This window comes from Pseudomonas sp. WS 5071, assembly GCF_012985765.1.
Taxonomy (GTDB): domain Bacteria; phylum Pseudomonadota; class Gammaproteobacteria; order Pseudomonadales; family Pseudomonadaceae; genus Aquipseudomonas; species Aquipseudomonas lundensis_A.
Genome location: NZ_JAAQWY010000010.1, coordinates 1 through 57,671 on the forward strand (window position 1 = coordinate 1; position 57,671 = coordinate 57,671).

Genomic DNA, 57,671 nt, shown 5'->3' on the forward strand with positions numbered 1-57,671 from the left:
TGCGGCGTTCGTCGTCAGTCAGGCCTTCCGGGTTTTTCCAGAGGGCGATGTCGGCGGTCATGTTGACTTCTTGCGGCATCCAGTGGTTTGCGCAGCCGTCGAGGTACTTCTGCCAGGCCCAGTCGTATTTGAACGGCACGAGCTGGTTAAGGTCGGCACGGCAGTTGATCATCATCTTTTCATCAACGGCGACACGGGCGCTGGCGCCTTCGAGCTCGGCCAGACCTTCAGCCACATCCAGCGTGTTCAGGGCGGACTTGGCGCGGATGATGGCAGGCGTATCGTCGGCTGTGACCTGACGTGCCTTCATAGCCTCCTGATCGCCAACGCTATTGAGTGCATCCAGCGCGGTGGAAACGGGTTGCACCGCAGGTGTGCCAAGGTCTTCGGTATCAGAACTGTCCCAATTCAACATAGGGGTTTCCTTTTGGGGAGGCGGATTTCGGCCACGAGCTGTGGTTGTCAAATAGTGTGGGCTAAATGAAAAAACACATCATGTAGTGTTTCTGTTTGCTTGTTGGCACACCATATAGTCGAAGGCATGAAGGGTCAACCTGAAATCTCCTGGCGGCCTACACGCTGGAATAGGTGAATCTGATAGCCTTTGGCGACTTTCCCCTTGCGCAGGCCCGTCATGGACTATTTCGCAGCGCTGAGTGCTTTTGTCGAAGCAGCACAGGCCAATAATTTTTCCCGGGCAGCCGAAAAACTGTCGATCAAAGCCTCGACGGTTTCGCGGTATATCAAGGACCTTGAGCAGGATCTGGGCATTGCCTTGTTCAATCGTTCCACCCGCACCTTGCGCCTGACCGAAGGCGGAGAGACATTCCTGCAACATGCGGTGTGCGTACTCGACGCGCTGGATCACGCCAAACAGGCAACGTCTTCGCTTAATCAGCACCCGCGCGGCCTGTTGAAACTGAATGTTCCCCCCGCATTCGCCCGTCAGCACATTCTGCCGTTACTTGGCGAATTCATGTCGCGACACCCCGAGGTCCGGCTGGAACTGACACTGGACGATCACCACGTAAGCCTGATCAATGCCGGTGTCGATCTGGCCGTGCGTATTGGCGTCTTGCCCGACTCAAGCCTAAAGGCGCGCAAACTGGCCAGCGAGCGGACATTGGTGTGTGTCAGTGCGGCCTATGCACAGCAACACCCGGCCCCGGCAATGCCCCAGGAAGTGAGCGCGGTGTTGCTCAATGGCAACCTGCCGGAGGAGGTTTTTTTTGTGCCGGCTTTCGGGCATACCCACGCGGTCGAACGCGTGCCCGTGGCGGGGCCTTTGCGGATCAATGACCTGGACGCGCAATTGCTCGCGGTGGAGCAAGGGCTCGGCGTGGCGTGTTTGCCGGACTGGCTGGTGGCCCGGAAACTGGCGTCCGGGGCCTTGGTGCAATGGCTACCGCAGTGGCAAGTGCAAGCCACACACGTGCCTGCATCGCTGTGGCTGGTGTACCCACCCAAGCGCACCGTGTCTTCCAAGGTGCGCTGTTTCATCGACTTTATGGTCGAGCGGGTGGGCAGTCCGGCGTATTGGCAGCCGTGAGGTTCAACTGAAGCGGATATCCAGTGCCCGCAGGTAGGTTTGCAAACCTGCGTCCTGGATCGGAATCAGAAACGCCTCACTGTCCGACTCATTGAAATGCGCATGCCAGTAGCCTGGCGGCGTGACAAACGCCAGCCCCGGTGCCCAGTCGACCCGGGTCGGATTGCGGATCTGACCGGTCTCGTCAATGTCCGTGCCTACCAAGGTGTAACACCCTGACGGGCAGTCAATGATGAAGTCCAGAGCAATGGATTGGTGGCGGTGGGGTTTCTGTACAGAACCAGCAGGCAAAATCCCGTACATCGCCCACAACACGTGGGTCACTGTGCGTGTTTGGGGGAAATGCCGGTTGCCCAGCAGGATGCTGATACGGCTGCGGTCCTGAGCCCTCGGGTCATCGGCAGCTTCGCGCAGTTTGGCGTTGGCTTTATGGGCCGGGTACAGCGTGGCGCTGAATTGCTGTTGGGTGGGGGTAACACCCAGATAGCGCAACAGCGGCTCATCGTGGACGTAGTAAAAACGTGCGTCCTCGCTGGCATCCAGCTCGACAGCCTCCATTCCCGGGACAGCGATAAAACACCCTTTCTCCCATTCAAACGCCACATCGCCTTGCGCCAACCCACCGCGTCCAGCGATGACATACAACACCTGCGACGTCGCAGTCGGGGACAAGGTCAGGCGTTCACCGGCATTGAGCCGGATAAAACTCGCCAGCAGCCCCGGCCCGGTTGCGGGCCCTTCACAGCCCAGTGCATCACTCAGGTCTAAAGGGATAAGACGGCTAGGGCCAGCGTCGTACAGCGATGATGGAAAGTTCTGATAAGGAATACGCGAAATCAACCCGGCGCTAATCGGATTCGCCGCCTTGCTGTACTCGAAATATTCAGCGTCATGCTCGGCATCCAGCAGATCAACGTGGTGCAGTGAAGCGTTCAGGCTATTCATGTAAACCCCTTCTTCTTGTAAGTGGCCTAACGGGTACAGGTGCAAGCCACTATACGAAGCGACTGCGCCAGCATTAAGGCCTCAAACGGAACAGCTGTTGTGCCGGGAAGGGGCGCAAACGTTGTCTTGCGCGGCGATATACAGATTTCAAATTTCAGAAAATACCTTCAAGACCTCCGAAATGCCTCTAATACAGTGCTCCTCTCAATACCCATGGGGAGCAAGGCAACGAAACACAGAGCGTACTTAAGCGCCGGTAGTACAGTTTTGTGATCTGCCGAAAGACCTGCTGCCTGCTTTTTTAATGGGGTATTCATCAAACCGAATGCTGCTCGACTATACGCACAGGCCTGACTTCACGTGCTCGATGGCCGATCGACTTGTTGTCTGGAGTCAAGATGAGAATGAAATGGCTGAAGGCAACTGGGCAGGCCACCACTGCAAGGTGTGTGACGAGCAAGCCATGAAGGAACAGGCGCGTCGGGCCGCGTTATTGCGTGCAAAACAGGGCCGGCAATGGGTCGTCCCGCCACCACGTCCAAGGCTTTCAAAATAAAACGGCAGCCCCTACAAGGAATGTAGAGCCATGAAGCATGGCTGGTCATGCCGTAGCGCTTGGTTATCGTGGCGGATCGATAGCTCCAGGTCGATGTTCAAGCCTGATGTTTTCAGCAATTGTTTGAATTTCAAGGCAGTCACCGGCTATTGAGTGAGGCGATCTGATGTCCCACGGAACTCCTGCCGTCCCGTACCAGTCAGCACTCAAAGCCCACTCACAAACAGGTGCTGACACTCATGCAAATTTCTCTCACGCAACAGGTGGCGCTGGTCACGGGCGGCAGTTCCGGGATTGGCGCGGCCAGTGCCCGGGCGCTGGCGGCAGCCGGTGCCGCGGTGGTGGTGCATTACAACGCGCAGGCGCAACCCGCACAGGCGCTGGCGGCCGAGATCAATGCGGGCGGAGGCAGGGCGATTGCCCTTGGCGGGGATGTGTCGAAAGAGGCGGATGTCGAGCGTTTGTTCGAGCGGACACTGGAGACGTTCGGGTATCTGGACATTCTGCTGGCCAATTCCGGCATTCAGCAGGATGCCCCGGCAGCCGAGATGACCCTGGAGCAATGGAACGCCGTCATCGGTGTCAACCTGACGGGGCAGTTTCTGTGCGCACGGTCAGCGCTGCGCATCTTCAACCGTCAGGGCATTCGTGAAGGGGTGTCGCGGGCGGCGGGCAAGATTATTCACATGAGTTCGGTGCATCAGGTGATTCCGTGGGCCGGGCATGTGAATTACGCGACCTCCAAAGGCGGGCTGGACATGTTGATGCGCAGCCTGGCGCAAGAAGTCAGCCATCAGAAAATCCGTATCAATAGTATTGCGCCGGGTGCGATCCGCACGGCCATCAACAGTGATGTCACCGAAGGTGAAGCGGAACAGGCCCTTCTGACGTTGATCCCGTACGGTCGCGTGGGCGAGGCCGAAGATGTGGCCAACGCCGTGGTATGGCTGGCCAGCGATGTGTCCGACTACGTGGTGGGCAGCACGTTGTTTATTGATGGCGGCATGAGCCTTTATCCGGAGTTCCGCGGCAATGGTTAAACCCGATACCGAAACTCAACGTCACATCGAAGCTCATGGCATCATCGGCGACATGCGCACCGCAGCGTTGGTGAATGACACAGGCAGTGTGGATTTTTTCTGCTGGCCGGAGTTCGACAGTCCTTCAATCTTCTGCGCGTTGCTCGACAGCCCCGAGGCCGGCATCTTTCAGTTGGCACCGCACATGCCGGACGCCCGGCGTGAACAAATCTACCTGCCTGACACCAATGTTCTGCAAACCCGCTGGCTGAGCGCGCAAGCGGTGGTGGAAGTCACGGATCTATTACCCGTCAGTGATTCTGCTGAGGCGTTGCCGGTCCTGATGCGTCGAGTGCGGGTGGTCAGTGGCCGGGCGGCCTTTACCGCGCGCTGCGCGGTGCGTCATGACTACGCCCGGGCCGACACGCAAGCCCGGGCGCAAGGCGCGGATGTGTATTTTGAGGCGTCTGGCCAACCGTCGTTGCGTCTGGTTGCCAGCCAGCCTTTGACCGTTGAGCATCAGGCGGCGTGCAGTACGTTCATGCTGGAGCAGGGGCAGACTGCGGAGTTTATCCTCGGCGCAGCTCAAGACCCGCGCGTCCGTCTGGGCAGCAGCGAGCTGGCGCTGCAGCACACGGTGCAGTTTTGGCGGCAGTGGCTTGCGCAATCGACTTACCGCGGACGTTGGCGCGAAATGATCAATCGCTCGGCATTGGCGCTCAAACTCCTGACCTCGCGCAAAGAGGGGGCAATTATTGCGGCCGCCACCTTTGGCCTGCCCGAAACCCGCGGCGGTGAACGCAATTGGGACTACCGCTACACGTGGATTCGCGACGCTTCCTTCACGGTTTACGCTTTTGTCCGACTCGGTTTTGTCGAAGAGGCCAACAGTTTCATGCGTTGGTTGCGCAGTCGTGTTGGCGATTGCTGCGATCAGCCGCTCAAACTCAACATCATGTATGGCATCGACGGTCGCCGTGAACTGCCGGAACGTGAGCTGGATCACCTGGCCGGCCACGGCGGCGCCACCCCCGTGCGCGTGGGCAATGGCGCGGTGGATCAAGTGCAGTTGGACATCTATGGCGAGCTGCTGGATGCGGTGTATTTGACCAACAAATACGGCGAGGCCATCAGCCATGAAGGCTGGCAGCACGTGACTCGCCTTGTTGATGAGGTGTGTGAGGTTTGGGATCAAAAAGATGTGGGCATTTGGGAAATGCGCGGCGAGAAGCATCACTTCCTGCATTCGCGGCTGATGTGCTGGGTGGCGCTGGACCGTGCCATCCGCCTGGCGTCAAAGCGTTCGCTGCCTGCCCCCTTTGAGCGTTGGAACGCTGCGCGTCAGGCCATTCACGCGGATATCTGGGACAACTTCTGGAACCCAGAACGCGGGCATTTCGTGCAATACAAAGGCGGCACGGCGCTCGACGGTTCCATGTTGTTGATGCCGCTGGTGCGTTTTGTCGGCGCCACAGATCCGCGCTGGTTGGCGACCTTGCAGGCGATTGAACGCACGTTGGTGCGCGATGGCATGGTGTACCGCTACCTGAATGAGGAAGAGGGCATGGACGGCCTTGAAGGCACCGAAGGGGCGTTTGCGGCCTGTTCGTTCTGGTACGTGGAATGTCTGGCGCGAGCCGGACAGGTAGAAAAGGCGCACCTGGAGTTCGAACAGCTGCTGCGTTACGCCAACCCCCTGGGCTTGTATGCCGAAGAGTTCGATTGCCATGCCAGGCATCTGGGCAACACGCCCCAGGCGCTGACCCATCTGGCGTTGATCAGCGCCGCCAGCTTTCTGGACCGCAAACTGGACCATCAGAAAACCCAGTGGCAACCCTGAATGCAAAAGCCCCGACGCAGGTGTGTCGGGGCTTTTTGGGTGCTGCCGGTAACGCTTAGAACGTGTACTTGGTGGTCAGCATCAGGCTGCGCGGCTCACCGTAATAGGTGGTGTTGAAGTTGCCCAGACCGGTGAGGTACTTCTTGTCGAACACGTTGTTGGCGTTGAGGTTGAACGTCAGGTGCTCGTTGTACTCGTAACGGGTCATCAGGTTGACCAGGGCGTAGCTGTGCTGCTCGATGATGTCGTAGTCGCCTTTGGCATCGTTATAGATCTTGCCGTAGAACGGGCTTTGCCAGTTCACGCCGCCCCCGACGGTGACTTTGTTCAACAGGCCCGGCAGGCGGTAGGTGGTGAACAGCTTGGCCACGTTTTCGGGTTTGGTGGTTTCCAGCGGATAGCCGTACACACGCTCGCCGTCGTCCGAGCGGGTCTGGGCGTAGGTGTAACCGGCGCTGATGTTCCAGTCCGGCATGATTTCACCGCTCAGTTCGAACTCCACCCCTTTGGTGGTCGCACCGTCGAGCGATTCAAAAATGCCTTCGTTGGTATTAGGGTTGGTGCCAATCTGGATCGGCAGTTTCTTCTGCTCGGTACGGAACGCGGCAATGCTGGCGTTCAGCCGACCATCGAAATATTCGCTTTTGAGGCCGATTTCGTAGCTGTTGCCCTCAGTCGGCGCCAAGGTGGTGCCCGAAGCGCTTCTATTGGTGACCGGTTTGTAAATTGAGGTGTAGCTGGCGTAGACCGAATAGGTGTCGTTGATGTCATACACGGCACTGGCGTAAGGCGTCACACGGCCATGCTGCTTGGACGTGGTTTTGTTGTCCTCAAAGGTGGGCGGTGCTTGTACGTAATATTTGTAGGTGCTGTTGTACTGGAAATCGCTGACACGGCTGCCAAGGATCAACGACAGGTCGTCAGTCGGTTTAAAACGTGCGGCGATGTAAGCGCTGTTCTGGTTTTGGTTGGTCTCGTACTTGCCGTTTTTCGGGAAGTCCGGCTTCGGGTATTTGCCCTTCCAGTCGAAAATACTGCCCGGGACATTTTCGATCAGGCTGCCGTCAAAGGTCGCGCCGGTTTGGCGTGACTCTTGGGAGGTATAGCCCACGACTAGCTCATGCTCGCGCCCGAACAGGCTGAACGGCCCGGTGGCGTTGAGATCGAAGGTGTTCTGGACGCGATGACCCTCCCACTTGCCCCAATAGAAGAACATGCCTTCGCCCGTGACCGGATTGGGCATGCCGCCACTGGCCGAGCCCAACTGGGTGTCGTGATCGTTGACCTGCTGGTTCAAGGTGCCTTTGATTTTCCAGTCATTGGCAAACCGGTGTTCCAGCGACGCAAAGGTGGTGCGCGCCTGCACGTCGCGACGGCTCCAGTCGGTGGCCGGGTTGAACGAGCGGCTGAAATCGGTCTTGGTGTAGTTGGAGAAGTAGTACGGATTACCCGTCCAGGATGAGCCGCGCGGCTTGATGTTCTGGTAGTCCATGCCAAAGGTAAACAGCGTGTCCGGCGTGATATCGGCTTCAAGGATGCCGTAGAACACCTGATTCTTTTTTGAGTAATGGTCAATGTAGGAATCAGCGTCCTGCAACGCGGTGACGAAGCGCCCGCGCACGCTGCCGTCTTCGTTCAACGGTCCGGATACATCGGCTTCAGTGCGGTAGTTGTCCCACGATCCCGCGCTGCCGGTGATCGAAGCCTTGAATTCACGGGTCGGTTTCTTACGGATCAGGTTCACGGTGGCTGAAGGCTCGCCCGAGCCCGACAACAGGCCGGTTGCGCCTTTGACGATGTCGACGCGGTCATACAAGGCCATGTCGACTTTGGTGGCGCCCTCGTCGAAAACGCCGTCGTACATCGAGTTAACACCGTCGTACTGGAAGTTGGTGATGGCGTAACCGCGGGCCGAATACTCCATGCGGTCGCTGTCATACGCCTGGGTCGAAATGCCCGGCGCGTTGCGCAGCACATCGCCAATGCTTTGTGCGCCCTGGTCATCCATGTTCTGGCGGGTGACGACCGTCACGGTCTGTGGCGTTTCCCGAATCGAAAGCGGTAGTTTGGTCGAACTGCTGGTGGCGCCCGTAGTGTAGGAACCTGTGCCTTCGGTGGTCAGGGAATTGCCGATTCCTTGACCGGAGATGGTAGTAGCCCCCAGCTCCAGCCCTTTGCCTTGTGGTGTGCTGAGGATGACGGTATCACCGTTGAGCTGGTAGGACATGCCGCTGCCTTGTAGCAGGGTTTCCAGGGCTTTGACCGGTTCCAGTGAGCCGGACACGGCATGCGATTTGATCCCTTGAACCTGATCGGCGCTGTACAGGATCTGCAGGTTGGCCTGCTTGCCCAGTTCGTTCAGCGCGTTGGCCAGCGATTGTGCCGGGATGTTCAAGGCCACCGGGGCCGCTTGAGCAAGGGATGAACCCAGCAGCACCGAGGCTACCAACGCACTGGACAACAGCGTGCGGCGAACGGTCTGGCGCTGGGTAGCGATCGAAAGCGGGGTCCGTCTCAAGTTTGGTCGTTGCATTACGTGCCGAAGCTCCGAAGGAGGGGGTAATTGTCTGTTAATGGGAATAGTTATTAGACGCAGCTCGATTGATAAACCGGAAAGAAGTGCCTGAAAAAAGGTCGATTAATTTTTGGCAGGCACCAACCCCAGTCGGTAGCGGCACGTAAAGGCTTATGGGGCAGGGGGCTTCAAGCGGGTTCCAGCGCCGTGCTGACCTTACCGCTGTCCATGCGCACCAGATGGTCAGCGACGTCGAAATAACGGTCGTCGTGGGAAATGACGATGATGGTCTTGCCCAGCCGCTTCAGGTCCGGCAGCAATTCGGTATAGAAAATCCTGCGGAAGGTCGGGTCCTGATCGGCAGCCCATTCATCGAACACCAAGACCGGGCGCTCTTCGAGCCAGGCGTTCACCAGCGCCAGGCGCTTGCGCTGGCCCGTCGACAGGTCGGTGGTGCTGAACTGCCCGCCATTGATGCTGACCTTGTGCGATATTTCGAGGCGCTTGAGGTATTGCTCGGCATCCTGCGGGATGTTCATGTCGCCCTGCACCACGTCGTCGAACAGGTAGTAATCGGCAAAAATCGTCGTAAACAGCTGCCGATAATCGTCGCGGCTGTGTGCCGTCACGGCTTGCCCGTTGAGACGGATTTCGCCCTGTTGGGGGGCATACAGGCCCAGCAACAATTTGATCAGGGTGGTTTTGCCACACCCGTTTTCACCGACGATGAACACAATGTCGCCCGCATTGATCTTTAGGTTGACCGGCCCCAGACGAAACGGCGCGCTGCCGTCTACAGGCGCGAAGCTGTAGCTCACATCCACCAGTTCAAGGCAGTTAACGGTGTTGTCCTGTGCAGCAGGTTCACTGAGCAGCAGGTGCGGTTCGGGGGAATTGAACTGCTCGGAGAGGTCTGCAATGCGGCGCAAGGCAATTTGCGCGCGACTGATGATTGGCAGGGTGCTGATCATGTGCTCCAGCGGGCCTTTCATGTACAGCAGCACCAGTACAAAACCGCTGATTACGCCGGGGTTGGTGCTGGGCCATAACGACTGCATGGCGAGCGCCAGGCCAATGACCACAAAGAACAACATCGAACCCAGGCTCTTGGCGATCACGAAGGTGTTGATCGAACGCACTTGTATGTCACAGATTTTCTGCGCGGTGCGCTGGATGCCCGAGACGAACATGCGTTGGCGGCGCGCACGGTGAATGCGCAGCTCCTTGGCGCCTTCTGCGATGGCGTTGTAGTGCTTTTGCAAATCGTCTTCGGCTTCGCGGGCTTCATTGAAACCGTTCAGGCCGTGGCCGCGCGCGATGTACTGAATCACCGTGCCGATGACGATGGCCACCAGCATCATCAGGAACATCGGCCACGAGAGCATGGCCAGATAGCCCATGCAGCCCAGTGTTACTGTCAGGGAAATCGCCAGTGGCGCGAAGGCAAAAGCGAAGTCGCTGATGGTGTCGACGTCATGGGTCAGGACGGGAATCAGGCGATGGCTGCGATAGCGCTCGATCTGCGAGATGGGCGCTGACAGGACCTTTTCCCCCAACTCTTTGCGCAGCCGGGCGATGATGTGCTGGCCAACATAGTTGCTGCCGATGTCTGAACAAATGGTGCTGATGAGCGCCAGTAGGCAGAGTCCGGCAAACAGAGCAACCACCTGATGGGTGAGGCCGCCCTCGGCGTGCAAGGCACTGTTGATGGTGGCCAACAACACCGTGACGCTCAGGCCGCCCACCATGCCGAGCAGGACGGACAGGCTGACAATGAGCCGGAACGGCTTGAGCAGGTGGAGCAGTTCTCGAAAAACCCCGGGGGTGGGGCGTGGCGTGGCGGGCTGGCTCATAAACAAAAGTTCCTTGAATCACGGGAAGGACAGTCTTTTGTGAACGAGTGATTAGGCCGGGGATTTAGCAGGCGTCACGCCGGGGTTGTCGCTGTCGAGGGGCGAGGCTGCGAATTCTTGCGCAGCCTCGTGTAGACGCTAAAGCGCGCGCTGTACCCGGAAACCTACCCAGTCCCCCCGCGTCTGCGGGTAGATGTCATTGCGGTTGCCCGAGCGGGAGAATACCGGCGCTTCGCCCCAGTCGTTGCCGCGAATCTGGCGCAGTTCGCAGGTGCTGTCCGTCACCCAGGCGCTGCCGTCAGTGGGAGCGCCCACGTAGTCGTTGTGTTTGCAGTCTTCGAGCCACTCGTAAACGTTACCGTGCATGTCATACACGCCGAACGCATTGGCCGGGTAACTGCCAACGGGCGAGGTGTAGCTGTAGCCATCGGTCGGGCCATATGTGTTGGCATGTTTGGCGATGCTGTATTCCTTGCCTTCATCCATGGGGAAGGGGAAGGGGCCGCTCGAACCTGCCCGGGCGGCATATTCGCGGGTGGCTTCGCTGACCATGCGATAGGGTTTGCCTGTCTTTTTCGAGAGCCAGCTGACGTAGTGTTTGACATCGTCAAAGTCCATGCACACCGCCGGTTGGCGCGGACCCTGCGGGTAGCGCGGTTTGCTGGCAATGCACGCGCGTCCCGGCCGGTCGTCGCCGTCGGCTATCGTGACCCCGGTGTCCCTGATGTAGGCGTCAAACTCGGCGGCCGTGATCTGAAAGCGGCTAATGGCCAGAGGCTTGCTGAAGGTCACTTTATGCAGCGGGCCTTCATCCGGCTCGCGGCCGACTTCATCGAGCGGGGTGCCCATCATGAAGCTGCCGGTGGGTAACACCACCATTTCGGGGCAGTCCTTGCAATCTTTGAATACAGTACCCGGTTTGGCAGGTTCGTTTGCGTGGGCGAAAGCGGACAGACTGCACAGCATGGCAGCCAGCGAGAGGTGATACAGCGGGTTCAACGTCAACATGGTCAGCACGTTCACTTATTGAGGAGAAACGGGTTTGGCGGCGTTTTGCACGGTGTCCCACACGCGCAGGAAATTGCCGCCCCACAATTTGGCGATGTCGGCTTCTGAGTAGCCGCGTTGCAACAGCTCGGCCGTGACGTTGCGGGTCTCACTGACATCCTTCCAGCCATCGAGTCCGCCGCCATCATTGAAGTCAGAACTGATGCCCACGTGGTCGATACCGATTTTCTTCACGGCGTAATCAATGGCATCGCCGTAATCCTTGAGCGTGGCTTTCGGTTCCGCCTCGAGGATGTCGTACAGCCCGGCCGCGTACTCACCGAAGCGCTGCTCGGGCCAGACGGTGATAATCGCGTCGCCCGGCATCAGGGCCATTTCCAGGCTGTGCAATGGCGGCAAGTCGAACTGGCCGCGCAGGGTGTTGAGTTTGTCCTGACTGCTCTTGCTCAAGGGGCGCAGGTAGGTGGGGAAGCCGACAATTTGCACCACGCCGCCGCTGTCCTTGATCAGCTGCATTTCTTTGTCGCTGAGGTTGCGCGGGATGTCCACCAGCGCTCGCGGGGCCGAATGCGAGGCCACCATCGGCGTGCGGCTGAGTTGGCTGACTTGCTCCAGCGCCTTGGTCGACATCTGTGACACATCAATAATCACACCCAGATCGTTCAGGCGTCGTACCGCTTGCTTGCCGGTTTCCGACAGGCCGTCGAGGGCATCGGGCGTGTCATTGAAGAAAGGCAGCGGACGCGACGAGTCGGCCCAATCGTTATTGCCCACATAGCTGAAGCCGAACATGCGCATGCCGCGTGCGGCCCACATGTCCAGTTGATTGATGTCGTTACCCAACGGGTAGGCGTTGAGCATGCTGATAAAAATTGCGAATTTTCCTTCGCCGTGCAGGCGTCGGAAGTCATCCGGGGTGTAGGCGATGCCGACTTGGTTGGGGAAATCGCGGACCATGCCGGTGATGATCCGGTAGCGCGCTTGTTGCTCATTGCGCGCTGCCTCGACGAAGCCTGCGGTCGGGCGGTGGGGTGCGTTAGGGCCGTTCCAGATTTCCGGCCAGCCGAACACGGTCAGTGCTGCGCCGGATAACCGGCCCTTGGCTGCCTTGGCCAGGTCGAATTGACCGGGACCGTCCTGGTCGGTTTCGTTACCCGCTGTACCGAATTCCAGTGGCACGGTGATGTGGCTGTCAAACGACAACATGCGGTCCTGAAGCGCGTCGGCTTGCTTGATGATTTCCAGCGGGTAACCCGGATTGCCTCTGTAAAACGTGTCCCACACCAGAAAACCGCCACCGATGGCGGCAGCCAAGGCCAGGGGAAGACCGATCAACAGGGCTGTTTTAGAACGTGATTGAGTCATTGCCATCTCAGTAGAAATCCGCCGTCAAGGGGCAGGCGCGCGGCCTTTGCTATCTGGAGAGAACGAGGGGCATGACACGTAATTTAGGCAGGGATGCAGCGATGACTACTACGCTGTATCAGCCGCCCCGCCAGTCGTTCTTCGAGTTGAACCCTCCGCGTGCTGGGTGTGTGCATGGGCACGCCCGCGCCCCATCGTCCTCCCAATAGAACGCTAAGGCTCAAAAACGCAGTCTATTGCGCAAAACATATCGACTCTAAGCTGTTGCCACGAATCACGGGAGGTACACGATGAAACAGATTCTTGGCCTATACACAGCGCCGCGTCGTCACTGGGTAGGCGACGGTTTTCCGGTCCGCACGATGTTTTCTTACGATCAGATGGGCAAACACATCAGCCCATTCCTGTTGCTGGATTACGCAGGCCCCGCCGAGTTCACGCCCACTACCCAACGGCGTGGCGTAGGGCAACACCCGCATCGCGGGTTTGAAACGGTCACCATCGTTTACAAGGGCGAAGTCGAACACCGCGATTCCACCGGTAACGGCGGTGTGATCGGCCCCGGTGATGTGCAATGGATGACGGCGGCGTCCGGAATCCTGCATGAAGAGTTCCATTCCCAGGCATTCGCCCGCCGTGGCGGCACCCTGGAAATGGTCCAGTTGTGGGTCAACCTGCCCGCCAAAGACAAGATGGCTGCACCGGGTTATCAGGGCATCCTGGACCGGGACATCCCGGATGTGGCCCTCAAGGACAATGCCGGACACCTGCGTCTGATCGCCGGTGAGTTCGGAGGGCACCGCGGTCCGGCGCACACCTTTACCGACATTCAGGTGTGGGATATTCGGTTGCAAGCGGGCAAGTCGGCTACTTTTGATCTGCACGACGGCCACAACACGGCACTGGTGGTGCTGCAAGGTGCGGTGCAGCTCAATGGCCAGGAGGAGGTGCGTGAAGGCCAGTTGGCGTTGTTTGAACGCGACGGCACTCACGTGCATGTCGCTGCCGATCAGGATGCGGTGTTCCTGATCCTGAGCGGCGAGCCCATTGATGAGCCGATCGTGGGCCATGGTCCCTTTGTGATGAACAGCGAGGCCGAGATTCAGCAGGCGTTTGTGGATTTTCAATCGGGCCGTTTTGGTCGCATGCCCGCCTGACCTCAGTGTCGTAACGCGTGAAGCCGCACGTCCGGGCCATGAAGGGTCATGGTCCCGGTTCTTGATTCACTCATCAGAGGAATACCCTGTGACAACTTCTTACAAGCGTTTGGACAAGGATAATGCCGCCGTTTTGTTGGTGGATCATCAGGCCGGCCTGCTGTCGTTGGTCAGAGACATCGACCCGGACAAGTTCAAGAACAACGTGCTGGCCCTGGCGGATCTGGCCACGTACTTCAAGTTGCCAACCATTCTGACCACCAGTTTTGAAACAGGCCCCAACGGCCCGCTGGTGCCGGAGCTTAAGGCACAGTTCCCCGATGCGCCCTACATTGCCCGCCCGGGGCAGATCAACGCCTGGGACAACGAAGACTTCGTCAAGGCAGTCAAGGCCACGGGCAAAAAACAGCTGATCATTGCTGGCGTTGTGACCGAAGTGTGCGTCGCATTTCCGGCACTGTCAGCCCTGGCTGAAGGTTATGAGGTGTTCGTGGTCACGGACGCGTCCGGTACGTTCAACGAAATCACCCGTCACTCGGCCTGGGATCGCATGTCCGCCTCCGGCGCGCAGTTGATGACCTGGTTTGGCCTGGCCTGCGAGCTGCACCGGGACTGGCGTAACGACGTGGAGGGGTTGGGCGCGCTGTTCTCCAATCACATCCCGGACTACCGCAACCTGATTACCAGCTACACCACCTTGACGGCCAGCAAGTAAGCACGCTGGACGCTAACGTTCATGCGTCAGCGTCCTTCATGGTGGCGTCAAACCCGTTCAAAGATCACGGCGATCCCCTGACCACCGCCGATGCACATGGTGGCCAATGCATAGCGACCCTGAATGCGGTGCAGCTCATGGATGGCCTTGGTGGCAATGATCGCACCGGTTGCACCCACCGGGTGACCCAGCGCAATGCCCGAACCATTGGGGTTGACCTTGGCCGGGTCCATGTCCAGTTCTTGCATGACGGCACAGGCTTGAGCCGCGAAGGCGATATTGGCCTCGATCACGTCCATGTCGTTGATGGTTAACCCGGCGCGTTTAAGGGCCAGCCGGGTGGCGGGGACTGGCCCGAGCCCCATCAGTTCAGGCTCCACCCCGGCGTGGGCATACGCCACCAGTCGCGCCATGGGCGTGAGATTGCCCGAAGTCACGGCGCCAGCGCTGGCCAACACCAGCGCGGCGGCGCCATCGTTGAGGCCCGAGGCGTTACCGGCGGTGACGGTGCCATCTTTTTTGAACGCAGGGCGCATGCTGGCCAATTGTTCCAGCGAAGTGGCGCGCGGATGCTCATCGACACTGAACTGCGTGCTGCCTGTGCGGGCATGAATGTCGACCGGGGCTATCTGTCCCTTGAAGTAGCCCTGCGCGATGGCGTGGGCCGCCCGCAGTTGGTCTGCAAGCGCCAATTCATCTTGTAATTGGCGGCTGATGCCATTGCGTTCAGCGACGTTTTCAGCAGTGACGCCCATGTGCATGCCCTGAAACGGGTCGTGCAGCACCCCCAGCATGTAGTCTTGCAACATGCCATTGCCCATGCGTGCCCCCCAGCGTGCAGCGGGCAGCAAATACGGGCCGCGGCTCATGGACTCGACCCCGGCGCCGATGGCAAATTCGGCATCACCGAGCATCAGCGTATGGGCTGCACCAATGACGGCTTGCAAGCCCGACCCGCACAAGCGGTTAACGTTGTAGGCGGGCGTCTCTTTCGGGATACCTGCGCGCATCGCCGCAACCCGCGCGACGTAGGCGTCATGGGGTTCGGTAGGGATCACATTACCCATCACCACATGACCCATGCGCTCGGGATCGACCTGACTGCTGGACAGCGCAGCCGTCACGGCAACGGTGGCGAGGTCGCACAGGGGCACGTCTTTCAGCGCGCCACCGAAGGTGCCAATGGCGGTGCGTCGGGCGCTGAGAATAAAGATGTCAGAGGTGTGCATGAAGCGTCCTTATTGTTCTTGTTGATCGATGGGCCCGGATTATTTCACAGCGCCACTGGCTGCGGGCTAGTCCGTTTGAGGGGGAATTCGATAAGTGGCATTGCATATAGATGGACGTTGCGGCATCGCCGTCTACGCTGTCGGTTTCGTGAAGCTTGACCTGCAGGCTTTGCTCTCCCATCCCTATGCAAAGGAAATGCATGCCATGTCTACCGTAGACCGAAATGCGCTGATTGGCGCCTGGAAACTGGTGAGTTTTGTGGAGCGCGATACCTACACCGGCATTGAATCCCACCCGATGGGCACGACCCCGGAAGGCATCATCATGTATACGCCTGACGGGTATATGTCAGCCCAGTTCTGTCCGCCCGGACGCACTAACCTGGCCAGCAATGATCCGTTTGAGGCCAGTGAGCATGAGTACAAGGAGGCGGGTAAAACCTACTTTGCCTACAGCGGCCCCTTCTACGTGGATGAAGCGCGCGGATTGCTGGAGCACGAGATGTTTGTCAGTTTCTTTCCTAACTGGCGTGGGCAACGTCAAGTCCGTACGTGTCGTATTGAAGGTGACATGCTGTACCTGGCGCCTAACGTGCCGGTTAATTTCAACGGCTCGATGAAAATCGCCAACCTGGCTTGGCAACGGGTCAGTCCCAACCTGTAGTGGTTACCCCTGCCGCCGCACGATTCAGGCCTTGAGCAGGGCGCAAAACGCGTTGAGAGGCACCGGACGGCTGTGCAAATACCCCTGATAGATGTGGCAATCCAGGCTCTGTAAAAACTGCAATTGCTGCAGCCGTTCGACGCCTTCGGCTACCACGTTGAGTTTCAGGCTGTGGGCCATCGCCACAATGGCGCGGATAATCTCTGCGTCATTAGGGTCGTTGATGGCATCGCGCACGAATGACTGGTCAATTTTCAGCGTGTCGACCGGCAGGCGCTTGAGGTGCGTCAGCGAAGAGTAACCGGTGCCAAAATCGTCCATCGCAAAACTCACGCCAAGGGCCGTGAGTTGACGCATTTTGGCGATGGTGTCGTCCAGGTTCTGGATCACGATACCTTCGGTGATTTCCAGCTTGAGCAGGGTACTGGGCAAGCTGTGGGCCAGCAGGCTGCGTTCTACCCGTTCGACAAAGTTGCTTTGGCGAAATTGACGCGGGCTGATGTTGACGCAGAGGCGGAAAGCGTTGGCATCGATCAGGCCTGCGTTGAGCAGCGAACCCGCATCACGGCAGGCCTGCTCCAGAATCCAGGTGCCCACGTCCAGAATCAATCCGCTGTCTTCGAGGATTTTGATGAACTCGCCCGGCGACTGGGGCCCCAGTTGCGGGTGTTGCCAACGCACCAGCGCTTCGGCGCCGACAATGCGGTTGGTCCGTGCATCGACCTGCGGCTGATAGTGCAGGCTGAATTCGTTGCGTGCCAGGGCGGTGCGCAAATCACTCTCTATGCGCATGCGTTCGCTGGCGGCGGCCTGCATGTCGGGGTGGAACAGTTGCGTGGTGTTGCGCCCCGAATCCTTGGCGCGGTACAGGGCAATGTCGGCGCGTTTGAACAAGTCTGCCGGTTTGGAGCCGTGATCGGGGATCAGCGCGATGCCGATGCTGGGAGTGACTTGCAGGCGTTGACCATCCAGAAACATCGGTTCGGCCAACAATTCACGCAGGGTGTCGGCCGTGGCGCGCACATGCCGGGTGACTTCCTCCAGCGAACCGTGAAGGCCGCTGAGCAGCACCACAAATTCGTCGCCGCCCAGTCGCGCCACGGTGTCTTCGACGCGCACGCTGGCTTCAAGCCGGGCGGTGATGACTTTCAGCACCGCATCGCCCACCGGATGCCCCAGTGAGTCGTTGATGTGTTTAAAGTGGTCAAGGTCGAGGAACAGCAGGGCACCGCGCATGTCATGCCGTGACAGCAAGGCGCTTTGCTGGGTCAGGCGATCCATCAGCAAGGCCCGGTTGGGCAGATTGGTGAGTGGGTCATGATAGGCCAGATGACGCACCTGAGCCTGTGCGGCTTTCAGTTGACTGATGTCACGGGCGATCAGCAGCAGGCAGGCCGTGTCGTTCAGGGTGATGCGCTCGATGGAAATTTCCACGTTGAGCAGATCGCCACGGCGTGAGCGCCCCAAAATTTCACGGTTGCTGATACGGCCTTTTTCTTCCAGCTCGTCCAGTAGCGCCTGACGCAGCGAGCTGTCACCCCAAATGCCCAGTTCGTAAGGGCTGCGGCCCATGACTTCGGCGCTGGTATAACCGGTCAGCCGCGTGAAACCGTCGTTGACTTCCAGATAACAGCCCGTGGCGTAGTCGCTGATGGTGATGGCGTCGGGGCTGGCGTGAAAAGCCTTGGCGAATTTCTCCTCGCTGGCTTTAAGCACCGCCTCGGCGCGCTGTTGCTGGGTAATGTCGCGCAAGGTGGCGACAATGCACGTCTGGCCATCCACTTCAATGTGACGACTGGTCAGCACGCAAGTGAGGGCTTCGGTATTTTTATGCCACAGGGTAAGGGTCAGGTTGTTTTGCGCCGGTGCCTGCAAGGCGCTCAATAAGGGTTGCAAGTGCTGCGCCCGGTTATCACCGTTGGCACGCAAATCGTCCATGTCCCAGCCAAAGGTTTGGCTGAAACTGGCATTGATTTCCATCACTTGCCCGCTGTCGGCCTGCATGACGCAAATCGGGTCGGGACTGGTTTGAAACACGCTGGCAGATTTTTCTTCAGAGGCGACCAGGCGTTGTTCGCGCTCCACTTGCTCAGTGATGTCGAGCAATGTTCCGGCCATGCGCAAGGGTTGGCCGTCATCGCCACGGTACAGGCGTGCGCGGCTTTCCAGGTAGCGCGAGGCGCCACTTTCGAGCTGCACGCGGTAGGTTAATTGATAATTGCCGGCAGGGCCTTCGCGCAGTGAGCGGTAGGCATTGCGCATGTTGTTGCGTTCTTGCGCCGGAACACCCTCGAAAAACGCATCAAATGATTCATTGAACGCCACGGCTTCCAGCCCGTGCAACTGTGCGGCACGGGCCGAGCCATAGAGCTGGCCACTGGGTATGTGCCAGTCCCAGGTACCCAGCTGCGCCGAATCCAGCGCCAAATCCAGACGTTCCTGACTGTCTTTTAGGGCTAGCTCGGTTTTTTTGCGCTCGCTCGTGTCGAGAAAGGTGCTGACCAGGTATTCCTCGTTCTCAAGCTCGACCCTTTGTGCGCTGAGGATCCCGTCGTGCAACTGGCCATTTCGGCCGCGCAGCTGCACTTCCATCGCCACCGGCGGGTGTTGATTGCGAATGGCTTGGATGAACGTGCTGCGTTGCTGCGGGTCGGGCCATAGCCCCAACTCCAGCGTGGTGCGGCCGATGGCGTGTGTCACCGGCCAGCCCAGCAAGCTTTCAAAACAGTGGTTGGCTTCGCTGATTCGCCCGTCCTCGATACGCACCAGCAGCACCATGTTCGGGGACAGGTGAAACAGGGTTGCGAAACGTTCTTCAGAACTGTTTAGGGCCTGCTGGCGCTGACGCTGCTGCGTCACTTCGTGCAGGACGCCCATCATGCGTGGCCTGGCCCCGGGTTTTGAGACCAGGCTGCCGCGTATCTCCAGCCAGTGCAATGTTCCGTCCGGCCAACGGATCCGGTGGTGCGTGCTGCGCTCCAACGGGGCGCCTTTTAGCACGGCATCAAACACACGTTGCGCCTTGGGCCAATCGTCGAAGGGCAGCGCCGAGAGCTGATCGAGATGGCTCGGCAAGGCATGCCGGGCAGGCAATCCGAACAGCGCCTGGGAGCCCTCGGACCAACGGATATCGCCGCTTTCCATGTCCCAGCACCAGGCGCTCATGCGTGCCGCCTTTAAGGCAGACAGCAATTGTGGCGTCTGGTGCCAGCTTTGCTCCACGGCTGAGGGGTCGCTGTCTGTCAAGGCGCAAAGTAGGTGCAAAGGGTCAGCGGGTGTTGGCATTGGCTGCAATCCTTGAACAGAGAAAACCACAGTGCGCTCAGGCGTGCGGCGCAGTGTGCCGCGTATCGACCTGGCCATCCAGCAGTGTCATGAAGGCGTGTGCGGCATTCGACAATGTTCGTTCGGTATGTACGATATAGCCTAGCTGGCGTGTCAGCTGTATGCCCGGCAAGCGGATAGATGCCACTTGTTCGTCGAGCATGGTGCGCGGCAATACGCTCCAGGCCAACCCGATGGACACCATCATTTTGATGGTTTCCAGGTAGTTGGTGCTCATGGCGATATTGGGGGTCAACCCTTGCGCCTCGAACAGGCGCTGCACGATGTGGTGGGTAAAGGTGTTACCGCCTGGAAACACCGCCGGGTGGTGCGCGATATCTGCCAGGCTAATCGGCCCCTTGTTGGTGAGCGAGTGCTCAGGCGCAACCACAAAATCCAGTGGGTCATCCCAGACCGGTACAGCGCGGATCAGTGAATGCGGTTCGGGCGCGAGCGTAATAACCGCCAGTTCGGCGCGGCCATGCAGGATTTCTTCGTAGGCCACTTCTGAATCGAGAAACTGAATATCCAGCGCGACCTTGGGGTAAGTGCGGGTGAATTCACGCAGAAGGGGCGGCAAACGGTGTAGGCCAATATGGTGGCTGGTAGCCAGAGTCAGGCGGCCGCTGACTTCTCCGTTGAGGTTGTTCAGCGCGCGCCGGGTGTCGTCCAGCACGTTAAGAATCTGATAGGCGCGAGGCAGGAGGGCACGCCCGGCTTCGGTCAGGCTGACTTCGCGGCCCAGTCGGTCGAACAGCCTGAGCTTGAGTTGTTGCTCAATGCTGGCAATGCGCTTGCTGATCGCCGGCTGGGTCAGGAACAACCGTTCGGCGGCACCTGAAAAGCTGCCGGTTTCTGCAATCGCAATAAAAGCATTGAGATTTGCGAGGTCCATGTTTCGAATTCCCTTTGGTTATCCAAACTATGAAAATTATGAATTTGAGTTATTAACTTTAACGCCATAGGATCGGCCTCACAAGCCAAGTGGTTATTGGCACAGAAAGTAGCTGATGAGGAACCGTGTGATGGCCGGCAAAACGCTCTACGACAAGCTCTGGGATTCGCATTTGGTAAAGCAGCGCGACGACGGTTCGGCGCTGATCTATATCGACCGTCACATCATTCATGAAGTGACCTCGCCGCAAGCGTTCGAAGGCTTGCGTCTGGCAGGGCGCAAGCCTTGGCGTATCGATGCCAATATCGCGACCCCGGACCACAACGTACCGACCACGCCGGAACGCAAGGGCGGGATCGAAGCGATTGCCGATCAAGTCTCCCGTCTGCAAGTGCAAACCCTTGATGACAACTGCGACGAGTACGGCATCACCGAATTCAAGATGAACGACGTGCGTCAGGGCATCGTTCACGTGATCGGCCCTGAGCAGGGCGCCACATTGCCGGGTATGACCGTGGTCTGCGGCGACTCGCACACCTCGACCCATGGCGCGTTCGGCGCCTTGGCGCATGGCATCGGTACGTCCGAGGTTGAGCACGTATTGGCCACCCAGTGCCTCGTTGCCAAAAAGATGAAGAACATGTTGGTGCGGGTTGAAGGCCCCTTGCCATTTGGGGTGACGGCCAAGGACATCGTCCTTGCGGTCATCGGCAAGATCGGCACGGCCGGTGGCAATGGCCACGCCATTGAGTTCGCCGGGAGCGCGATTCGCGACTTGTCCGTTGAAGGCCGTATGACCATTTGCAACATGGCCATTGAGGCGGGCGCCCGCGTCGGTCTGGTGGCGGCCGATGAGAAGACAGTCGAATACGTCAAGGGCCGCCCGTTCGCCCCCAAAGGCGCTGAGTGGGACCTGGCTGTTGAAGCCTGGAAAGCATTGGTGTCTGATGCCGACGCGGCCTTCGACACGGTGGTTGAGCTGGATGCGACTCAGATCAAGCCGCAGGTCAGCTGGGGCACCTCGCCGGAAATGGTGTTGGCTGTGGATCAGAACGTGCCCGATCCGGCGCAGGAAGCCGATCTGGTCAAGCGCGGTTCGATAGAGCGCGCGTTGAAATACATGGGGTTGAACGCCAACCAGGCAATCACGGATATCCAGCTGGACCGTGTGTTCATCGGTTCGTGCACCAACTCACGTATTGAAGACTTGCGTGCGGCAGCCGTGATCGCCAAAGGCCGCAAGGTGGCCTCGACCATCAAGCAGGCGATTGTCGTGCCGGGCTCCGGCCTGGTGAAGGCTCAAGCGGAAGCGGAAGGGCTCGATAAAATTTTCCTGGAGGCGGGTTTTGAGTGGCGTGAGCCGGGGTGCTCGATGTGTCTGGCGATGAACCCTGACCGCCTTGAGTCGGGCGAGCATTGCGCTTCGACCTCCAACCGCAACTTCGAAGGACGTCAGGGCGCTGGTGGCCGCACCCATCTGGTGAGCCCGGCGATGGCCGCTGCCGCGGCGGTAAACGGTCGTTTCATCGACGTCCGCGAATTGATTTAAGGAGCGCAGCATGAAAGCTTTTACCCAGCATACCGGTCTTGTCGCGCCTCTGGACCGTGCCAACGTGGACACGGATCAGATCATTCCCAAGCAGTTTTTGAAATCCATCAAGCGCACGGGGTTCGGCCCGAATCTGTTTGATGAGTGGCGTTATCTGGACGTGGGCCAGCCGTATCAGGACAACACCAAGCGCCCGCTGAACAAAGATTTCGTGCTCAATGCCGAGCGCTACCAGGGGGCGAGCGTGTTGTTGGCGCGAGAAAACTTTGGCTGTGGCTCAAGCCGTGAGCACGCGCCCTGGGCGCTGGAAGAATATGGCTTTCGTAGCATCATTGCGCCGAGTTATGCCGACATTTTCTTCAATAACAGCTTCAAGAACGGCTTGTTGCCCATCATCCTGAGCGACGCCGAGGTTGACGAACTGTTTGCTCAGGTTGAAGCAACGCCGGGTTATCAGCTCAAGATCGACCTTGAGGCGCAGACGGTGACCCGCCCGGACGGCAAGGTACTGAGTTTTGAAATCGATGCATTCCGCAAGCACTGCCTGCTCAACGGCCTGGATGACATCGGTTTGACCTTGCAGGATGGCGATGCCATTGCTGCGTTTGAGAGCACGCATCGCGCCAGCCAGCCGTGGCTGTTTCGCGACTGACTCACTGTTTGAAGTCGCCGCCTTTGGCGGCGACTTCAGGCCCATGACCTGAAGGATGCTCCTATGACCCGCACCGCTCAGCACAGTCAAGTTGTACAGAAACAGTTCGGTGAGCAAGCGTCGGCCTACCTGAACAGCGCTGTTCACGCCCAGGGCGCCGAGTTTTCGCTGCTGCAGGCTGAGTTGACTGGCAAACCTGCTGCGCGGGTGCTGGACCTTGGTTGCGGGGCCGGACACGTCAGTTTTCATGTTGCGGCGCTGGTCGGGGAGGTGGTCGCTTACGACCTGTCGCAGCAGATGCTAGATGTGGTGAGCCGCGCTGCTCTTGAGCGCGATTTGCCGAATATCCGCACCGTGTGTGGTGCCGCTGAACGCTTGCCCTTTGCCGACGGCGAGTTCGATTACGTGCTGAGCCGTTATTCGGCCCATCACTGGAGCGACCTCGGTCAGGCCTTGCGAGAAGTGCGGCGGGTACTCAAACCCGGCGGTGTCGCTGCATTCATTGACGTGATGTCGCCGGGCAGCCCTCTGCTTGACACGTATTTGCAAACGGTTGAAGTGTTGCGCGACACCAGCCATGTGCGCGATTACGCTGCCGGTGAGTGGCTTGAGCAGATCAGCCAGGCGGGGCTGCACACGCGCAGTACGCAGCGTCAGCGTTTGCGATTAGAGTTCGGCTCCTGGATTGCCCGCATGCGCACGCCGGACACCCTCAGGCATGCCATTAGCGTGTTGCAACAGTCCATGGGCGCCGAGGTGCGTGAGTATTTCGAAATTGAAAGCGACGGCTCGTTCAGTACCGATGTGCTGGTGCTGTGGTGTGAAAAGTAAACACGGCCACACGATAATATTTTCCAGATGCGCCTGCGGGGGCATCGACAGACAAGAAAGAGGAACCCATGAGCAAGCAGATTCTGATTCTTCCAGGTGACGGCATTGGTCCAGAAATCATGGCTCAGGCGGTCAAGGTGCTGGAGTTGGCCAACGACAAGTTTCAGCTCGGCTTTGAGCTGACCCATGACGCGATCGGCGGCGCGGCCATTGACAAACATGGTGTGCCGCTGGCCGATGAAACCCTGGACCGCGCCCGCGCGGCGGACGCTGTACTGTTGGGTGCGGTGGGTGGTCCGAAATGGGACACCATTGAGCGCGATATTCGTCCTGAGCGCGGGTTGCTGAAAATCCGTGCGCAATTGGGCCTGTTTGGCAACTTGCGTCCTGCGATCCTTTATCCGCAACTGGCAGACGCGTCGAGCCTCAAGCCGGAAATCGTTGCGGGCCTCGACATCCTGATCGTCCGTGAATTGACCGGTGGCATTTATTTTGGCGCGCCACGTGGCACCCGCGAACTTGAAAATGGCGAGCGTCAGGCTTACGACACGCTGCCCTACAGCGAAAGCGAAATTCGCCGCATTGCGCGAGTCGGTTTCGACATGGCCCGTGTGCGTGGCAAAAAACTGTGTTCGGTCGATAAGGCCAACGTACTGGCGTCCAGCCAGCTGTGGCGCGAAGTCGTTGAGCACGTGGCCAAGGATTACCCGGACGTCGAATTGAGCCACATGTACGTCGACAATGCCGCGATGCAACTGGTGCGCGCGCCCAAGCAGTTCGACGTGATCGTCACCGATAACCTGTTCGGCGACATCCTTTCCGACGAGGCATCGATGCTCACCGGTTCCATCGGCATGCTGCCTTCGGCCTCCCTGGATGCCAACAACAAGGGTATGTACGAGCCGTGCCACGGCTCTGCGCCGGACATCGCGGGGCAGGGCATTGCCAACCCGCTGGCCACGATTTTGTCCGTCTCGATGATGTTGCGTTACAGCTTCAATCAGCAGGCGGCGGCCGACGCCATCGAGCGGGCCGTAAGCCTGGTTCTGGATCAAGGTTTGCGTACGGGTGATATCTGGTCGGCGGGGTGTACCAAGGTCGGTACACAGGAAATGGGCGATGCAGTAGTCGCCGCGCTGCAGAATCTGTAATCTCTCGGGCCCGTTACTTCCTGTTGGTGGAAGTAACGACCCCACTTTTTGTTAAAGGTGTAGTTGCGATGAAACGTGTAGGTCTGGTCGGTTGGCGCGGTATGGTCGGTTCCGTGCTCATGCAGCGGATGCTGGAAGAGCAGGATTTCGATCTTATTGAGCCGGTGTTTTTCACCACCTCCAATGTCGGTGGACAAGGGCCGTCCGTGGGCAAGGATATTGCTCCGCTCAAGGATGCCTACAACATTGAAGAGTTGAAAACCCTCGATGTGATCCTGACCTGCCAAGGCGGCGACTACACCAATGAGGTGTTCCCGAAGCTGCGTGAGGCTGGCTGGCAAGGTTACTGGATCGATGCGGCATCGAGCCTGCGCATGCAGGATGACGCGGTGATTATTCTGGATCCGGTCAACCGCAAGGTGATTGACCAGCAGCTCGATGCAGGCACCAAAAACTACGTGGGCGGCAACTGCACCGTGAGCTTGATGCTGATGGGGCTTGGCGGTCTGTTCGAGGCCGGTCTGGTGGAATGGATGAGCGCCATGACCTATCAGGCGGCATCCGGTGCCGGCGCGCAGAACATGCGCGAGTTGATCAAGCAAATGGGGGCGACCCACGCCGCTGTCGCCGATGAACTGGCCAACCCGGCCAGCGCCATTCTCGATATCGATCGCAAAGTGGCGCAAGCCATGCGCAGCGATGCCTACCCGACCGAGAACTTCGGTGTGCCGCTGGCAGGCAGCCTGATCCCGTGGATCGACAAAGAACTGCCTAACGGCCAGAGCCGTGAAGAATGGAAGGCGCAAGCCGAAACCAACAAGATTCTGGGGCGTTTCAAAAACCCGATTCCGGTTGATGGCATTTGCGTGCGTATCGGCGCCATGCGCTGTCACAGCCAGGCGTTGACCATCAAGCTGAACAAAGATGTGCCGATTGCCGACATTGAGGGCCTGATCAGCCAGCACAACCCTTGGGTCAAGCTGGTGCCCAATCAGCGTGAGATCAGCATGCAAGAGCTGAGTCCGACAAAAGTCACCGGTACCCTGAACGTGCCGGTCGGCCGTCTGCGCAAACTCAACATGGGGTCGCAGTTCCTCGGCGCCTTCACCGTGGGTGACCAGCTGTTGTGGGGCGCGGCCGAACCGCTGCGTCGCATGCTGCGGATTTTGCTGGAGCGTTAATCCGCGCCGGTGACTCCAGACCCGCCCCTTGCAAGAGTGGCGGGTTTTTTATTGTGCGCAGGATGTGAACAGTCCATGCAGCGTGCTGTGCGTTGCCTGGCGGGGTTGCGCCCGGTACAGTGCCGCTCCCACTGTTTCGCCTGAGGTAGATCCATGAACCAGTCCTTTGATATCGCCGTCGTCGGCGCCACCGGCACTGTCGGCGAAACCATTGTGCAAATTCTTGAAGAGCGGGATTTTCCTGTCGGTGAGCTGCATTTATTGGCCAGTCTGGAGTCCGCCGGAAGCTCGGTGCCCTACCGGGGCAAGAACGTGCGGGTGCGTGAAGTCGACGCGTTTGATTTCAGTAAGGTGCGCATGGTGTTTTTCGCGGCCGGGCCAGCGGTGACGTTAAGTTACGCCGCCAAAGCCAGTGCGGCGGGCTGTGCCGTGATCGACCTGTCAGGCGCCTTGCCGTCGGCCCAGGCGCCCCAGGTCGTACCTGAAGCCAATGCGCAGACGCTGGAGGGTTTGCCCAAACCCGTACAAATCAGCAGCCCAAGCGCTTCCGCGACTGCGCTGGCGGTGGTGCTGGCCCCTTTGCGTGGGCTACTGGACATCCAGCGGGTGAGTGTCACTGCATGCCTGGCGGTCTCGGCCCAAGGCCGTGAAGCGGTGTCCGAGCTGGCACGTCAGACGGCTGAGCTGCTTAATTTGCGTCCTCTGGAATCAACCTTTTTTGACCGGCAAATGGCATTTAATTTGCTGGCTCAGGTCGGTAAACCTGATGCCCAGGGCCATGTGCCACTTGAAAGACGTCTGGTCAGTGAGCTGCGTGATGTGTTGGGCATGCCCGGGCTCAAGGTGTCGGTAACCTGTGTTCAGGCGCCGGTGTTTTTTGGCGACAGCTTCAGTGTTTCGGTGCAATTGGCAGGCCCTGCGGACCTGGACGCGGTTAATGCATTGCTCGATGCGGCCGATAGTATCGAACGGGTTGAGGCGGGCGACTATCCTACAGCTGTGGGGGATGCGGTCGGTCAGGACGTTGTGTATGTAGGCCGTGTGCGTCACGGAGTTGACGATACTTCTGAACTTAATTTGTGGTTGACGTCAGATAACGTACGAAAAGGTGCAGCCTTGAACGCCGTGCAGGTGGCCGAGTTGTTGATAAAAGGTCAGCTGTAAAAGATACTTGGCGTCAATTTGCAGCATGATTCTAGCCAGACGGCCAATCGTTGCAGTTCAGTTGCTGTCAGGGCTCGCAAGGCGTAATGGGAGAACCACCCCGGTAACGGTGTAATCCGGGTGAGGTCTTCAGGCAGCAGCTATACAGATCCCGTGGGACGGGGTCTGTACCAATAAGGAAGAGGCTATGGTTCAAGTTCGCAAATTAGTGTTAGCAATCGCCGCCGCTTCGGCGCTGTCATCAGGCATGGCACAGGCGCTTGGGCTCGGGGAGCTGACGCTGAAGTCGACGCAGAACCAGCCGCTGCTGGCTGAAATCGAGTTGCTGGATGTCAAGGATTTGACCGCTGCTGAAGTGGTCCCCAGCCTGGCACCCACTGAAGAATTTACTAAAGCGGGCGTACAACGCCCTGCCTTTCTGGATGATTTGCGCTTTACCCCGGTCATCAATCCGGAGGGCAAAAGCGTGTTGCGTGTGACGTCCAGTCAGCCGCTGTCAGAACCCTTCGTTAAATTTCTGGTGCAGGTCATGTGGCCCAACGGTCGCTTGCTGCGCGATTACAGCGTGTTGCTTGACCCGGCCAAATTTTCGCCGCAAACAGCGGCGGCTGCCGCAGCCACCCCGACGGCTGCCCCTGCTGGCAGCCCGGCGCAATACACTACCAGTGCCCGTGACACCCTTTGGGAAATTGCCGCGAAGGCGCGCACGGAGGGATCCGTTCAGCAAACCATGCTGGCGATTCAGGCGCTCAATCCCGATGCGTTTATCAATGGCAACATCAATCGCTTGAAAACCGGTCAGGTACTGCGCTTGCCGGATGCGTCGCAAAGCACTCAATTGCCCCATGCCAAGGCAGTGGCTGAAGTCGCGTCGCAGAACGCTGACTGGCGCAACGGGCGTCGTACTGTGCCGCTGGCCCAGCAGCTGGATGCAACAGGCCGTAAAGCCGCGGCACTGGCAACCCCCAAAGAGGCCGCTGGCGATAACTTGAGCCTGGTCTCCGGGCAGGCGGCCAAAGGTGCAGGCAAGGGCGCGGCAGGTGATGTCAAGCAACTGAGCGACAAGCTGGCGATGACTCAGGAAGGGCTGGATGCCAGCCGCCGAGAGAATGCCGAGCTGAAAAGCCGGATGCAGGACCTGCAAAGCCAGCTGGACAAACTGCAGCGTTTGATTGAGCTGAAAAACGATCAGTTGGCCAAACTTCAGGCAGACACTGCGCCGGGCATTGATCCGGCTGCGGCGATACCGGCGCAATTGGCGGCTCAGGCAGCCGATGCCCCCGAAGCTGATATTCCACCGGCCACTGAGGGTACACCGGCCACTGCCGTTCCCCCGGCGCCGGTGGATGATGCCCAAACCCAGGAGCGCAGTATTCAGGACTTGCTTGCCAGTCCGCTGTTGCTGGGTCTGGTGGGTGGTGGGGCCGTGCTCCTGTTGTTACTGCTGATGTTGCTGCTGGCGCGTCGCCGCAAAGCGCAACAGGCCGCAGAAAAACACCTGCGCATGGCGCGTGCGCTTGAGGAAGAGTCGGATTTCACTGCTGATCTGGACATGCCGGAAAGCAGCTTTGAAGGCCTTGAAGTTCCGCCTCCAAGCGTCAAGCTGGCACCTGCACCTGCACCTGCACCTGCACCTGCACCTGCACCGGTTGTCGAATCCGCTGCTCCTGCGGTTGCGGCAGCCACTGTCGCAGCGGCAGCAGTTGTGGCTGCGGCAACACAGTCCAAGCCCGATAGCGATGTGCTGGACGAAGCTGAACACCTCATTACTCGCCGCCAGTTCAATGAGGCGCAAGAGCTGCTCACGTCTGCCATTGAGCAGGCGCCGCAGCGCAGCGATTTGCGTCTGAAACTGATGCAGGTTTACGGTGAACTGGGCGCGCGTGATGCGTTTGTTGCGCAGGAGCGTCAGTTGATTGCCAATGGCAAAAACCACGCTGAAGTCGAACAACTCAAAGCGCGCTATCCGGCCATGGCCGCTGTCGCGGCTGCGGGTATTGCCTCGGCCGCCCTCGCTGCCGAGCTGGATGCCCAATTCGTCAAGGACATGCTTCAGGAAGAGCCCGTTGAAGAGGCACCAGTTCCCGCTGAGCCTGTCAGCGAGGCATTCGATGAGGATTTCGACCTGAGTCTGGACGATCTGGAGGCTGCATCGCCATCGGTGGTTGCTCCGGGTGTGAGCTCGCAGGCTCAAGCTGCGACGCCTGCCGATGATGAATTGAGCTTTGAGGCGGTGCTGGCTCAGCAGGCTGAGGCCCAGGCCGCCCAGGAAGATCTTTCTGACTTCGATTTAGACCTGCCGGACGATGATCTCTCGGCCCCAACATTGGCCGATGAGGATCTGTTGGGTCTGGAAGGCGAGCTCAAGGGGTTGTCTGATGCCGAGCCGCCGTTGTTCGACATTAATGGCGTCGATGATCTGGACCTGCCTGCGGACTTCGATCTGTCGTTGGCTGATGAAGAAGTACCGGTCGCGCCTGACAGCTTTGCGGTGGAGCTGGATGAAGTCAATGCCGAGCTAGAGCGTCTGTCGCAGAGCCTGGAGCATCCGCCAATTGCCGAGCCGTTTGTCGATACAAGCAAATTTGCCGCAGACGATGCGGTCGAGCAGGATGAAGAGCCCGAGTTCGACTTCCTGTCCGGGACCGATGAAACCGCGACCAAACTTGATCTTGCGCAAGCGTATATCGATATGGGCGACGCGGAGGGCGCGCGCGACATCCTGACTGAAGTGCTGGGCGAAGGTAATCCCGAGCAGTTGGCCGAGGCCAATGAGATGTTGTCCCGTCTGGTGTGATCGCACGCGTGTAATGCCGACGGCAGCCAGGATGGCTGCCGTTGTCGTTTTTGCGAGGCGGGCGTCAGCGCGTTTAATCATCGGCGCGGCGTATTTGTTTCATGGCGTCTTGGCGCGTGCGCCTTATAATGCCCGCCTTTGCGTACATGAGCAGGCTGTAAGTCCTTGGCAAATTTAGATAACGCAGCCGCTGAAATGGCTGCCGAAGGTTTTTCCCGCATCGCGTTGGGTGTTGAATACAAAGGTTCGCGGTACAGCGGCTGGCAGCGTCAGGCCAACGGTGTGCTGACCGTTCAGGAGACCCTTGAAGACGCGCTGTCGAAAGTCGCCGCATCCCCGGTTTCATTGTTGTGCGCCGGGCGTACCGATGCCGGTGTGCATGCCTGCGGGCAAGTGGTGCACTTTGACACGCAGGCTGAGCGCTCGCTGAAGGCGTGGGTGATGGGGGCCAATATCAATTTGCCCCATGACATCAGTGTTAGTTGGGCCAAAGTCATGCCCGCGCATTTTCATGCAAGGTTCAAAGCCATTGCACGGCGCTATCGCTATGTCATTTATAACGATCAGATTCGCCCGGCACATTTGAACCAGGAAGTGACCTGGAACCATCGCCCACTGGATGTCGAGCGCATGGCCGAGGCGGCTCAGTACTTGCTGGGGGTGCATGACTTCAGCGCTTTTCGCGCCGGTCAATGCCAGGCCAAATCACCGATCAAAGAAATGCATCACCTGCGCGTTACCCGTCATGGGCAGATGATCGTGCTGGATATCCGTGCCAGTGCGTTTCTGCACCACATGGTGCGCAATATCGCGGGGGTGCTGATGACCATTGGTGCCGGCGAGCGGCCGGTCGAGTGGATCAAGGAAGTGCTCGAAAGCCGTCAACGTCGCTTGGGCGGTGTCACGGCGCACCCGTATGGCTTGTATCTGGTGCAGGTGGAGTATCACGATGAGTTCCAGTTACCTGACAGGTATATCGGTCCGCATTTCCTGACCGGTTTTAGCGAACTGGCCGGCTGACGCCCGCTCACGCTTTTGTTACCATCCGCCACTTTCACGCATCAATCCAGAGGTGGAGCCGACATGTCAGCCGTTCGCAGCAAGATCTGCGGTATTACCTGCATAGATGATGCGCTGGCTGCTGTAGAGTCCGGCGCTGATGCGCTTGGCTTTGTCTTTTATGCCAAAAGTCCGCGCGCCGTCAGCGTTCAGCAAGCCCGCACCATTATTGCGGCACTGCCTCCTTTCGTGACCACGGTCGGTCTTTTTGTCAATGCCAGTGCGTGCGAGCTGAACGAAACCCTCGACGCTGTACCGCTGGATTTACTGCAGTTTCACGGTGACGAAACCCCAGGGCAGTGCCAGGGCTTTCACCGTCCTTATATAAAAGCGCTTCGCGTAAAGGCGGGCGATGACATTGCGCAGGCGTGCGCGATGTATGGCAGCGCCAGCGGTATTTTGCTGGATGCCTACGTTGAAGGGGTGCCGGGGGGAACCGGCGAGGTCTTTGATTGGTCTTTGATACCTCGGGACTTGAGCAAGCCGATCATTCTGGCTGGCGGATTGAATGCCAATAATGTGGCAGACGCCATTCGTCAGGTTCGTCCTTATGCCGTGGACGTGAGTGGCGGTGTAGAAAAAAGCAAGGGCATCAAGGATCACGACAAGATACAGGCCTTCATGCAGGCGGTTCGTGGAACAAACTGACGCATGATGTGACGGTTGGCAGTCTGCCACCGTCCATCATTACCGCCGCAGTAAAGCGTGCGGGCCCGGTTGTTGGACGGGCAGAAATTAAAGTGGCAACCGCTCTGGTGCGTGTTGTCGGGAAGGCTGAGGGTTGCAAGGAGATGCCGGTTAGCCCTGTGCTGACCGCAGGTGAATGCAATCATCGCCACACACCTAATGAATTTAGCTCAAGGGCATACACGGGGCCTGAACCCGATGTTCAAGCCGCCCCGGTACTGGAGAAAAAAAGCATGAGCAACTGGTTGGTAGACAAACTGATTCCTTCGATCATGCGTTCCGAGGTCAAGAAGAGTTCGGTACCTGAAGGCCTGTGGCACAAATGCCCGTCCTGCGACGCAGTGCTTTATCGCCCTGAGCTGGAAAAGACCCTGGACGTTTGTCCGAAGTGCAACCACCACATGCGCATTGGCGCGCGTGCCCGCATTGACATTTTTCTGGATGCCGACGGCCGTGTTGAACTGGGTGCCGACCTGGAGCCGGTTGACCGCCTGAAGTTCCGCGACAGCAAGAAGTACAAGGATCGTCTGGTCGGTGCGCAAAAGCAGACTGGCGAGAAAGACGCGTTGATTTCCATGAGCGGTACCCTGTTGGGCATGCCGGCCGTGGTGTCCGCCTTTGAATTCTCGTTCATGGGTGGCTCGATGGGTGCCATCGTTGGCGAGCGTTTTGTTCGTGCCGCCAACCATGCGCTGGAAAACCGCTGCCCCATGATCTGTTTCGCAGCTTCGGGGGGCGCGCGCATGCAGGAAGCCCTAATTTCCTTGATGCAAATGGCCAAGACTTCCGCGGTGCTGGCACGTCTGCGTGAAGAGGGCATCCCGTTCATCTCCGTATTGACGGATCCGGTCTACGGCGGTGTTTCGGCTAGTCTGGCGATGTTGGGCGATGTGATCGTTGCAGAGCCCAAAGCGTTGATCGGTTTTGCCGGTCCGCGTGTGATCGAGCAGACCGTACGTGAAAAACTCCCGGAAGGTTTCCAGCGCAGTGAGTTCCTGCTGGAGCACGGCGCAATCGACCTGATCGTATCCCGTCAGGAACTGCGTCCGCGTCTGGGCAGCCTGCTGGCGCAGATGATGGGCCTGCCGACGCCGGTGTACGTGGCGCCTCCTGTTGAAGCCATTGTTGTACCGCCGGCCCCGGCAAACCTATGACCCGGCGCACCCTTGGCCAGTGGCTCGCCTACCTTGAGCAGTTGCATCCATCGGCCATCGACATGGGCCTGGAGCGCTCGCGTGAAGTAGCGGGCCGCATGGGGCTGAGCAAGCCTGCGCCTCGGGTGGTGACGGTCACTGGCACTAATGGCAAAGGTTCTACCTGTGCGTTTGTAGCATCGTTGCTGCAAGCGCAAGGCCTGAAAGTAGGGGTGTATAGCTCCCCACATTTGTTGCGTTACAACGAGCGCGTGCAAATCGATGGCGTTGAAGCAACAGACGAACAGTTGTGCGAAGCCTTTGCTGCGGTCGAAGCGGGCCGTGGCGAAATTTCCCTGACTTACTTTGAAGTCGGAACGCTGGCTGCTTTCTGGCTGTTTCAGCGGGCCGGGCTCGATGCAGTGATTCTGGAAGTCGGGCTGGGCGGTCGGCTTGATACCGTCAATCTGGTGGATGCCGATTTGGCGTTGGTCACCAGCATTGGTGTTGATCATGTGGAATACCTGGGCAATACCCGAGAGTCTGTCGCGTTCGAAAAGGCCGGCATTTTCCGTCCAGGCAAGCCAGCCTTGTGTGGTGACTTGAATCCGCCTCAGACGTTGCTCGATAAAGCCCGCGCGTTGGATTGCCCGCTCTTTATTCGTGGTCGTGACTTCGATCTGGCTACCACCGAACAGGTCTGGCATTGGCGGGGACTGAGCGCGGAAGGACGCGTTATCGAACTGCGCGATCTGCCCCTGCTTGACTTGCCTATGGAAAACGCGGCGCTGGCCGTGCAAGGCTACGCGCTGAGTGGCTTGCCTTGGCAGCCGGAATCCATTGCCCGGGCGCTGAAGGCTACCCGTGTGACCGGCCGACTTGATCGTCGCTCGTTCACGTGGCACGGTAAAACCTTGAACCTGCTTCTGGATGTAGGCCATAACCCGCATGCTGCGCAGTATCTGGTTCAGCGCCTGGCACAGCGCCCGGTTGCAGGCAAGCGCCTGGCTGTTTTTGGTTTGCTGTCAGATAAGGATCTGGACGGGGTAGTGGCACAGTTTACGGTGCCGGTCGAGCATTGGGCGGTTGCGCCGCTAGACACCCCGCGTACTCGTCCTGCTGCTGAAGTGGGTGCTGTTCTGCGACGTCAGGGCGCATCTGTTTCGGAGCATGGCAGTGTGATGGCGGCGCTGGAAGCTCAGTGCGAGCGGGCCACCGCGGCTGATGAAATTCTGTTGTTCGGGTCATTCTATTGTGTCGCCGAAGCCCTTGAATGGCTGGAGCGGCGCGCCACGGAGGAGGCTGCAAATGGCTTTGCTGGATAAGGCGTACAAGCAGCGCATGGTTGGCGCGCTGGTGCTGGTGGCATTGGCGGTGATTTTCTTGCCGATGCTGTTTTCGCGTCAGGATGAGCAGCGTCAGATTCAGGTCGATGCGCCCACGGCGCCTCAAGTACCCGTGCTGCCGCGCGTTCAGGTTGAGCCGGTTGCCGTGCCCGAGCCGCAAGTCATTCCCGAAGAGCCTGCCCCGGTCGAGCAGGCTGTGGTTGCTGCGCCCGAGCCTGAAGCTGTTGTCGCGCCGCCGGTGGTTTCCAAGCCTGCCGTTGCACCTAAACCGCCTGCCATTACGCCTGCACAAACAGTTGCGCAGGCGCCGGCCAAGCTCGATACCACGCAAAAACGTGTCGATGACAATGGTTTGCCGATCAGTTGGTCAGTGCAATTGGTCAGTCTGTCCAATCGTGCAAGTGCCGATAACCTGCAAAAAACCCTTCGTAATCAAGGTTATAACGCTTACGTTCGCACCTCTGGCGGGATGAATCGTGTTTTTGTAGGGCCTTTGCTGGAGCGTGCGGAAGCTGACCGTCTGCGCGATTTGTTGGGCAAACAGCAAAATCTCAAGGGTTTTGTGGTTCGCTTTCAGCCTGAACGTGGCTGAGACTGAAAAAAGGTTCAATCTGATACGCAATGCGCGTTTAAATCGCCTTACCTGTGAGGCGGTGCTCTGCTAAAATGCGCCGCCTTATCTGTCTGTAGGCTGCACCGTGCCATTTACCTGGGTTGACTGGGCAATCGTTGCAACGATTGCCATTTCTGCACTGATCAGTTTGAAGCGTGGCTTCGTCAAAGAGGCATTGTCGCTGTGCACCTGGATCATTGCTGGTGTCGTCGCCTGGATGTTCGGTGGTTCCCTGTCGGAATATCTCTCTGCCTACATCGAAACACCTTCCGCCCGTGTCATCGCCGGGTGCACCATCATGTTTGTCGCCACCTTGCTGGTCGGCGCAATGATCAATTTCCTTATCGGCGAACTGATTCGCGTCACCGGGTTGTCCGGGACCGATCGATTCCTTGGCATGGCCTTCGGCGCTGCGCGTGGCGCGTTGCTGGTGGTCGTGGCAGTCGGGCTATTAAGTCTGGGGCCGGTACAGCAGGACTCGTGGTGGCAAGAGTCTCGGCTTTTGCCACAATTTCTATTGGTTGCCGACTGGTCGAAAAATCTCATTTTGGGGTTGAGCAGTCAGTGGCTCGCCAGCGGTATCAGCGTACCCGCTGATATTCCGTTCAAGGAACATCTCTTGCCGGCTACCCAGCCCAAGTGAGCGGTGTTCAGTTCAGATCCATAAAGTAGGGGTTGCGTCGCATGTGTGGCATCGTCGGTATCGTCGGTAAGTCGAACGTCAATCAGGCGCTGTATGACGCGCTAACCGTCCTCCAGCACCGCGGCCAGGATGCTGCCGGTATTGTAACCAGCCATAACGGCCGGTTATTTCTGCGCAAGGATAACGGGCTGGTACGTGATGTGTTTCATCAGCGTCACATGCAGCGTCTGGTCGGGAACGTAGGCATTGGCCACGTTCGCTACCCGACTGCTGGTAGCTCGACTTCAGCTGAAGCTCAGCCGTTTTACGTGAACTCGCCTTATGGCATCACCCTGGCGCATAACGGCAACCTGACCAACGTTGAACAACTGGCCAAGGAGATTTACGAATCTGATTTGCGCCACGTCAACACCAACTCCGATTCGGAAGTACTGCTGAACGTGTTCGCGCACGAGCTGGCCCAGCGCGGCAAGCTGCAGCCGACCGAAGAAGACGTGTTTGCTGCCGTCACAGACGTGCACAACCGTTGCCGTGGTGGTTATGCAGTGGTTGCGATGCTGACCGGCTACGGCATCGTCGGCTTCCGCGACCCTAACGGCATTCGCCCGATCGTATTCGGTCAGCGTCACACTGACGAAGGCGTTGAATACATGATCGCCTCTGAAAGCGTTTCGCTGGATGTACTGGGCTTCACCCTGATTCGCGACCTGGCGCCCGGCGAAGCGGTTTACATCACAGAAGATGGCAAGCTGCACACCCGCCAATGCGCGGCCAACCCGCAATTGACGCCGTGTATCTTTGAACACGTTTACCTGGCGCGTCCGGATTCCATCATCGACGGCGTTTCGGTGTACAAAGCCCGTCTGCGCATGGGTGAAAAGCTGGCCGACAAGATCTTGCGCGAGCGTCCTGAGCACGACATTGACGTGGTTATCCCGATCCCGGACACCAGCCGAACGGCGGCTCTGGAGTTGGCCAACCACTTGGGCGTCAAATTTCGCGAAGGCTTCGTCAAAAACCGCTACATCGGCCGTACCTTCATCATGCCGGGCCAGGCTGCGCGCAAAAAATCCGTGCGCCAGAAGCTCAATGCCATCGAACTTGAGTTCCGTGGCAAGAACGTGATGCTGGTTGATGACTCGATCGTGCGCGGGACTACCTGCAAGCAGATCATTCAAATGGCGCGCGAAGCGGGCGCCAAGAACGTTTATTTCTGCTCGGCCGCACCGGCAGTACGCTACCCGAACGTGTATGGCATCGACATGCCGAGCGCTCACGAACTGATCGCGCACAATCGCACCACCCAGGATGTCGCTGATCTGATCGGCGCAGACTGGCTGATCTATCAGGACTTGCCAGACCTGATCGATGCCGTGGGCGGTGGCAAGATCAAAATCGAGAAATTCGATTGCGCTGTGTTCGATGGCAAGTACGTGACGGGTGACATCGATGATAACTACCTGGACCGCATCGAGCGTGCGCGCAATGATGCCTCCAAGGTGATTGCGCAGGGGGTGGGTGCCACCATCGGCATCTACAACAACTAGCGCTTTACCGAACCGGCCCCCAGGGGCCGGTTTGCATTTTTCCGATACGCACAGTAGCCAATACAAAGCAGTCTTTACAGCAAGGAGTGGGCAGCATGAGTCAGGATTGGGATGCCGGTCGGCTGGACAGCGACCTCGAGGGCGTAGCGTTCGACACCTTGGCCGTACGTGCTGGTCAGCACCGTACGCCTGAGGGCGAGCACGGTGACGCCATGTTCCTGACCTCGAGTTACGTGTTCCGCACCGCAGCCGATGCGGCTGCGCGGTTCTCGGGCGAGGCAGCCGGCAACGTCTATTCGCGTTACACCAACCCCACGGTGCGCGCCTTTGAAGAGCGCATCGCTGCACTCGAAGGTGCCGAGCAGGCCGTTGCCACGGCCACTGGCATGGCGGCGATCCTGTCAGTGGTCATGAGCCTGTGCAGCGCAGGCGACCATATTCTGGTCTCGCGCAGCGTATTCGGGTCGACCATCAGCCTGTTCGAAAAGTATTTCAAGCGTTTTGGCGTGCAAGTCGACTACGTGCCTCTGGCCGAGGTGTCGGGCTGGGATGCCGCTATCAAACCGAACACTAAATTGCTGTTTGTCGAATCCCCCTCCAACCCGCTGGCCGAGCTGGTTGACATCGCCGCGCTCGCCGAAGTGGCCCATGCCAAGGGTGCGATGCTGGTGGTGGACAACTGTTTCTGCACGCCAGCGTTGCAGCAGCCGCTCAAATTGGGGGCCGACATCGTAGTGCATTCGGCCACCAAGTTTATTGACGGGCAGGGCCGCTGCATGGGCGGGGTGGTTGCCGGTCGCCGCGAACAGATGAAAGAAGTGGTGGGTTTCCTGCGCACAGCGGGGCCGACATTAAGCCCGTTCAATGCCTGGATCTTCCTCAAGGGGTTGGAAACACTCAACCTGCGCATGCGTGCCCACTGCGCCAGCGCATTGGCCCTGGCCGAGTGGCTGGAGCAGCAGGACGGCATCGAGCACGTGCATTACGCCGGTCTCAAGAGCCATCCGCAGCATGCTCTGGCCCAGCGTCAGCAGCGCGGTTTTGGTGCTGTGGTCAGCTTTGAGGTCCGTGGAGGCAAGGAGGGTGCCTGGCGCTTTATCGACGCGACCCGCCTGATTTCCATTACCGCCAACCTGGGTGACAGCAAAACCACCATCACACATCCCGCCACCACGTCCCACGGTCGTCTGGCACCCCAGGAGCGTGAAGCGGCCGGTATCCGCGACAGCCTGATCCGGATCGCGGTGGGCCTGGAGGATGTCGCTGATCTGCAGGCGGATCTGGCACGAGGTCTTGCGGCACTGTGACGGACCTGATTCTCGAAACATCGGCTAGCGCAAACGGACGTGTGGCACTGGTTACCGGTGCTGCGCGGGGCATTGGCCTTGGGATTGCCGCCTGGCTGGTCAGCGAAGGCTGGCAGGTGGTGCTCACGGACATTGACCGCACGCGTGGCTCCAGAGTGGCCAAGGTGCTGGGCGAAAACGCCTGGTTTGTGGCGATGGACGTGGCACAGGAGTCGGACGTTATTCAGTGCGTGGCGCAGGTATTGGGGCAGTTCGGGCGTCTGGATGCGTTGGTGTGCAACGCCGCCATCGCTGATCCGCACAACATGACCCTTGAAAGCCTCGACCTTGAACACTGGAACCGCGTACTGGCGGTCAACCTGACCGGGCCGATGCTGCTGGCCAAGCATTGCGCACCGTATCTGCGGGCGCACTGCGGCGCTATCGTCAATCTGGCCTCCACGCGTGCCCGCCAGTCCGAACCGGATACCGAGGCGTATGTCGCGAGTAAAGGTGGCTTGCTGGCGTTGACACATGCCTTGGCCATTAGCCTTGGGCCAGAGATCCGGGTCAATGCAGTGAGTCCGGGCTGGATCGATGCACGAGATCCTTCAGTGCGTCGTGCCGAGCCGCTGGCCGATAACGATCATTCGCAGCATCCCGCTGGCAGGGTTGGTACGGTGGAAGACGTGGCCTCGATGGTGGCCTGGCTGTTGTCGCGCAATGCCGGGTTCGTAACGGGGCAGGAGTTTGTGGTCGATGGCGGCATGAGTAAAAAAATGGTGTACGACGCGTGAACACCTTCTGGTTTAAAAGGATTCGATAAGTGCTAGGGCAATAGTCGGGGATTATCGATTTTTGCTTTTTTAAAAAAAAGTTCAATCTTGTCCTTGACTTAGCTTCGATAGGTGCGTAAATTTCGCGGCCTCAACGAAGCAAAGGGTGATTAGCTCAGCTGGGAGAGCATCTGCCTTACAAGCAGAGGGTCGGCGGTTCGATCCCGTCATCACCCACCACTTATTGAGTTTCTCGAAAGAGAAAAGGCGTTCTGAAAAGGACACCAACCGACGCGCAGCGGTAGTTCAGTCGGTTAGAATACCGGCCTGTCACGCCGGGGGTCGCGGGTTCGAGTCCCGTCCGCTGCGCCATATTTGTACAAGTCAGGCCAGCCTGATTTGCGATTGAAAAGCACCGAAGCTGTTCAATCAACGATTTCAAAGTTTCAAACGGACGCAAGTCCGAGCGATACGCAGCGGTAGTTCAGTCGGTTAGAATACCGGCCTGTCACGCCGGGGGTCGCGGGTTCGAGTCCCGTCCGCTGCGCCATATCTGCCTCTGAGCCCTTGAACTCTCAGAAGCTACAAAGAAAGCGACCTCAGGGTCGCTTTTTTTGTGCCTGAATTTTACCTCTCTGTCAGTTTTGCCTCGCGACCGTCTTCTCACGCAAATGGCATCCCTGTGTGCGTCGGCACGCTCCTTTTTTGGAATGTTAACAATTCGTTTGGATTGTAAGGCTCTAGCTCGATACTCTCCTGGTTGTGTCATTTTTCCAGCGCGCGCGATTTAAAATCCCAAGTCAGGCGCAAGTCGTCAAAAAAACGACGCTTATTCCCGATGGCGATAAAAAATCAAATTGGACTGCTCAATATTGGATCCATAGGATTGCCCGCAATTGGTGCGCAGTGCTGTCTCCGATTAATGAGTAACGGGTCGTAAAACGTTGTCGCTGATGCATGACGAACCAAACGTTAATGCCCCTGACTCGATCAACTGGCGTGCTCCTCATCATCATGTTTGAGAGTACCGAAGCGGCCGCACTGCAATAACTGCCCTGGATTCGGTCATTAAGGTCAAACGTCATTTATGGAGCACAAGTTTCGCAGGAGGCGTGCGTGTACCGTCGCTTTGCGCCTGTTCGCAGCGTTTTCACTGTACCTCTCCGGCACCGCCAGTCATGCGGCTGAACCTGCGCCTCGCAGTGTGGCGTTTTGGTACGCAGACAATCCCCCCTTGCAAGAGCTGGCACAGTTTGAGTGGGCGGTTGTTGAGTCCGGCCACCTGTCCACTGCAGACGTTGCCCGAATTCGTCAATTAGGCAGTCAGCCGTTTGCGTATTTGTCCGTGGGTGAGTTTGATGGCGATCGCAATACACTGATTGAGTCAGGGCTGGATAAAGGCGCCAGTTCTAAACGTAACAAGGCTTGGAACAGCCAGGTGATGGACCTGGCGTCACCGCAATGGCGCAGTCATCTGTTCAAACGTGCGCATGAACTGCAGGCGCAGGGTTACGCCGGGCTGTTTCTCGACACGCTGGACAGCTTTCAACTGCTGCCGGAATCGGCATGGCCCGGTCAGCAAACAGCACTGGCCAGTTTTCTGCGCGAACTGCACACCCGCGAACCGCAGCTGAAGCTGTTCTTCAACCGCGGTTTTGAAGTGTTGCCTGAGCTGGACGGTGTGGCCGCCGCCGTGGCAGTCGAGTCGATTCATGCAGGGTGGGACGCCGGTGCCAAACGCTATCGGCCTGTCTCACAAGCCGACCGTGAGTGGCTGGAGACTCGTCTCAAACCTCTGCGGGACAAAGGCATGCCGCTGGTAGCCATTGATTACCTGCCGCCGAGCCAACGAGAACAGGCGCGCAAACTGGCCCGTCAATTACGCGATGAAGGCTTTATCCCGTTCGTGACCACCCCGGACCTCGATTACCTGGGTGTCAGTACCCTTGAAGTCCAGCCGCGCCGGATCGCTATGTTGTATGACCCGCGTGAAGGGGACCTTACGGTTAACGCCGGGCATGTGATGCTCGGTGGCTTGCTCGAGTACCTGGGCTACCGGATTGACTATTTCCCGGTCGATCAACCGCTCCCTGCCCATCGGCTCAAGGGCGTGTATGCCGGTGTGGTGAGCTGGATGAACACGGGCCCGCCGCAAGATGCACAGCATTTCAATGCCTGGATCAACCAACGCCTGGATGAAGACGTGCCACTGGTGTTCCTGGCCGGCATGCCGATTGAGAACGCCGTCCTCCTTAAACGCCTCGGTTTGCACCCGTCAGTGCAGAGTGCTCCGACGTCACTCACGTTGCTGTCGCAAGACGCGTCGTTGATCGGCGGTTTCGAAGCGCCATTAATGCTGCGCACCCGCGAACTGACGCCCCTGTCGATATTGCCGGGCGGCCCGAAACCCGGTCTGTTGCTGGCCGATGAGAAGGGCAATGAATTTGCGCCGGTTGCCATTGGCCAGTGGGGCGGCATGGCAATGGCGCCGTATTTGGTGGAATCCAATGGCGAAGCCAGCCGCTGGATCATTGATCCGTTCGTGTTTATTCAACGTGCGTTGCGCCTTCCCCTGCAACCGCATCCTGACACCACCACGGAAAACGGCCGACGCATTGCGACCGTGCACATCGACGGTGACGGTTTTCCGTCCCGCGCAGAGATCCGTGGCACGCCCTACGCAGGGCAGTCTGTGCTGGACCTGTTTATCAAGCCTTATCCGTTCCTGACGTCGGTGTCGATCATTGAAGGGGAAATCTCCCCTCGCGGCATGTTCCCGTTTTTGGCCAAAGAACTGGAACCGATTGCACGCACCTTGTTTGCCAACCCCAAAGTCGAGGTGGCCACCCATACCTTCAGCCACCCATTCTTCATGCAGCCGGAAAAAGCCATGAAAGAAGAGGGCTTCCATCCCGAATATGGCCTGAACATGAAAATTGCGGGGTACAACAAGATCGACTTTCGTCGCGAAGTGTTTGGTTCACGGGACTACATCAACAACAACCTGACCACCCCGCAGAAGCCGGTAAAGATGATTTTCTGGCCCGGCGATGCGTTACCGGACGAAGCCACCCTCCAGTACGCCTATGAAGCCGGCCTGCAAAATGTGAACGGCGGCACCACCATCATCACCCACGCCAACCCGTCACTGACCGGGCTCTCGCCGCTATTGCGACCCACCGCGGGCGGCTTGCAGATCTATGCCCCGATCATTAACGAAAACATGTACACCAACCTGTGGAAGGGGCCGTTCTACGGCTTTCGCGATGTTATCGACACCTTTGAGCTGACTGACAACCCGCGCCGTCTGCGGGGCTTGCACCTGTATTACCACTTCTATTCCGGCACCAAGCAGGCATCGATCAAGGTCATGGATGATATCTACGCCTTCATGATCAAGCAGCAGCCGATCTCATTGTGGATGAGTGACTACCTGCCACGGGTGCGCGGCCTGTATGAATCCAGCCTGGCGCGTACCGCCGACGGTGACTGGCAAGTACTCGGGATGAACGCTTTGCGCACCTTGCGTATTGACCCGCAGATGGGCTGGCCTGACTTGGCTCGCTCTACAGGTGTTGCCGGGGTGCGCGACCTGCCGCAAGGCCGGTATGTCCATTTGAGCAGCGATCGCGCGTTGCTCGCCCTGCGCCCGGATCGCGACCCACGGCCGGCATTGGAGGAGGCCAACGTGCCGCTCCAGGGCTGGCGGTTTGAGAATGACGGTCGCGTCACCTTTGCGATGGCCGGGGAGTTTGAGGTGCAGTTTTCAGTACGGGCCGCTGGGCCGTGCCATGTTGAAATCAACGGGCAGCGCTATTCCCCGCGTGCGGAAAATGGCCTGTGGTTCTTTAAATTGCCAATGAAGCAGGTGAGTGATGCCCAACTCCTCTGCCAGTAAGAAAACCCGGCTGCTCAATCCGTGGGCGCTGGGTGTGGTGGCCGTGGCGGTCGGCGGACTGCTGTGGCTGACCTTTGAACAAGAAAGCGTCTTCCTCCCGGATGACCGTCAGCCAGATGCAGTCTCGGCCAACTATGCGGAACTGCTGCTCACCGCGCACCCGCAAGACGATGCGTTGCGCATCAAGCTGCTGGACCTGCTGATTACCCTGGGCGAGTACTCCAGGGCCCGCAAACATTTGAGTCAATGGCCGCAGCCCAACGCCACGGTCGCCCGCTTGTACGGGTTGCAGCTCGATCAATTGGCGTTGCCCAAGGATGCCGATGCCAGTGCCCGCACAGTGCTGGTCGAACGCCTCAGCACACTGGATCGCGCTCAGTTGCCGATTGCTGCACTGGAACGTATGGCGCAGTTGCTGTTAGTGCTGCAAGCACCGGGCCTGGCGGGGCAATGTTATGCCGAGCTGGCCGAGCGTGACCCGGCCCGGCGCCTGACGTGGTTAAGCAGTGCCGCGCAATGGTCGATGGCAGGTGGACAGCCGGGCCGTGCCGCTGACGTGTACCTGCAACTGGAAGCGTCCAGCAGCACGCCCGAGCAGCACAAACACTACCTGCGGCAAGCATTCGATGCCTTGATTGCCGCAGATCGAGGGGCTGAAGCGGCGGCGTTGTTAAGCCGGCAAGTGGCGCTCCTCAATGACCCTGACAGCGACCCGCATTGGTTGGAGCAAGGTGTTGAAACCGCGATCGCCCATGACCAGTTGCACCAAGCCGAAGTGTTGTTACAGCAGTGGCGGACCTTGCAACCCGGCAACCTTGAGGCTTTACGCAAGGAGTTCCGATTGCGGCTGGCGTTTGGCGATCAGGACGGCGCCTGGACCGTGGGGCAGGAACTGTTGCAGATCGAAGCGGGCGATGCCGCCTTTCTTGAACAAATGGCCCGACTGGGCGAGTGGAAGGGCGATAACTATCAGGCGCTGGATTACTGGATGGCCTACCTCAAGCTGCAGGATGACCCGGCGGCGTATGAGCATGCCTGGCGCTTGTCGATTCAGTTGTTTGATTTCGATCATGGCATCCCGTTGCTCACCAGCCTCCTGGAGACACGCAGCCTGACCGGGCCCGAGCTGGATGCGCTGGTGTTTGCCCACGAACAGCGTGGCACGCCGCAACTGGCCGAAGCCGTACTGCGCGCCAGCTTGAAAAAATACCCTGAACAGCGTCTGGCCTGGGTGCGTCTGAGCCAGAACCTGGAAAACACCGAGCAATACCCGGCCAAGACCGTGGTCATGCAGGCAATGGCGCAACATTTTCCGCTCACTGTCACCGAGCGTGTGGACTGGGCCGGGTCGCACCTGAGGTTTTTTGATACCCAAGGGGCGTGGAACGTACTGGACATTGATAACCGGGACATTCAAGACCCCGATTATTGGGAGCTGCGGGCGGCACTGGCGTGGGAGCTGGAGCGTGACGATGACTTGCAGCCGGCACTTGAACGGTTACTGGCGATCAAGGGTTCGTTGAATTACGGCGAAGAGGAGCAATTGGCCAACCTGTACCGCAAGCGTGCGCCGCAAAAGGCATTGGCGCTGATGATTGCGAGCTGGAACAAAACCCATAACCCGCAGCGTCTGGTCGTGGCCTTGCAAGTGGCGCAGGAACTGCAGGACTGGGCTCAAGTCAGTGTTTTGCTCGACAGTGCGTAGGCATGGCAGCAGGCCAACGAACAGGAGCAAGTACTGGCGGCCCGCGCTGCTTTGGCCATGCATGAGCAACGCTTCGTCGATGCCGAGCGTCTGCTCAAGCAGGGCTTGGCGCGTTACGACGATGACAACCTGTTTCGCGAGCGCTTGCTGTGGTTGTACATCGATCAGGGGCGTACGGCTGAGATCGGCCCGTTGTTGCAAAAATGGCGGGCGCGGGCGCGTAACGACAACCTGCTGTGGCTGCCGTTCGCCAGTGCCAGCCAGATGGTTGGGCGCACCAGTGAGTCGTTGGCCTGGTATCGCCTGTACCTCAAGGCCAATCCCCAAGACTGGCTGGTGCAGGCGGGCTATGCCGATGCGCTGGAAGCGGCCGGTTCGTTGGCAGCGGCGCAACGCTTGCGCCTGCAGTTGACCCGCACCGTGGACCTGCAACCGGGTATTGAATCCTCTCAACGGTATGCCATGTGGCTGCGCTTGCTGGCCAGCAGTTATTCGGCGCGTCTGGCGCAGAACAAGGCATTGCAATGGCAGGACGGCTCGCCCGCCATGTTGCAACTGTGGTTCGAACGCCTGCTGGCGCGGCTGGACGAAACCAATCAATCGGCCCAGAAAAACGACTGGCTGGCCTGGGCGCGCAGTCAGGGCCTAAAAGTCGACCGCTTTGAACTGATCCAGCAAGCGCTGCGTGACCGCAATCGCGACATGCTCAAGCAACTGCTGGCCAGCGGCGAACTGGACCCGGCGCAACAGGTCGATGCCCTCAGTCAACTGGGGCATGACGGTCACGCCCTGAGCGTGGGCTTGTCGGCACTGGGAGACGAACAGTCCGCCATGATTCGCGAGCAATTGCGGCGTCAGGCGGTGGAGATCCTTGACCGCACGCCGCAAGGCATTCAGTTGCGCTGGGAGGGCAAGGATTTTGGTGGGCTGGATATTTCTGGCCCGCAACTGACGCTCGCCCGTCACCTCAATGACGACTGGTACGCCAGCCTGGTGCTGGGACAAGGCCGCTATGACAGCGATCAACTGCGTGATGGCCAATTGGGTCAGGAGCGCAATGCGTTGCTCACGTTGCGCCGCCAATTGAGTGACGGCAGCTACAGCCTGGTTGCCGACATCAGCACCCGCCAGGATCACGACCGCAACGGCTTTGGCCTGAGCCGGGCGTGGCAGTTGAGTGCAACCGATGAAATTGAAACCGGTCTCGACTGGCATCGCCAGAGCGACGAAACCGGCCTGATGCGCGCTTTTGGCCAGCACGACGGGGTGTGGGTCAAGGGGCAGCATGGTTTCTCGGCGCGTGACCAGTTGAGTTGGGCACTGACGCATAACCGCTTTTCGACCCGTGCAGGCGATGCATTGGGTTCCGGTCAGGAGGCCAAGCTGGAGCTGGCCCATACCCTGGAGTTCGAAGGCCCCAACTGGGTGGTGCGGGCCGGTGCCGACTATCAGCGCAATAGCCTTAAAAGCGCTGAGCTGAATGACCTGACTGCCTTCCTCAAACCGATTTACGAGCTAGAGCCCATCGAAGATGACGAGGGCCGTGTGACGGGTGCACGTGCCGTGGACGTTACGTCGCCGCTCACTGCCCGCGATTTGCTGCAAGCGCGTTATGGCCAAGTGTACGTCGGCAGTTCATGGCGGCGCGGCATGCCCGGCGCCTTGAACCGTACCAAGGCGCAATACACCTGGCTGGTGGACGTCACGGCAGGCTGGCAGTGGGTCGACAAGACCTTCAACTGGGGCGTGGACACAGGCCTGGGCATGGAGGTGCTAGGGGATGACGAACTGGCGTTCACGTTCGGTTACCAGTCTTCGCCTCAGGGCGGCGCGGGCGCCGGTGGCACGCTCGGCGTGAGCTATGGCCTGCTGCGGTTTGGGCGCTGATCAATCAATGACTATGTGGAGAAACACGATGCAAACAATCCGAAACCTGACGCTGGCCATGGGCGTGTTGCTCATCGCCGGGTGCAGCAGCTTCACCGGTAAAAGCAGCCCGACCTTGTCCCGCAGTGCCCAATGGGGCGTGGTGCCACTGGTCAACTATTCGCAAACCCCGCAGGCGGGTGAGCGTAGCGAGCAGATCTTGCTCAGTGTGTTGAGCAACAAAGGCTTGCAACCCCAGATGTACCCGGTGGCAGAGCAGGGTGAGCAGGCCCTGCTGGACGACAGCGAGCGCTTGAACGGCGCCATGGAATGGGCGCGCCAGCAGAAGCTCGATTACGTGGTAGCCGGCAGCGTCGAAGAGTGGCAGTACAAGAACGGTCTGGATGGCGAACCGGCGGTCGGGATCAGCCTGCGGGTCATCGAGCCGGCCACCGGCCGGGTGTTGTGGAGCGAAAGCGGTGCGCGTGCCGGTTGGTCCCGTGAAAGCCTGGCCGGTTCCGCACAGAAAGTGCTGCACAAACTGGTCGGCGGCCTTCGGATTGAGTAACTGAGATGAACTCCCCCCATATGGATTTCAGCCTGGCGCCCCGAGCCCAGGGCCTCGGCTCCTGGCTCGAAACGCTGGTAATCACGGCACTTGCGCTCGGCCTTGGGCTGTGGCTGACCCCTGACGATCCGCTGCAAGTGCGTGGCGAATTTCCGTGGCCGCTGCTGGCGCCGCTGCTGATCAGTGTGCGTTACGGGTTTGTGCGTGGGCTCAGCAGTGCGTGCCTGATCGTGATGGCGTTTTTCGTCCTGCGCCAACAGGGTTGGCCGTTGTACGCCGAGATTTCGCCTTCATTCATCGTCGGCGTTCTGGTCTGCACCATGGTGGTGGGCGAAGTGCGCGACTTGTGGGACCGGCGTTTGCAGCGTTTGCAGATGGCCAACAATTATCGCCAGTACCGCCTCGACGAGTTCACCCGGCACCATCAAGTGTTGCGGGTTTCCCACGACCGGCTGGAGCAACGGGTTGCGGGCAGCGATCAAAGCCTGCGCAGCTCATTGCTGGGCTTGCGTGAACGGCTGCGTACACTGCAAGGCACCCCGCAACCCTTGGCGGCTCTGGCTGAGCCGATAGTGGCGATCCTTGGCCAGTACGGTTCGTTGCGGGTGGCGGGTCTGTATCCGGTGGATGACCAGCGCCTGGTTCACGATGAACCCTTGGCAACCCTCGGTGTGATGGGTGCGCTGGCGGTGCACGACCCGCTGATCACCTTATGCCTTGAGCGCAACGAATTGGTCAGTGTGCGCAGCAACCTGACGGATAACGGGGAGCAGAGTGACTTTTCGTCGCTGCAGGTGTGCGTGCCGCTGATGGACACTGACGGGCGCTTGCTGGCGATTCTGGCTGTGCGGCAGATGCCGTTCTTCGCCTTTCAAGAGCGTACGCTGAGCTTGCTGGCGTTGTTGGCCGGGCATATCGCTGACCTGCTGAACAGTGACAGCCATAGCCTGCAACTGCCGGATGCCGACGCACAGCATTTTGCCCAGCAACTCAAGCGTTCCTTGATTGATGTACAGCAGCACGACTTGTCAGCGTGCCTGTTCTTCTTCGAACTGACCGAACCCGAGCCGCAATTGCTCAGCTTGTTTGAACGCAGCCAGCGTGGGCTCGACCTGCAACTGAATGTGCGTAACCAACGCGACCATCAAGGGCTGCTGGTGCTGTTACCGCTGACCAGTGCCGAGGGTGCCGAAGGTTACCTGACGCGTCTGAACACGCTGGTTCACGAACATTTCGGCCAGCAACACACCCTGCAAAGCCTTGGTGTGCGCGTATTCCCGTATACCCTGGAGCCCGCTTCCGAGCGCGGTGGCTTGCGTAACTTCCTGTTCAACGAGTGTGGCCTGAATGATCAGCAAGTGGCTATTTAGCCTTGGGGTAGTGCTGGAGGCGAGCAGTTGGTCCAGCCTCTGGGTCGAGCTGCCGCCGGGGCAGGCGTTCCTGCTTTATGTGACCGCCCATGGGATTGCCAGTGGCATGCTGTGCGCCGGTGTATGGATGTTGTTGCCTGCGCGTTATCGCCAGCCCATGCCCTGGAGCCCGCTGTTTCTGTTCTCTCTGGTGTTTTTTATCCCGGTGATCGGCGCCTTGGGCGTTGCCTGCGTGATCTTCCCGGCACTGTATTGGCCGCGCCCTCGCGAACCAGAAGCCTGGCAGTCACTGGGCATTCCGAAGTTGCCGTTTCGCTCGCAGCCGCTGCATTCACCAATTTTTCGCGACGGTGGTTTGCAGGATGTACTGCGTCACGCACCCGACCCGGATCTACGCCTTTCGGCGTTGCTGAGCACACGACGGATGCCGGGCAGGGACGCGATCCCGATTCTCAGGCTGGCCTTGGCTGATCCCAGTGATGATGTGCGTTTACTGGCGTATTCAATGCTCGATAAGCAGGAGAACGACATCAATCAGCGTATTCAGGCCGACCTCAAACAGCTGCCCACCGCCAAACCGCCGGCCCGGGCGGCTTTGCACGCCACGCTGGCGCGCTGGTATTGGGAGCTGGCCTATCTGGGGCTGGCCCAGGGCAGTGTGCTGGAGCACGTCCTGAATCAGGCGCGTGAACATGCCGAGCAAGGCTTGCGCGAAGGTGAGGGGGGTGAGCTGCACCTGCTGGCGGGGCGTATTGCGCTGGAAATGGATGCCTTGGACACTGCGCGTCCACACCTGGACGCCGCGCAACACGCAGGTATCGATGCTTCATTGTTGATTCCGTTTCACGCTGAAATTGCCTTCAGGGCCGGGCATTACGCGCAAATTCCGCTTCTGCTGGCAACGTTGCCCGCCGACCTGTTGCGTCGCCCCCCCTTCGCAGACCTCGCAAGGTGCTGGTTATGAACACACCCCAACACGACGCACCGGTGGCGGATGTTTGCCTGCTGCTTGAAGGCACCTGGCCGTATGTACGCGGCGGGGTATCGAGCTGGATTCACCAGATGCTGCTGGGGTTGCCCGAAGTGACCTTTTCGGTGCTGTTCATCGGCGGGCAGCGTAACGCCTATAGCCGCAGAAACTACGACATCCCGCCGAACGTGGTGCACATCCAAGAAGTGTTCCTTGAGGAGGCGTGGCAAGGCCGCCCGGCGAGCACCACCACCGAGCAAGCAATTGCCCCGGAACTGGCCAACCTGTACCGCTTTTTGCACCACCCGGACGCGCCCAGCGTGGCGCAGGGCCAACAGTTGCTCGACGCGCTGGCGCAGGATCGCCTTAGCCTGACAGACGTGCTGCGCAGCCGCGCCAGTTGGGAAACCTTGAGCGCAGACTATCTCAAACACTGTGGCGATCCTTCGTTCGTGAATTATTTCTGGACCCTGCGTTCGATGCAGTCGCCCTTGCTGATGCTGGCCGAGGCCGCACGCGACATGCCGAGGGCGCGGGCATTACACTCAATTTCCACCGGGTATGCGGGGCTGGTGGGCTGCATTCTCAAGCAGCGCTGGGGCTGTCGCTACCTGCTGAGCGAACACGGTATCTACACCAAGGAGCGCAAGATCGACCTGGCGCAGGCCAGCTGGATCGCGGAAAGCAGCGAGCAAGCGCTCAATGGCAGCCTGGACACCGGCACCGGCTACATGCGTACGCTGTGGATCCGCTTCTTTGAACGCATCGGGCGGCTGGTGTACGACCACGCCGACAACATCATTGCCCTGTATGACGGCAACCGTCAGCGGCAAATCAAGGACGGCGCCGATGCGGCACGTACACAAGTGATCCCCAACGGCATCGACTTACCGAAATGGACTGCCGCGTTGCAGGCCCGTCCCGACGGTATTTTGCCGGTGGTGGGACTGATTGGTCGCGTGGTGCCGATCAAGGATGTGAAAACCTTTATCCGCGCCCTGCGCGGCGTGGTCAGCGCCATGCCTGACGTGCAGGGCTGGATTGTCGGGCCCGAAGAGGAAGACCCGGCTTACGTCAGCGAGTGCCGCAGCCTAGTGGCCAGCCTGGGGCTGGAAGACAACGTGTTGTTCCTGGGTTTCCAGAGCATTCAGAACATCCTGCCGCAATTGGGTTTGATGGTACTGACCTCCATCAGTGAGGCTCAGCCGCTGGTCATCCTGGAAGCCTGGGCGGCGGGAATTCCGGTGGTGTCCAGTGACGTGGGCTCATGCCGCGAGCTGATCGAAGGCGGTATTGCCGAAGACCGCGACTTGGGGCTGGCCGGAGAAGTGGTGGCAATCGCTGATCCGCAAGCCACCTCCCGCGCGATCCTCGGCCTGCTGCGCGACCCTCAACGCTGGCAGGCCGCGCAAACCAGCGGCTTGCAACGGGTGCATCGTTACTACGGAGAAAACTTGATGTTTGAGCGATATCGCACCCTGTACCGCGCAGCCATGGAGGCGGTGTAAATGGCTGGCATCGGTTTTGAACTGCGTAAAATCCTGTCCCGCGACTCTTACACCGCGACCCTGCACGCTTATGTGTACGCCGGGCTCATCAGCTCGGGGCCGTGGGTGCTGTCGATTGTCAGCGTGATGCTGGTGGGGGTGTTGAGCCTCGGGTTGTTGATGCCGGAAATGCTGGTCCGGCAGTTTCTGATCACGGTGACTTACCTGATGGCCACCTCGCTGATCCTGACGGGCGGCCTGCAACTGTTTTTCACACGGTTTGTTTCGGACCGGCTGTTTGAGCGCAAATTCTCGCGGATCTTGCCCAACCTGGTGGGCGTGTTGCTGCTCGTCACCCTGAGCTCAGGCGTGCTGGGCACGCTGTTGCTGTGGGCACTGTTTGACGAGCCGCTGATGTACCGGCTGCTGGTGCTGGCCAATTTTGTGACCCTGTGCAACCTGTGGCTGGTGATTATCTTTCTGTCGGGGATGAAGGCCTATAACCGGATTTTGCTGGTGATGCTGGTGGGCTATGCGCTGATGGTATTGAGTGCGTACCTGTTGAGCTTCATGGGTATCAACGGGTTGCTGTTGGCGCTGTTGATTGGCCACGGCACGCTGCTGTTCCTGTACCTCTACGACATCCTGCGCGAATACCGCGCCGATACGCTGGTGGCGTTCGATTTTCTGGACCGGCGACAGGTGTTCACCAGCCTGTTGCTGACCGGGCTCTGTTACAACTTGGGGATCTGGATCGACAAGTTCATCTTCTGGTTCAACCCGGCCACTTCCAGCGCGGTGATTGGCCCTATGCGCTCGTCGGTGCTCTACGACTTGCCGATCTTTCTGGCGTACCTGGCGATCATCCCCGGCATGGCGGTGTTTTTGGTCCGCATCGAAACCGACTTCGCACAGTGGTATGACCGTCTGTTTCGGGCGATCCGTGAAGGGGAGACGTTGCAGCATATCGGCCAGATCAAGACAGAGATGACGCTGTCGATCCAGCAAGGGCTGCTGGAAATTTGCAAGGTGCAGGGGCTGACGGCGGTGCTGTTGTTCCTCTTCGCGCCGCACCTGCTCGAATGGCTGGGGATTTCCAGTTACTACCTGCCGTTGTTTTACATCGATCTGGTGGGGGTCAGCATTCAGGTGGTGTTCATGGCGCTGTTGAACGTGTTTTTCTACCTCGACAAGCGGGCAATCGTGCTCAAGCTGTGTGTGATGTTTGTGGTGCTGAACGGCGCTTTGACCCTGCTCAGCCTGTACCTTGGCCCGAGTTTCTTTGGTTACGGGTTTACCTTGTCATTGCTGGTGTGCGTGCTCGTGGCGTTGCAGCAACTGTCGACGGCGCTGCATGATCTTGAGTACCAAACCTTCATGCTCAGCGATTAAGCGGGAAGCGCGGCATGCGTGAACGGTGGTCCTTGGCCTGCGCCAGCGACCACAGGCCGCATCTTCGACTTGTTCTGGACACGCCATCCGATCAAACTGCGCGCATTCGCCCGTACCGTTCTCTTCAGGATGTTCAATGTCTATGTCATTCCCCTTGCGTACCGCGGTTGTCGCCTTCGTGCTGACCGGCCTCGCAGGTTGCTCGACGCAGAAAACCGCGATCTACGAGCATGAAAACTTCGATGACTCCGGCACTTTTTCGCGCAATTACCCGGTGGCCGACAAGGCTTCTTGCGAGGCAGCACGCCGCGCCTTGCTCAGTCAGGGCTACATCATCACCAGCCGCGACCCGAAAATGATCAGCGGCCATAAAAGCTTCCAGCAAACCGGTGAAAGCCATCTGGAAATCAGCTTTAACGTGGTCTGTGCCGATGACGGCGGGGCGGCGCATCACTCCACGATGTTCGCCAATGCCTTGCAGGACCGCTATGCGCTGAAGAAGGTTAACAACTCCGCCAGCCTTGGGGTCGGTGTGCTGGGGTCGGTATCGATGCCCATTGGTTCAACCGATGATTCGATGGTCAAGGTGGCCAGCGAAACCGTATCGTCTGCGCAGTTTTATGACCGTTTCTTCTCATTGGTAGAGGTGTTCCTGCCCAAGGAAGCAAAGAAAGCCGCGCACATTGAAGAGAAACCCGAGGCTGATCTGGGTGTGCCTGAGCCTGCGCCTGCCAAGGTCGAAGCGACACCTGCCACGCCGCCATCTGAGGCCCCGGCCGTCATCGCGCCCGAGGTGACGCCGGTGATCGCGCCGCCCGCGGTCGAGCCCGTGGGGTCGCAGCCGGTGGTGCCGCCCGCGGAAGCAGCCCCCATCACGCCGATTGACGCTCCTGCAACCCCAGAACCGACGGCGCCCAGCGCGCCAGCGGCGCCTGCAGCGGCTGTGCCTGAAGCGCCGATCCCTGTCGCAGGGCCAGCCCCGGTCACTGCACCGGTCAACCCAGAACCTGCTCCAGCGCAATAAACCGCGGCGGTAAATCTGAAATGATCTGCTACGTTTAAATTTGAGCCCTAGACGTGTTAGCGCAGGTGTCACGTTTCCTTCATGCGCGCACGTTAAGCTCGAACGATCACGACAACAGACGCAGAAGGATGCCGACATGGACGATTATCAGGAAGAACTGCTGGAGTATCAGGCGTCCCAACTGGACCCGCTGGAGCCTGCGGACGACGCTACCGAGCTTTGAACGTCGCAGCGCACGGTCGCTTCATGCCGACTGGCGCTGGCGGCGCCGGAACTCTCCGGGTGTTTCAGCGTTCCAGCGTTTGAAGGCACGTTGAAACGCCTCGGCCGAGGCAAACCCCAACAAATACGCGATTTCGCCAAAAGCCAGTTCGGTGTCCCGGATATAGGTCATGGCGAGGTCGCGGCGTGTGTCATTGAGGATGGCGCGAAACTGCGTGCCTTCTTCCGCCAGCTTGCGGCGCAGCGTCCAGGTCGGCAGTTTCAGGCGAGCAGCCACTTCCTCCAGATCAGGTTCACGGCCGCCATTGAGCAACGGCCCCAGCAACTGGGTGATGCGCTCGCGCAAACTGCGCGTACGGGTCAGTTGTTCCAGTTCGCGTTCGCACAATTGCAGCAAATATGCCCAGGTGCTTGGGCAATGCTGCGGGTTGCGCAGATCAAGCGTGGCGTGATTGAGGCGTAGCTGGTTGGTGTCTGCACGAAAGCGCACCGGGTTGTGGCTCAGCACGCTGTACTGCTCGGCGTAGTCGGGTTCGCTGAACTCGATCTCGATCTGTTCGCTGGTCAGCGGGCAGTCGGCCACGGCGGATAATTGCTGCAGCCAGCCTGAGATGATGGAGTCCACCACGAAACGGTTATAGGCGTTGTACGGGCTGATGGAGTAAAAGCGCAGCCAGGCGCCCTGAGCATCTTCGTGCAGGCTCGACTGCCCACGGTAGTTGGAGCCGTAGAGGGCTTCGAAGCGGATCAGGGTGCGCGCCGCTTCCCGCACCGTCGGGGCTTGCGCCGCCGTGACCCCGGCCAGCCCCGCCTGACTCAGGCGGCTCAACTGACCCATGCGCAAACCCAGTGCGGGCTCGCCCGTCAATCCAATCGCGGCATGCCCCAGGCGCATGTAGCGCGGAATCGAGAGCCGCGCCATGGGCTGGCTCAAGCGCGCAGCATCAAGGCCGTATTGATCGAGCAAGGGCAAGGGGTCATGACCGCAGCTGCGCACCGCATCCGCCAGTTGTTGCACGAAACCGACCGACAAATCCCCCAAACGCATCGGTAACGGTTTCATTGGCTACAACCAGAGGTTGAGCAAGCGAGCAGTGGACACGGGCATATCAGGGCTGGTGAGGCCGTTGCGGCTGATAAAGCTTTGCCCGACGCTGTGTTTGTCCCAGAACCGGCCCTGGGAAAACACCGTGATCCCGGCTTCGGCAGTGCTGCTGGGCACGCTGCTGATCAGGGTCAGACGATGCCAGGCTTCGCCTTCACTGACTTCGCCGGGCTTGAGGCTGATTTCGCTGGGCGTCGATACGCTTTTGTAACCGCCCCAGGGGTTATTCCACGTGTCTTTGCCGGTCACGAAGGCGGGTACGGCGATCAGTTGCACCTGTTGCTCGTTCAGCACGCGGTAGTTGTCGGGGTACCAACTGTCGCTGCCCACCAGAATACCGAGGCGCCCGGCCGGAGTGTCCACCACATTCAACTGATGGTCGGGGCTGGGCTGGATGTAGCTCTGTTCTTCGTAGGTCGGCAGCAATTGGCGCTGGGGCTTGCCTATTGCAGTGCCGTTGCGGTCGAACACCACGCTGCTGTTGTACAGCGCGCCGGAGCCCGCGTGCAGGGTGCCGTTTTCGATGCGCGGGTCGGGCAGGGCGATGCTGCCGGCCACCAGCGTGATGCTAAATTCCCGGGCCAGCCCGCCAAACAGGGTCTGATAGTCGGCGGCCATGCGTTTGGCTTTCATGCGCAAGTGGGCATCGTTGAGACGGCTTTCTCCTTCGGCCCCCAGCCAGGCACGGGTGAAGCTCAGCGGGTTGCTGATGGCCAGCCAGTGCATGGCTTCGTGGAGGTTTGCAGCTTGATACAGCTCGTCTTTCTCGCCGCGAAACATCAGCCATGAACCAATGTGTTCGGGCATCACCACGATGGTTTTCTCGTTGAGCAAGCCGGCGTCGCGGGCCTTGTTCAAGTAAGTCGCCAGTTTGAGATGCAGCAGCTCAAGGCTTTGATAATCGCGGGGCGACAGCAACGGCTCGATCCCCAGCAGGTTGCCACGCCCGGTGTCGACGCCGTCGTTAATTGCCAACTCGACCCGCAAGTCAGACAGGTAATGGCCGACGTCGCGTTGCTCGGTCCAGTACGCATACCCACCTGCAGCGGCGGCAACGGCGATCAGTAAGGTGCAACCAATTAATTTACGCATGAGAAATAGAGCAGACAGCCATTCGCAGGATTCGGTGTCTAGGGTAGGTGGCGCCTGCACGCTTGCCAAGAGGGGCTGTGCAATTGGGTTAATAATTTGTCACTTTGGGTCATTGAGTGGGGTCGGGCGGGGCTTTACTGTGCCTGTCATTCAACGACGGGCGCCGTAGAGCCTCCCGCGTTCCGTGAATCAGCCTGTTGTGGAGCAACTTGATGACTGCCACTCACTACCCGCATTTAATGGCCCCGCTGGATCTGGGTTTCACCACGTTGCGCAATCGCAGCCTGATGGGCTCGATGCACACCGGCCTTGAAGAAAAGCCCGGCGGCTTTGAACGCATGGCCGCTTACTTTGCTGAACGCGCCAAGGGCGGCGTCGGCCTGATGGTCACGGGCGGTATCGCCCCCAACGATGAGGGCGGTGTGTACAGCGGGGCGGCCAAGCTCAGTACCCCGGAAGAAGCCGAGAAGCATGTGGTCGTGACCCGGGCGGTACACGATGCCGGGGGCAAGATCTGCCTGCAGATCCTCCACGCCGGGCGTTATGCCTACAGCCCGCGTCAGGTTGCGCCGAGCGCGATTCAGGCGCCAATCAATCCGTTCAAACCCAAGGAACTGGATGAAGCCGGCATTGAGAAGCAGATCAGTGATTTCGTAACCTGTGCCCGTCTGGCCCAGAGCGCCGGTTACGACGGCGTTGAAATCATGGGGTCTGAAGGTTATTTCATTAACCAGTTCCTCGCGGCCCACACCAACCATCGCACCGACCGTTGGGGCGGTAGCTACGAAAACCGCATGCGCCTGCCGGTTGAAATCGTGCGCCGGGTGCGCGAAGCGGTCGGGCCACATTTCATCATCATTTATCGCCTGTCGATGCTGGACCTGGTAGAAGGTGGCAGCGTCTGGGACGAAATCGTGCAACTGGCGCAGGCGGTCGAACAGGCCGGTGCCACACTGATCAACACCGGCATCGGCTGGCACGAGGCGCGCATCCCGACCATCGCCACCAAAGTGCCACGTGGCGCGTTCAGCAAAGTCACGGCCAAATTGCGCGGTTCGGTCAAGGTGCCGCTGATCACCACCAACCGCATCAACACCCCCGAAATTGCCGAACAGATTCTGGCCGAGGGCGACGCCGACATGGTGTCCATGGCGCGTCCGTTTTTGGCCGACCCTGAGTTCGTCAACAAAGCCGCAGCCGGGCGTAGTGACGAAATCAATACCTGCATCGGTTGCAACCAGGCGTGTCTGGACCACACCTTTAGCGGCAAGCTCACCAGTTGCCTGGTCAATCCGCGCGCCTGTCACGAAACCGAACTCAACTACCTGCCTGCCATCCATGTGAAAAAAATCGCTGTAGTCGGTGCCGGTCCGGCCGGGCTGTCGGCGGCTACAGTGGCGGCCGGGCGCGGGCATCAGGTGACGCTGTTCGATTCGGCCAGCGAGATCGGCGGCCAGTTCAACGTGGCCAAGCGCGTGCCGGGCAAGGAAGAGTTCGTCGAGACCCTGCGGTACTTCAAGCGTTTATTGCAAACCACCGGGGTCGAGGTGTGCCTCAACACCCGTGTGGATGTTGAGCAGTTGGTGGCGGGCGGGTTTGACGAAATTATTCTGGCCACCGGTATCGCGTCGCGCACCCCTGACATTCCGGGTGTGGATCACCCCAACGTCCTGAGTTACCTGGACGTGATCCTTGAACGCAAACCGGTTGGCGCAAAAGTGGCAGTTATCGGCGCGGGCGGGATTGGTTTTGACGTGTCGGAGTTTCTGGTGCATCAGGGCGTGTCCACCAGCCAGGACCGGGATGCATTCTGGCGGGAGTGGGGCATCGATACACGCTTGGAAGCCCGCGGCGGCGTGGCCGGGATCACACCTCAGGTTCACGCGCCTGCGCGACAGGTGTTTTTGTTACAACGCAAGAAAA

The 57,671-nt window shown here is 59.2% G+C and carries 42 protein-coding genes, 3 tRNA genes and 1 pseudogene (1 of these 46 running past the window's edge); 35 read left to right on the plus strand and 11 right to left on the minus strand.

The features are described 5' to 3' along the window. On the minus strand, positions 1-310 hold a 310-nt coding region (locus HBN61_RS08185), incomplete at its 3' end, for a ribonucleotide-diphosphate reductase subunit beta (RefSeq protein ID WP_524539065.1). Between the two features lie 324 nt (positions 311-634). On the opposite strand from HBN61_RS08185, the gene HBN61_RS08190 reads away from it, so the two are divergent. After that, entirely contained in the window at positions 635-1,549 is a 915-nt protein-coding gene (locus HBN61_RS08190) for a LysR family transcriptional regulator (RefSeq protein ID WP_169964697.1), read from the plus strand. A 3-nt stretch (positions 1,550-1,552) separates the two neighbouring features. Here the strand turns inward: HBN61_RS08190 and HBN61_RS08195 are convergent, their stop codons facing one another. Beyond that, the gene (locus tag HBN61_RS08195) at positions 1,553-2,494 is read right to left on the minus strand and encodes a cupin domain-containing protein (protein ID WP_094994897.1); all 942 of its coding nucleotides are present in this window, start codon (positions 2,492-2,494) and stop codon (positions 1,553-1,555) included. Positions 2,495-3,289: 795 nt separating this feature from the next. Between HBN61_RS08195 and HBN61_RS08200 the strand changes: the two genes are divergently transcribed. Together HBN61_RS08200 and HBN61_RS08205 are read left to right on the plus strand one after the other, a co-directional pair. Next, a complete protein-coding gene (locus tag HBN61_RS08200; RefSeq protein WP_170046470.1) occupies positions 3,290-4,090 on the plus strand; it encodes an SDR family oxidoreductase in 801 nt (266 codons plus the stop codon). Continuing rightward, the gene (locus HBN61_RS08205) at positions 4,083-5,909 is read left to right on the plus strand and encodes a glycoside hydrolase family 15 protein (protein WP_170046471.1); all 1,827 of its coding nucleotides are present in this window, start codon (positions 4,083-4,085) and stop codon (positions 5,907-5,909) included. The genes HBN61_RS08200 and HBN61_RS08205 overlap by 8 nt, the downstream gene beginning before the upstream one ends. Before the next feature lie 55 nt (positions 5,910-5,964). Here the strand turns inward: HBN61_RS08205 and HBN61_RS08210 are convergent, their stop codons facing one another. The 4 genes from HBN61_RS08210 to pvdM all read right to left on the minus strand — a co-directional run bounded on the left by HBN61_RS08210 (position 5,965) and on the right by pvdM (position 12,650). Further along, positions 5,965-8,442, minus strand: a complete 2,478-nt coding sequence (locus tag HBN61_RS08210) for a TonB-dependent siderophore receptor (RefSeq protein WP_170046472.1) — start codon at positions 8,440-8,442, stop codon at positions 5,965-5,967. 170 nt (positions 8,443-8,612) lie between these two features. After that, entirely contained in the window at positions 8,613-10,277 is a 1,665-nt protein-coding gene (locus HBN61_RS08215) for a cyclic peptide export ABC transporter (protein WP_169964705.1), read from the minus strand. A 138-nt stretch (positions 10,278-10,415) separates the two neighbouring features. Then, complete coding sequence (gene pvdO / locus HBN61_RS08220; RefSeq protein ID WP_170046473.1) at positions 10,416-11,285, minus strand: dihydropyoverdine dehydrogenase; 870 nt, start codon at positions 11,283-11,285, stop codon at positions 10,416-10,418. Between the two features lie 15 nt (positions 11,286-11,300). Beyond that, on the minus strand, positions 11,301-12,650 hold the full coding sequence (gene pvdM, locus HBN61_RS08225) for a pyoverdine-tailoring dipeptidase-like protein PvdM (RefSeq protein WP_170046474.1): 1,350 nt from the start codon (positions 12,648-12,650) through the stop codon (positions 11,301-11,303). A gap of 290 nt (positions 12,651-12,940) precedes the next feature. On the opposite strand from pvdM, the gene HBN61_RS08230 reads away from it, so the two are divergent. Continuing rightward, entirely contained in the window at positions 12,941-13,807 is an 867-nt protein-coding gene (locus tag HBN61_RS08230) for a pirin family protein (protein WP_094994904.1), read from the plus strand. A gap of 88 nt (positions 13,808-13,895) precedes the next feature. Continuing rightward, on the plus strand, positions 13,896-14,522 hold the full coding sequence (gene ycaC / locus HBN61_RS08235; protein ID WP_094994905.1) for an isochorismate family cysteine hydrolase YcaC: 627 nt from the start codon (positions 13,896-13,898) through the stop codon (positions 14,520-14,522). A 47-nt stretch (positions 14,523-14,569) separates the two neighbouring features. On the opposite strand, the gene HBN61_RS08240 is transcribed toward ycaC, so the two are convergent. After that, positions 14,570-15,751: an acetyl-CoA C-acyltransferase family protein gene (locus HBN61_RS08240; RefSeq protein ID WP_169964709.1), complete on the minus strand. Its 1,182-nt coding sequence runs from the start codon at positions 15,749-15,751 to the stop codon at positions 14,570-14,572. A gap of 205 nt (positions 15,752-15,956) precedes the next feature. On the opposite strand from HBN61_RS08240, the gene HBN61_RS08245 reads away from it, so the two are divergent. Then, positions 15,957-16,415, plus strand: coding sequence for a lipocalin-like domain-containing protein (locus tag HBN61_RS08245; RefSeq protein ID WP_170046475.1), 459 nt, complete (start codon positions 15,957-15,959; stop codon positions 16,413-16,415). Between the two features lie 24 nt (positions 16,416-16,439). Here the strand turns inward: HBN61_RS08245 and HBN61_RS08250 are convergent, their stop codons facing one another. Together HBN61_RS08250 and HBN61_RS08255 are read right to left on the minus strand one after the other, a co-directional pair. Beyond that, entirely contained in the window at positions 16,440-19,700 is a 3,261-nt protein-coding gene (locus HBN61_RS08250; RefSeq protein WP_170046476.1) for an EAL domain-containing protein, read from the minus strand. Between the two features lie 37 nt (positions 19,701-19,737). Then, positions 19,738-20,634, minus strand: coding sequence for a LysR family transcriptional regulator (locus HBN61_RS08255; protein ID WP_170046477.1), 897 nt, complete (start codon positions 20,632-20,634; stop codon positions 19,738-19,740). A 130-nt stretch (positions 20,635-20,764) separates the two neighbouring features. Here HBN61_RS08255 and leuC point away from each other — a divergent pair, with 130 nt between their 5' ends. From leuC to HBN61_RS08395, 28 genes and pseudogenes are all read left to right on the plus strand, one after another. Then, positions 20,765-22,183, plus strand: a complete 1,419-nt coding sequence (gene leuC / locus HBN61_RS08260) for a 3-isopropylmalate dehydratase large subunit (RefSeq protein WP_094994910.1) — start codon at positions 20,765-20,767, stop codon at positions 22,181-22,183. 10 nt (positions 22,184-22,193) lie between these two features. Further along, positions 22,194-22,835: a 3-isopropylmalate dehydratase small subunit gene (gene leuD, locus HBN61_RS08265; protein ID WP_170046478.1), complete on the plus strand. Its 642-nt coding sequence runs from the start codon at positions 22,194-22,196 to the stop codon at positions 22,833-22,835. A 63-nt stretch (positions 22,836-22,898) separates the two neighbouring features. Continuing rightward, positions 22,899-23,666 (plus strand): class I SAM-dependent methyltransferase, encoded by a 768-nt coding sequence (locus HBN61_RS08270; protein WP_170046479.1) that lies wholly within the window; start codon positions 22,899-22,901, stop codon positions 23,664-23,666. 68 nt (positions 23,667-23,734) lie between these two features. Continuing rightward, on the plus strand, positions 23,735-24,817 hold the full coding sequence (gene leuB / locus HBN61_RS08275) for a 3-isopropylmalate dehydrogenase (RefSeq protein ID WP_170046480.1): 1,083 nt from the start codon (positions 23,735-23,737) through the stop codon (positions 24,815-24,817). A gap of 68 nt (positions 24,818-24,885) precedes the next feature. Next, complete coding sequence (gene asd, locus HBN61_RS08280; RefSeq protein ID WP_094994914.1) at positions 24,886-25,998, plus strand: aspartate-semialdehyde dehydrogenase; 1,113 nt, start codon at positions 24,886-24,888, stop codon at positions 25,996-25,998. A 153-nt stretch (positions 25,999-26,151) separates the two neighbouring features. After that, positions 26,152-27,162, plus strand: a complete 1,011-nt coding sequence (locus HBN61_RS08285; protein WP_170046481.1) for an aspartate-semialdehyde dehydrogenase — start codon at positions 26,152-26,154, stop codon at positions 27,160-27,162. Positions 27,163-27,349: 187 nt separating this feature from the next. Then, complete coding sequence (locus HBN61_RS08290; RefSeq protein ID WP_170046482.1) at positions 27,350-29,959, plus strand: FimV/HubP family polar landmark protein; 2,610 nt, start codon at positions 27,350-27,352, stop codon at positions 29,957-29,959. Between the two features lie 195 nt (positions 29,960-30,154). Then, a complete protein-coding gene (gene truA, locus HBN61_RS08295) occupies positions 30,155-30,979 on the plus strand; it encodes a tRNA pseudouridine(38-40) synthase TruA (RefSeq protein ID WP_094994917.1) in 825 nt (274 codons plus the stop codon). Positions 30,980-31,042: 63 nt separating this feature from the next. Continuing rightward, entirely contained in the window at positions 31,043-31,666 is a 624-nt protein-coding gene (locus HBN61_RS08300) for a phosphoribosylanthranilate isomerase (RefSeq protein WP_170046483.1), read from the plus strand. A 272-nt stretch (positions 31,667-31,938) separates the two neighbouring features. Further along, positions 31,939-32,859 (plus strand): acetyl-CoA carboxylase, carboxyltransferase subunit beta, encoded by a 921-nt coding sequence (gene accD, locus HBN61_RS08305; protein WP_170046484.1) that lies wholly within the window; start codon positions 31,939-31,941, stop codon positions 32,857-32,859. After that, the gene (folC, locus tag HBN61_RS08310) at positions 32,856-34,163 is read left to right on the plus strand and encodes a bifunctional tetrahydrofolate synthase/dihydrofolate synthase (RefSeq protein WP_170046485.1); all 1,308 of its coding nucleotides are present in this window, start codon (positions 32,856-32,858) and stop codon (positions 34,161-34,163) included. The genes accD and folC overlap by 4 nt, the downstream gene beginning before the upstream one ends. Then, a complete protein-coding gene (locus HBN61_RS08315) occupies positions 34,147-34,776 on the plus strand; it encodes an SPOR domain-containing protein (protein WP_094994920.1) in 630 nt (209 codons plus the stop codon). Before folC ends, HBN61_RS08315 begins: the two co-directional genes overlap by 17 nt. Before the next feature lie 106 nt (positions 34,777-34,882). Continuing rightward, a complete protein-coding gene (locus tag HBN61_RS08320; protein WP_047275552.1) occupies positions 34,883-35,440 on the plus strand; it encodes a CvpA family protein in 558 nt (185 codons plus the stop codon). 41 nt (positions 35,441-35,481) lie between these two features. Then, positions 35,482-36,987: an amidophosphoribosyltransferase gene (gene purF / locus HBN61_RS08325; protein ID WP_047275550.1), complete on the plus strand. Its 1,506-nt coding sequence runs from the start codon at positions 35,482-35,484 to the stop codon at positions 36,985-36,987. 95 nt (positions 36,988-37,082) lie between these two features. After that, positions 37,083-38,294: an O-succinylhomoserine sulfhydrylase gene (locus HBN61_RS08330; protein ID WP_094994921.1), complete on the plus strand. Its 1,212-nt coding sequence runs from the start codon at positions 37,083-37,085 to the stop codon at positions 38,292-38,294. Between the two features lie 8 nt (positions 38,295-38,302). Continuing rightward, positions 38,303-39,070 carry an SDR family oxidoreductase gene (locus HBN61_RS08335; protein WP_432760257.1) on the plus strand — a complete coding sequence of 256 codons (768 nt, stop codon included), beginning with the start codon at positions 38,303-38,305 and terminating at the stop codon, positions 39,068-39,070. A 143-nt stretch (positions 39,071-39,213) separates the two neighbouring features. Then, positions 39,214-39,289 (plus strand) — tRNA-Val (locus HBN61_RS08340). Between the two features lie 55 nt (positions 39,290-39,344). After that, positions 39,345-39,421, plus strand: a tRNA-Asp gene (locus HBN61_RS08345). Positions 39,422-39,522: 101 nt separating this feature from the next. Next, positions 39,523-39,599: transfer RNA gene (locus tag HBN61_RS08350), tRNA-Asp, on the plus strand. A 537-nt stretch (positions 39,600-40,136) separates the two neighbouring features. Continuing rightward, on the plus strand, positions 40,137-42,947 hold the full coding sequence (locus tag HBN61_RS08355) for a bifunctional glycoside hydrolase/polysaccharide deacetylase family protein (RefSeq protein WP_170046486.1): 2,811 nt from the start codon (positions 40,137-40,139) through the stop codon (positions 42,945-42,947). Then, positions 42,925-46,539: pseudogene (locus HBN61_RS08360) on the plus strand (tetratricopeptide repeat protein). Before HBN61_RS08355 ends, HBN61_RS08360 begins: the two are co-directional and overlap by 23 nt. A gap of 28 nt (positions 46,540-46,567) precedes the next feature. Next, complete coding sequence (locus HBN61_RS08365) at positions 46,568-47,086, plus strand: penicillin-binding protein activator LpoB (protein WP_170046487.1); 519 nt, start codon at positions 46,568-46,570, stop codon at positions 47,084-47,086. A gap of 5 nt (positions 47,087-47,091) precedes the next feature. Then, positions 47,092-48,456, plus strand: a complete 1,365-nt coding sequence (locus HBN61_RS08370) for a PelD GGDEF domain-containing protein (protein ID WP_249275364.1) — start codon at positions 47,092-47,094, stop codon at positions 48,454-48,456. Continuing rightward, positions 48,434-49,420, plus strand: coding sequence for a HEAT repeat domain-containing protein (locus HBN61_RS08375; RefSeq protein ID WP_170046488.1), 987 nt, complete (start codon positions 48,434-48,436; stop codon positions 49,418-49,420). Before HBN61_RS08370 ends, HBN61_RS08375 begins: the two co-directional genes overlap by 23 nt. After that, positions 49,417-50,934: a GT4 family glycosyltransferase PelF gene (gene pelF, locus HBN61_RS08380; protein WP_170046489.1), complete on the plus strand. Its 1,518-nt coding sequence runs from the start codon at positions 49,417-49,419 to the stop codon at positions 50,932-50,934. The genes HBN61_RS08375 and pelF overlap by 4 nt, the downstream gene beginning before the upstream one ends. Next, entirely contained in the window at positions 50,935-52,305 is a 1,371-nt protein-coding gene (gene pelG, locus HBN61_RS08385; RefSeq protein ID WP_170046490.1) for an exopolysaccharide Pel transporter PelG, read from the plus strand. It abuts the gene before it with no gap. 136 nt (positions 52,306-52,441) lie between these two features. Beyond that, positions 52,442-53,329, plus strand: a complete 888-nt coding sequence (locus tag HBN61_RS08390) for a DUF2242 domain-containing protein (RefSeq protein WP_170046491.1) — start codon at positions 52,442-52,444, stop codon at positions 53,327-53,329. A gap of 40 nt (positions 53,330-53,369) precedes the next feature. Next, on the plus strand, positions 53,370-53,552 hold the full coding sequence (locus HBN61_RS08395) for a hypothetical protein (RefSeq protein WP_169964693.1): 183 nt from the start codon (positions 53,370-53,372) through the stop codon (positions 53,550-53,552). 21 nt (positions 53,553-53,573) lie between these two features. Here HBN61_RS08395 and HBN61_RS08400 read toward each other — a convergent pair whose 3' ends face one another. After that, positions 53,574-54,614, minus strand: a complete 1,041-nt coding sequence (locus HBN61_RS08400) for an AraC family transcriptional regulator (RefSeq protein WP_094993939.1) — start codon at positions 54,612-54,614, stop codon at positions 53,574-53,576. A 3-nt stretch (positions 54,615-54,617) separates the two neighbouring features. Further along, entirely contained in the window at positions 54,618-55,748 is a 1,131-nt protein-coding gene (locus tag HBN61_RS08405) for a carbon-nitrogen hydrolase family protein (RefSeq protein WP_170046492.1), read from the minus strand. A 212-nt stretch (positions 55,749-55,960) separates the two neighbouring features. Between HBN61_RS08405 and HBN61_RS08410 the strand changes: the two genes are divergently transcribed. Beyond that, positions 55,961-57,671: the 5' portion of an NADPH-dependent 2,4-dienoyl-CoA reductase gene (locus HBN61_RS08410; protein WP_170046493.1), read on the plus strand. Its footprint extends 326 nt past the window's final position; the window shows 1,711 of its 2,037 coding nt (coding positions 1-1,711); it begins with the start codon at positions 55,961-55,963; its stop codon lies off the right edge, out of view.

Excerpts from the sequence above, each read along its gene's own strand:
- HBN61_RS08190 (WP_169964697.1), top strand. The coding sequence starts at position 635 with ATGGACTATTTCGCAGCGCTGAGTGCTTTTGTCGAAGCAGCACAGGCC.
- HBN61_RS08195 (WP_094994897.1), bottom strand. The coding sequence starts at position 2,494 with ATGAATAGCCTGAACGCTTCACTGCACCACGTTGATCTGCTGGATGCC.
- HBN61_RS08200 (WP_170046470.1), top strand. The coding sequence starts at position 3,290 with ATGCAAATTTCTCTCACGCAACAGGTGGCGCTGGTCACGGGCGGCAGT.
- HBN61_RS08205 (WP_170046471.1), top strand. The coding sequence starts at position 4,083 with ATGGTTAAACCCGATACCGAAACTCAACGTCACATCGAAGCTCATGGC.
- HBN61_RS08210 (WP_170046472.1), bottom strand. The coding sequence starts at position 8,442 with ATGCAACGACCAAACTTGAGACGGACCCCGCTTTCGATCGCTACCCAG.
- HBN61_RS08215 (WP_169964705.1), bottom strand. The coding sequence starts at position 10,277 with ATGAGCCAGCCCGCCACGCCACGCCCCACCCCCGGGGTTTTTCGAGAA.
- pvdO (WP_170046473.1), bottom strand. The coding sequence starts at position 11,285 with ATGTTGACGTTGAACCCGCTGTATCACCTCTCGCTGGCTGCCATGCTG.
- pvdM (WP_170046474.1), bottom strand. The coding sequence starts at position 12,650 with ATGACTCAATCACGTTCTAAAACAGCCCTGTTGATCGGTCTTCCCCTG.
- HBN61_RS08230 (WP_094994904.1), top strand. The coding sequence starts at position 12,941 with ATGAAACAGATTCTTGGCCTATACACAGCGCCGCGTCGTCACTGGGTA.
- HBN61_RS08240 (WP_169964709.1), bottom strand. The coding sequence starts at position 15,751 with ATGCACACCTCTGACATCTTTATTCTCAGCGCCCGACGCACCGCCATT.
- HBN61_RS08245 (WP_170046475.1), top strand. The coding sequence starts at position 15,957 with ATGTCTACCGTAGACCGAAATGCGCTGATTGGCGCCTGGAAACTGGTG.
- HBN61_RS08250 (WP_170046476.1), bottom strand. The coding sequence starts at position 19,700 with ATGCCAACACCCGCTGACCCTTTGCACCTACTTTGCGCCTTGACAGAC.
- HBN61_RS08255 (WP_170046477.1), bottom strand. The coding sequence starts at position 20,634 with ATGGACCTCGCAAATCTCAATGCTTTTATTGCGATTGCAGAAACCGGC.
- leuC (WP_094994910.1), top strand. The coding sequence starts at position 20,765 with ATGGCCGGCAAAACGCTCTACGACAAGCTCTGGGATTCGCATTTGGTA.
- leuD (WP_170046478.1), top strand. The coding sequence starts at position 22,194 with ATGAAAGCTTTTACCCAGCATACCGGTCTTGTCGCGCCTCTGGACCGT.
- HBN61_RS08270 (WP_170046479.1), top strand. The coding sequence starts at position 22,899 with ATGACCCGCACCGCTCAGCACAGTCAAGTTGTACAGAAACAGTTCGGT.
- leuB (WP_170046480.1), top strand. The coding sequence starts at position 23,735 with ATGAGCAAGCAGATTCTGATTCTTCCAGGTGACGGCATTGGTCCAGAA.
- asd (WP_094994914.1), top strand. The coding sequence starts at position 24,886 with ATGAAACGTGTAGGTCTGGTCGGTTGGCGCGGTATGGTCGGTTCCGTG.
- HBN61_RS08285 (WP_170046481.1), top strand. The coding sequence starts at position 26,152 with ATGAACCAGTCCTTTGATATCGCCGTCGTCGGCGCCACCGGCACTGTC.
- HBN61_RS08290 (WP_170046482.1), top strand. The coding sequence starts at position 27,350 with ATGGTTCAAGTTCGCAAATTAGTGTTAGCAATCGCCGCCGCTTCGGCG.
- truA (WP_094994917.1), top strand. The coding sequence starts at position 30,155 with ATGGCTGCCGAAGGTTTTTCCCGCATCGCGTTGGGTGTTGAATACAAA.
- HBN61_RS08300 (WP_170046483.1), top strand. The coding sequence starts at position 31,043 with ATGTCAGCCGTTCGCAGCAAGATCTGCGGTATTACCTGCATAGATGAT.
- accD (WP_170046484.1), top strand. The coding sequence starts at position 31,939 with ATGAGCAACTGGTTGGTAGACAAACTGATTCCTTCGATCATGCGTTCC.
- folC (WP_170046485.1), top strand. The coding sequence starts at position 32,856 with ATGACCCGGCGCACCCTTGGCCAGTGGCTCGCCTACCTTGAGCAGTTG.
- HBN61_RS08315 (WP_094994920.1), top strand. The coding sequence starts at position 34,147 with ATGGCTTTGCTGGATAAGGCGTACAAGCAGCGCATGGTTGGCGCGCTG.
- purF (WP_047275550.1), top strand. The coding sequence starts at position 35,482 with ATGTGTGGCATCGTCGGTATCGTCGGTAAGTCGAACGTCAATCAGGCG.
- HBN61_RS08330 (WP_094994921.1), top strand. The coding sequence starts at position 37,083 with ATGAGTCAGGATTGGGATGCCGGTCGGCTGGACAGCGACCTCGAGGGC.
- HBN61_RS08355 (WP_170046486.1), top strand. The coding sequence starts at position 40,137 with ATGGAGCACAAGTTTCGCAGGAGGCGTGCGTGTACCGTCGCTTTGCGC.
- HBN61_RS08365 (WP_170046487.1), top strand. The coding sequence starts at position 46,568 with ATGCAAACAATCCGAAACCTGACGCTGGCCATGGGCGTGTTGCTCATC.
- HBN61_RS08370 (WP_249275364.1), top strand. The coding sequence starts at position 47,092 with ATGAACTCCCCCCATATGGATTTCAGCCTGGCGCCCCGAGCCCAGGGC.
- HBN61_RS08375 (WP_170046488.1), top strand. The coding sequence starts at position 48,434 with ATGATCAGCAAGTGGCTATTTAGCCTTGGGGTAGTGCTGGAGGCGAGC.
- pelF (WP_170046489.1), top strand. The coding sequence starts at position 49,417 with ATGAACACACCCCAACACGACGCACCGGTGGCGGATGTTTGCCTGCTG.
- pelG (WP_170046490.1), top strand. The coding sequence starts at position 50,935 with ATGGCTGGCATCGGTTTTGAACTGCGTAAAATCCTGTCCCGCGACTCT.
- HBN61_RS08390 (WP_170046491.1), top strand. The coding sequence starts at position 52,442 with ATGTCTATGTCATTCCCCTTGCGTACCGCGGTTGTCGCCTTCGTGCTG.
- HBN61_RS08400 (WP_094993939.1), bottom strand. The coding sequence starts at position 54,614 with ATGAAACCGTTACCGATGCGTTTGGGGGATTTGTCGGTCGGTTTCGTG.
- HBN61_RS08405 (WP_170046492.1), bottom strand. The coding sequence starts at position 55,748 with ATGCGTAAATTAATTGGTTGCACCTTACTGATCGCCGTTGCCGCCGCT.